The 57,671-nt window shown below is 55.4% G+C and carries 49 protein-coding genes (1 of these 49 running past the window's edge); 28 read left to right on the forward strand and 21 right to left on the reverse strand.

Annotated features, from left to right (window positions below; translation table 11 throughout):
- The 7 genes from JWG43_RS11040 to tsaD form a co-directional block, all read right to left on the reverse strand.
- Positions 1-3,748: coiled-coil domain-containing protein (locus JWG43_RS11040; protein WP_205242985.1), on the reverse strand; the 3,748-nt coding region annotated here is incomplete at its 3' end.
- 101 nt (positions 3,749-3,849) lie between these two features.
- Entirely contained in the window at positions 3,850-5,781 is a 1,932-nt protein-coding gene (glgB, locus tag JWG43_RS11045; protein WP_205242986.1) for a 1,4-alpha-glucan branching protein GlgB, read from the reverse strand.
- 306 nt (positions 5,782-6,087) lie between these two features.
- A complete protein-coding gene (locus JWG43_RS11050; protein ID WP_205242987.1) occupies positions 6,088-6,591 on the reverse strand; it encodes a DUF2062 domain-containing protein in 504 nt (167 codons plus the stop codon).
- A gap of 301 nt (positions 6,592-6,892) precedes the next feature.
- Positions 6,893-7,579 (reverse strand): CPBP family glutamic-type intramembrane protease, encoded by a 687-nt coding sequence (locus JWG43_RS11055; protein ID WP_205242988.1) that lies wholly within the window; start codon positions 7,577-7,579, stop codon positions 6,893-6,895.
- Between the two features lie 27 nt (positions 7,580-7,606).
- Positions 7,607-7,861, reverse strand: a complete 255-nt coding sequence (locus JWG43_RS11060; protein WP_205242989.1) for a hypothetical protein — start codon at positions 7,859-7,861, stop codon at positions 7,607-7,609.
- The gene (rsmA, locus tag JWG43_RS11065; protein WP_205242990.1) at positions 7,858-8,748 is read right to left on the reverse strand and encodes a 16S rRNA (adenine(1518)-N(6)/adenine(1519)-N(6))-dimethyltransferase RsmA; all 891 of its coding nucleotides are present in this window, start codon (positions 8,746-8,748) and stop codon (positions 7,858-7,860) included. The genes JWG43_RS11060 and rsmA overlap by 4 nt, the downstream gene beginning before the upstream one ends.
- Positions 8,749-8,753: 5 nt before the next feature.
- Positions 8,754-9,758 carry a tRNA (adenosine(37)-N6)-threonylcarbamoyltransferase complex transferase subunit TsaD gene (gene tsaD, locus JWG43_RS11070; protein ID WP_205242991.1) on the reverse strand — a complete coding sequence of 335 codons (1,005 nt, stop codon included), beginning with the start codon at positions 9,756-9,758 and terminating at the stop codon, positions 8,754-8,756.
- A 108-nt stretch (positions 9,759-9,866) separates the two neighbouring features.
- Here tsaD and moaA point away from each other — a divergent pair, with 108 nt between their 5' ends.
- A complete protein-coding gene (gene moaA / locus JWG43_RS11075; RefSeq protein WP_205242992.1) occupies positions 9,867-10,913 on the forward strand; it encodes a GTP 3',8-cyclase MoaA in 1,047 nt (348 codons plus the stop codon).
- Here moaA and JWG43_RS11080 read toward each other — a convergent pair.
- Both JWG43_RS11080 and pheA read right to left on the reverse strand, forming a co-directional pair.
- Positions 10,910-12,745: an ABC-F family ATP-binding cassette domain-containing protein gene (locus JWG43_RS11080; protein ID WP_205242993.1), complete on the reverse strand. Its 1,836-nt coding sequence runs from the start codon at positions 12,743-12,745 to the stop codon at positions 10,910-10,912. The two genes, moaA and JWG43_RS11080, sit on opposite strands and share 4 nt — an antisense overlap.
- Positions 12,746-12,765: 20 nt before the next feature.
- Positions 12,766-13,869 carry a prephenate dehydratase gene (pheA, locus tag JWG43_RS11085; protein WP_205242994.1) on the reverse strand — a complete coding sequence of 368 codons (1,104 nt, stop codon included), beginning with the start codon at positions 13,867-13,869 and terminating at the stop codon, positions 12,766-12,768.
- Positions 13,870-14,493: 624 nt separating this feature from the next.
- On the opposite strand from pheA, the gene JWG43_RS11090 reads away from it, so the two are divergent.
- The 4 genes from JWG43_RS11090 (at position 14,494) to JWG43_RS11105 (ending at position 17,198) form a co-directional block, all read left to right on the forward strand.
- Positions 14,494-14,760, forward strand: coding sequence for an RNA recognition motif domain-containing protein (locus tag JWG43_RS11090; RefSeq protein ID WP_205242995.1), 267 nt, complete (start codon positions 14,494-14,496; stop codon positions 14,758-14,760).
- Positions 14,761-15,204: 444 nt separating this feature from the next.
- Positions 15,205-16,503, forward strand: a complete 1,299-nt coding sequence (locus JWG43_RS11095) for a DEAD/DEAH box helicase (RefSeq protein WP_205242996.1) — start codon at positions 15,205-15,207, stop codon at positions 16,501-16,503.
- 249 nt (positions 16,504-16,752) lie between these two features.
- A complete protein-coding gene (locus JWG43_RS11100; RefSeq protein WP_205242997.1) occupies positions 16,753-16,953 on the forward strand; it encodes a cold-shock protein in 201 nt (66 codons plus the stop codon).
- 89 nt (positions 16,954-17,042) lie between these two features.
- A complete protein-coding gene (locus tag JWG43_RS11105; protein ID WP_205242998.1) occupies positions 17,043-17,198 on the forward strand; it encodes a hypothetical protein in 156 nt (51 codons plus the stop codon).
- Between the two features lie 270 nt (positions 17,199-17,468).
- Here the strand turns inward: JWG43_RS11105 and hisF are convergent, their stop codons facing one another.
- Entirely contained in the window at positions 17,469-19,043 is a 1,575-nt protein-coding gene (gene hisF / locus JWG43_RS11110; RefSeq protein WP_205242999.1) for an imidazole glycerol phosphate synthase subunit HisF, read from the reverse strand.
- Between the two features lie 388 nt (positions 19,044-19,431).
- Here hisF and JWG43_RS11115 point away from each other — a divergent pair, with 388 nt between their 5' ends.
- Genes JWG43_RS11115 through der form a run of 3 tightly spaced genes read left to right on the forward strand, consistent with a single transcriptional unit; the run spans position 19,432 to position 22,699 of the window.
- Entirely contained in the window at positions 19,432-20,325 is an 894-nt protein-coding gene (locus tag JWG43_RS11115; RefSeq protein ID WP_205243000.1) for a nucleotidyltransferase family protein, read from the forward strand.
- Positions 20,325-21,365 (forward strand): aminoglycoside phosphotransferase family protein, encoded by a 1,041-nt coding sequence (locus JWG43_RS11120; protein ID WP_205243001.1) that lies wholly within the window; start codon positions 20,325-20,327, stop codon positions 21,363-21,365. Before JWG43_RS11115 ends, JWG43_RS11120 begins: the two co-directional genes overlap by 1 nt.
- Positions 21,362-22,699, forward strand: coding sequence for a ribosome biogenesis GTPase Der (gene der, locus JWG43_RS11125; protein WP_205243002.1), 1,338 nt, complete (start codon positions 21,362-21,364; stop codon positions 22,697-22,699). The genes JWG43_RS11120 and der overlap by 4 nt, the downstream gene beginning before the upstream one ends.
- Before the next feature lie 365 nt (positions 22,700-23,064).
- Here der and JWG43_RS11130 read toward each other — a convergent pair whose 3' ends face one another.
- Positions 23,065-23,544, reverse strand: a complete 480-nt coding sequence (locus JWG43_RS11130) for a CYTH domain-containing protein (RefSeq protein WP_205243003.1) — start codon at positions 23,542-23,544, stop codon at positions 23,065-23,067.
- 211 nt (positions 23,545-23,755) lie between these two features.
- Positions 23,756-26,440 carry a DEAD/DEAH box helicase gene (locus tag JWG43_RS11135; protein WP_205243004.1) on the reverse strand — a complete coding sequence of 895 codons (2,685 nt, stop codon included), beginning with the start codon at positions 26,438-26,440 and terminating at the stop codon, positions 23,756-23,758.
- Between the two features lie 737 nt (positions 26,441-27,177).
- On the opposite strand from JWG43_RS11135, the gene JWG43_RS11140 reads away from it, so the two are divergent.
- From JWG43_RS11140 to mpl, 5 genes are all read left to right on the forward strand, one after another.
- On the forward strand, positions 27,178-28,593 hold the full coding sequence (locus tag JWG43_RS11140; RefSeq protein ID WP_205243005.1) for an NfeD family protein: 1,416 nt from the start codon (positions 27,178-27,180) through the stop codon (positions 28,591-28,593).
- Between the two features lie 20 nt (positions 28,594-28,613).
- Positions 28,614-29,414: a slipin family protein gene (locus JWG43_RS11145; protein WP_205243006.1), complete on the forward strand. Its 801-nt coding sequence runs from the start codon at positions 28,614-28,616 to the stop codon at positions 29,412-29,414.
- Positions 29,415-30,228: 814 nt separating this feature from the next.
- Positions 30,229-30,825 carry a hypothetical protein gene (locus JWG43_RS11150; protein WP_205243007.1) on the forward strand — a complete coding sequence of 199 codons (597 nt, stop codon included), beginning with the start codon at positions 30,229-30,231 and terminating at the stop codon, positions 30,823-30,825.
- Between the two features lie 179 nt (positions 30,826-31,004).
- On the forward strand, positions 31,005-31,193 hold the full coding sequence (locus tag JWG43_RS11155) for a hypothetical protein (protein WP_205243008.1): 189 nt from the start codon (positions 31,005-31,007) through the stop codon (positions 31,191-31,193).
- Positions 31,190-32,641, forward strand: coding sequence for a UDP-N-acetylmuramate:L-alanyl-gamma-D-glutamyl-meso-diaminopimelate ligase (gene mpl / locus JWG43_RS11160; protein ID WP_205243009.1), 1,452 nt, complete (start codon positions 31,190-31,192; stop codon positions 32,639-32,641). The genes JWG43_RS11155 and mpl overlap by 4 nt, the downstream gene beginning before the upstream one ends.
- A 228-nt stretch (positions 32,642-32,869) precedes the next feature.
- Here mpl and JWG43_RS11165 read toward each other — a convergent pair whose 3' ends face one another.
- Positions 32,870-33,208, reverse strand: coding sequence for an Hpt domain-containing protein (locus tag JWG43_RS11165; protein WP_205243010.1), 339 nt, complete (start codon positions 33,206-33,208; stop codon positions 32,870-32,872).
- Positions 33,209-33,566: 358 nt separating this feature from the next.
- Between JWG43_RS11165 and tilS the strand changes: the two genes are divergently transcribed.
- The 3 genes from tilS (at position 33,567) to JWG43_RS11180 (ending at position 36,378) form a co-directional block, all read left to right on the forward strand.
- A complete protein-coding gene (gene tilS, locus JWG43_RS11170; RefSeq protein ID WP_205243011.1) occupies positions 33,567-34,601 on the forward strand; it encodes a tRNA lysidine(34) synthetase TilS in 1,035 nt (344 codons plus the stop codon).
- Between the two features lie 303 nt (positions 34,602-34,904).
- Positions 34,905-35,564, forward strand: coding sequence for a TusE/DsrC/DsvC family sulfur relay protein (locus JWG43_RS11175; RefSeq protein ID WP_205243012.1), 660 nt, complete (start codon positions 34,905-34,907; stop codon positions 35,562-35,564).
- A gap of 151 nt (positions 35,565-35,715) precedes the next feature.
- Positions 35,716-36,378 (forward strand): alpha/beta fold hydrolase, encoded by a 663-nt coding sequence (locus JWG43_RS11180; RefSeq protein WP_205243013.1) that lies wholly within the window; start codon positions 35,716-35,718, stop codon positions 36,376-36,378.
- Positions 36,379-36,521: 143 nt separating this feature from the next.
- Here JWG43_RS11180 and selB read toward each other — a convergent pair whose 3' ends face one another.
- The 3 genes from selB to JWG43_RS11195 all read right to left on the reverse strand — a co-directional run bounded on the left by selB (position 36,522) and on the right by JWG43_RS11195 (position 40,145).
- Positions 36,522-38,447, reverse strand: coding sequence for a selenocysteine-specific translation elongation factor (gene selB / locus JWG43_RS11185; protein ID WP_205243014.1), 1,926 nt, complete (start codon positions 38,445-38,447; stop codon positions 36,522-36,524).
- A gap of 47 nt (positions 38,448-38,494) precedes the next feature.
- Positions 38,495-39,127, reverse strand: coding sequence for an MBL fold metallo-hydrolase (locus tag JWG43_RS11190; protein ID WP_205243015.1), 633 nt, complete (start codon positions 39,125-39,127; stop codon positions 38,495-38,497).
- Between the two features lie 67 nt (positions 39,128-39,194).
- On the reverse strand, positions 39,195-40,145 hold the full coding sequence (locus tag JWG43_RS11195; protein ID WP_205243016.1) for an Mrp/NBP35 family ATP-binding protein: 951 nt from the start codon (positions 40,143-40,145) through the stop codon (positions 39,195-39,197).
- Positions 40,146-40,632: 487 nt separating this feature from the next.
- Between JWG43_RS11195 and JWG43_RS11200 the strand changes: the two genes are divergently transcribed.
- From JWG43_RS11200 to JWG43_RS11225, 6 genes are all read left to right on the forward strand, one after another.
- Positions 40,633-41,079: an Hsp20/alpha crystallin family protein gene (locus JWG43_RS11200; RefSeq protein ID WP_205243017.1), complete on the forward strand. Its 447-nt coding sequence runs from the start codon at positions 40,633-40,635 to the stop codon at positions 41,077-41,079.
- A gap of 3 nt (positions 41,080-41,082) precedes the next feature.
- Positions 41,083-43,461 (forward strand): endopeptidase La, encoded by a 2,379-nt coding sequence (gene lon / locus JWG43_RS11205; RefSeq protein WP_205243018.1) that lies wholly within the window; start codon positions 41,083-41,085, stop codon positions 43,459-43,461.
- Positions 43,461-44,957 (forward strand): signal recognition particle-docking protein FtsY, encoded by a 1,497-nt coding sequence (gene ftsY, locus JWG43_RS11210; protein ID WP_205243019.1) that lies wholly within the window; start codon positions 43,461-43,463, stop codon positions 44,955-44,957. Before lon ends, ftsY begins: the two co-directional genes overlap by 1 nt.
- A 179-nt stretch (positions 44,958-45,136) precedes the next feature.
- On the forward strand, positions 45,137-45,982 hold the full coding sequence (locus JWG43_RS11215) for a DnaJ domain-containing protein (protein ID WP_205243020.1): 846 nt from the start codon (positions 45,137-45,139) through the stop codon (positions 45,980-45,982).
- 172 nt (positions 45,983-46,154) lie between these two features.
- Complete coding sequence (locus tag JWG43_RS11220) at positions 46,155-47,339, forward strand: pyridoxal phosphate-dependent aminotransferase (protein ID WP_205243021.1); 1,185 nt, start codon at positions 46,155-46,157, stop codon at positions 47,337-47,339.
- A gap of 155 nt (positions 47,340-47,494) precedes the next feature.
- Positions 47,495-47,779, forward strand: a complete 285-nt coding sequence (locus JWG43_RS11225; RefSeq protein WP_205243022.1) for an amphi-Trp domain-containing protein — start codon at positions 47,495-47,497, stop codon at positions 47,777-47,779.
- 108 nt (positions 47,780-47,887) lie between these two features.
- Here the strand turns inward: JWG43_RS11225 and glmM are convergent, their stop codons facing one another.
- The 3 genes from glmM to cdaA form a co-directional block, all read right to left on the reverse strand.
- Positions 47,888-49,240, reverse strand: a complete 1,353-nt coding sequence (gene glmM / locus JWG43_RS11230; RefSeq protein ID WP_205243023.1) for a phosphoglucosamine mutase — start codon at positions 49,238-49,240, stop codon at positions 47,888-47,890.
- 72 nt (positions 49,241-49,312) lie between these two features.
- The gene (locus JWG43_RS11235; RefSeq protein WP_205243024.1) at positions 49,313-50,248 is read right to left on the reverse strand and encodes a CdaR family protein; all 936 of its coding nucleotides are present in this window, start codon (positions 50,246-50,248) and stop codon (positions 49,313-49,315) included.
- On the reverse strand, positions 50,232-51,044 hold the full coding sequence (gene cdaA / locus JWG43_RS11240) for a diadenylate cyclase CdaA (RefSeq protein ID WP_205243025.1): 813 nt from the start codon (positions 51,042-51,044) through the stop codon (positions 50,232-50,234). The genes JWG43_RS11235 and cdaA overlap by 17 nt, the downstream gene beginning before the upstream one ends.
- 285 nt (positions 51,045-51,329) lie before the next feature.
- Here cdaA and JWG43_RS11245 point away from each other — a divergent pair, with 285 nt between their 5' ends.
- From JWG43_RS11245 to JWG43_RS20055, 6 genes are all read left to right on the forward strand, one after another.
- Positions 51,330-51,974 (forward strand): nitroreductase family protein, encoded by a 645-nt coding sequence (locus tag JWG43_RS11245; protein WP_240193536.1) that lies wholly within the window; start codon positions 51,330-51,332, stop codon positions 51,972-51,974.
- Positions 51,975-52,227: 253 nt separating this feature from the next.
- Positions 52,228-52,614: a PGPGW domain-containing protein gene (locus JWG43_RS11250; protein ID WP_240193537.1), complete on the forward strand. Its 387-nt coding sequence runs from the start codon at positions 52,228-52,230 to the stop codon at positions 52,612-52,614.
- Between the two features lie 1,002 nt (positions 52,615-53,616).
- The gene (locus JWG43_RS11255; RefSeq protein WP_205243026.1) at positions 53,617-53,919 is read left to right on the forward strand and encodes a sulfurtransferase TusA family protein; all 303 of its coding nucleotides are present in this window, start codon (positions 53,617-53,619) and stop codon (positions 53,917-53,919) included.
- 24 nt (positions 53,920-53,943) lie between these two features.
- Positions 53,944-54,309: a DsrE family protein gene (locus tag JWG43_RS11260; RefSeq protein WP_205243027.1), complete on the forward strand. Its 366-nt coding sequence runs from the start codon at positions 53,944-53,946 to the stop codon at positions 54,307-54,309.
- Between the two features lie 26 nt (positions 54,310-54,335).
- Positions 54,336-55,073, forward strand: a complete 738-nt coding sequence (locus tag JWG43_RS11265) for a sulfurtransferase TusA family protein (protein WP_205243028.1) — start codon at positions 54,336-54,338, stop codon at positions 55,071-55,073.
- Positions 55,074-55,077: 4 nt separating this feature from the next.
- Positions 55,078-56,244 carry a cobalamin-independent methionine synthase II family protein gene (locus tag JWG43_RS20055; RefSeq protein ID WP_338033261.1) on the forward strand — a complete coding sequence of 389 codons (1,167 nt, stop codon included), beginning with the start codon at positions 55,078-55,080 and terminating at the stop codon, positions 56,242-56,244.
- Between the two features lie 106 nt (positions 56,245-56,350).
- Here JWG43_RS20055 and JWG43_RS11280 read toward each other — a convergent pair whose 3' ends face one another.
- Both JWG43_RS11280 and JWG43_RS11285 read right to left on the reverse strand, forming a co-directional pair.
- Positions 56,351-57,367, reverse strand: coding sequence for a ParA family protein (locus tag JWG43_RS11280; protein WP_205243031.1), 1,017 nt, complete (start codon positions 57,365-57,367; stop codon positions 56,351-56,353).
- Positions 57,364-57,671, reverse strand: the 3' portion of a protein-coding gene (locus JWG43_RS11285) for an ATP-binding protein (protein WP_205243032.1). It continues 901 nt past the right edge of the window; the window shows 308 of its 1,209 coding nt (coding positions 902-1,209); the start codon falls outside the window, past its right edge; the stop codon is at positions 57,364-57,366. The genes JWG43_RS11280 and JWG43_RS11285 overlap by 4 nt, the downstream gene beginning before the upstream one ends.

Here is a 57,671-nt window from a genome sequence, read left to right on the forward strand (position 1 = left end):
GGGCGGTGGTGTCGCGTTCGGCCCGGGTTGCCTGGAGTTCGGCGTTGAGGTTGTCTAGCTGGTTTTTGGTGGTTTCGAGATCAGCAAGGGTGGTGTCGAGCCGGCTCTGCAGTTGCTGGGCTGTTTCGGTGCCTTCACTGACCTGCTGCTCGAGTTCATTGATGAGAGTCTGCTGCTCAGCCACGGTCTGGGCGGTGGTATCGCGTTCCGCCTGGGTTGCGTGGAGTTCGGCGTTGACCTTATCGAGTTGGTTTTTGGTGGTTTCGAGATCAGTAAAGGTGGTGTCGAGCTGGCTCTGGAGCTGTTGAGCTGTTTCCGTACCTTCACTGACCTGCTGCTCGAGTTCATTGATGAGAGTCAGCTGCTCAGCCACGGTCTGGGCGGTGGTGTCGCGTTCGGCCCGGGTTGCCTGGAGTTCGGCGTTGAGGTTGTCTAGCTGGTTTCTGGTGGTTTCGAGATCAGCAAGGGTGGTGTCGAGCTGGCTCTGGAGATGTTGAGCTGTTTCGGTGCCTTCACTGACCTGCTGCTCGAGTTCATTGATGAGGGTCTGCTGCTCAGCCACGGTCAGGGCGGTGGTGTCGCGTTCCGCCTGGGTTGCGTGGAGTTCGGCGTTGACCTTATCGAGTTGGTTTCTGGTGGTTTCGAGATCAGTAAGGGTGGTGTCGAGCTGGCTCTGCAGTTGCTGGGCTGTTTCCGTGCCTTCACTGACCTGCTGTTCGAGTTCATTGATGAGAGTCTGCTGCTCAGCCACGGTCTGGGCGGTGGTATCGCGTTCCGCCTGGGTTGCGTGGAGTTCGGCGTTGACCTTATCGAGTTGGTTTCTGGTGGTTTCGAGATCAGCAAGGGTTGTGTCGAGCTGGCTCTGCAGTTGCTGGGCTGTTTCCGTACCTTCACTGACCTGCTGCTCGAGTTCATTGATGAGGGTCTGCTGCTCAGTCACGGTCTGGGCGGTGGTGTCGCGTTCCGCCAAGGTTGCCTGGAGTTCGGCATTGACCTTATCGAGTTGGTTTCTGGTGGTTTCGAGATCAGCAAGGGTTGTGTCGAGCTGGCTCTGCAGTTGCTGGGCTGTTTCCGTACCTTCGCTGACCTGCTGTTTGAGTTCACTGATGAGGGTCTGCTGCTCAGCCACGGTCTGGGCAGTGGTGTCGAGCTCTGTCTGGGTGGATTGAAAAAGTGTTTTGGTGGTGCCGAGTTCAGTGCGAGCATTTTCGAGACGCGCTTCAACTGAAGCCAGCTGCTTCTGCAGGACTTCCGATTTGGCCTTTTCAGCTGCGAGCTGAAGGAGAAGGCTGCTGATTTCCGATTCTTTTTCCGCCAGGGTCTGTCCGGCGACATCAACTTCGCTTCGGGAGGCTTCGATCTCTTGTTTCGCCGCTTCAAGGTCGGTCAATGCGTTTTCGGTTATTTGTTTCTGGAGAAGCTCTGATTTGGCGGTTTCCTCGACCAGTTTCTGCTGCAGGCTGTCGATTTCTGCCTGTGCGGTTTGCAGTTCATCCCTGGCAGCTTCAAGCTTGGCTGCAGCTTCCTCTGCATGTGTTCTGACTTGCTGTTTCGTGTCGGCCGCAGCGGCCAGTTGTTCTTTGAGAGCCTCTATTTCGGCTTTTTTGTCGGTGGTGACCTGGGTTGCGGTGTCGAACCGCTGTTGGAGATCCTCGACTTGAGCCTGGGCGCTTTGCAGTTCAGCGGTGGCGGTTTCGAGCTGGGCAGCGTTTTCCTCGGCCTGTGCCCTGAGCTGTTGTTCCGTGTCGGTTGCGGCGGTCAGTTGTTCCTTGAGGGCCTCTATTTCGGCATCCTTGTCGGCGGTGACCTGGGTTGCGGCGTCGAGTTGCTGTTGGAGATCCTCGACTTGAGCCTGGGCGCTTTGCAGTTCAGCGGTGGCGGTTTCGAGCTGGGCAGCGTTTTCCTCGGCCTGTGCCCTGAGCTGTTGTTCCGTGTCGGTGGCAACGGTCAGTTGTTCCTTGAGGGCCTCTATTTCGGCGTCCTTGTCGGCGGTGACCTGGGTTGCGGCGTCGAGCTGCTGCTGGAGATCCTCGACTTGAGTCTGGGCGTTCTGCAGTTCAGCAGTAGCGGTTTCGAGCTGGGTAGCAGTTTCCTCTGCCTGTGCTCTGAGCTGTTGTTCCGCGTCGGTGGCAACGGTCAGTTGTTCCTTGAGGGCCTTTATTTCGGCATCCTTGTCGGTGGTGACCTGGGTTGCGGCGTCGAGCTGCTGCTGGAGATCCTCGACTTGAGTCTGGGTGCTCTGCAGTTCAGCAGTGGCGGTTTCGAGCTGGGCAGCGTTTTCCTCGGCCTGTGCCCTGAGCTGTTGTTCCGTGTCGGTTGCGGCGGTCAGTTGTTCCTTGAGGACCTCTATTTCGGCATCCTTATCGGCGGTGACCTGGGTTGCGGCGTCGAGCTGCTGCTGGAGATCCTCGATTTGAGTCTGGGCGCTCTGCAGTTCAGCGGTGGCAGTTTCGAGCTGGGCAGCAGTTTCCGCGACCTGGACCTCAATCTGCGCAAGATCTTTACCGCGGGCTTCAAGTTCCTGCAGGCTCTGGATCCGGGCCTCCAGTTCTTCCTCGGACAGGGTCGTTATGATCTTTTGGGTGGTTATTTCCTCCAGCTGTGCGGTAAGGTCGGAGATCGTTGTTTCCAGCTTGACGCTGTCTTCAGTGATGCTGTTGATGGTTTCCTGCAGTTGGAGAATTTTCTGGTCTTTTTCAGCGGCAGTCTGTTCGGCGTGGGCCAGTTGAACGGTGGTTTTCTCGAGTAGTTCGCTGGTCTGGCTCAGCTCTTGCTGGAGTTGCTCGATCTCAAGCAGGCCAGTTTCAGCTTCTTCCAGGCGCAGGTTGATGGCATCGATGCGGGCCTGCAGTTGTTCGGTTGCCTCGCTGGCTTCAATGGCTTCCTGCTGCAGGAGCTGGATCTCGGTTTCCCGCTCCCAGGCGAGCTGTTCCGCCTTGTCTCGCTCGGCTTCAGTCGCTTCCAGCTGGGCAGTAAGTTCAGTTGTTTGCGCGGTCAGCGTTTCGACTGTCGCTGTGGCGGTATCGAGGTCTCTGGACAGACTCACGTTGTGGTCTGTCAATTCGGCCACCGCCTGGGCTGCCTGGCCCTGCTCCTCCAGGCTTTCTTCCAGGCGGGTCTTGAGTTCGGCCATCTCTGTGTTCAGCTCTTCGTTCAGGCCTGTATACTCCTGGATTTCGTTCTGCAGTTCCTGGAGGCGATTTTCCTGCTCCAATTCACGCTGTTTGGCGGAGGAGCGCAGGTCTTCCAGTTCGGCAGCTAAGGCGTCTTTTTCCTCAGCCAGTGACTCGAATTGTTCAGCAGCCTCCTGCAATTGAATATCCCTGGCTTCAATTTCAGCAGCCTGATTATTGGTTGTGGTCAGCAGGTTTCGGTACTTTTCGGCCATAGCCTCCTGGGTCTCCAGGAGTTGCCTGATATGCTCATCTCTCTGAGCGAGATCTTCTGTGGAAGGGAGAAGGGCATCAACCTGGTCGTCATGTATCTGAACCGTAAGCCGCTCCTCATCCTCGTCTGGGGTCGGAACAGGTACCGGCACCTCCTGCGGCATATCCACTTCCGGTTCAAGCGGTGGGAGGGGAGCCTCGGCGATTTCTTCCTTCAGCGGCTCAGGGGGCGGCAACGGTTCCGACACTTCAGCTACAGGCTCAGGAGTCTCAGTGTCCTTGATCAGCGTACCATGGTACAAAGCGAGCAGGACATATATCACAAGACCAACAATCGAGAGAACAATCAGGCGTTTTTTCATAGCGTTTGTCGTTTGGTTGAGGTCATGGATGAATAAGCCGCATGGCTTCCTTTGCTTGGTTGAGGTGAACGATGAAAGGTGCGGGAAGAAAGAGTCATCATTTACGGTGACGGTTTGAGAAATAAGGTGCCAAGGGGTGGGAGAACAAGGTTCAGGCTATGGTCCCATGCATGACTTTTTTCAGGGAGAGTGGTTAGGGTCGGCCCATTGCTGATGCCACTGCCTCCGTAAATTTCCAGGTCTGAATTGATTAACTCCCGGTAGGAACCGGCCCTGGGAACGCCGATACGGTACTCCTGGCGCACTATTGGGGTGAAATTGCACACGATAATAAGCAGATCATCCGGAGTTTTTCCGCGACGAATGAAGGAAAGAACGGAGTTGTCCGTGTCATTGGCATCAATCCAGGAAAAACCACTCCAGTCGAAATCCGCCTCATACAAGGAAGGCTCGCTTCGGTACACCAGGTTGAGATCGCGAACAAAGCGTTGCAATCCTTGATGGCGGGGTGCGGTCAAGGCCTCCCAGTCGATCCCGGTGTCATGATTCCATTCTTTCCATTGGCCGAATTCACACCCCATAAACAATAATTTCTTGCCGGAATATCCCCACATGAAACCAAAGTAGAGGCGCAGGTTGGCAAATTTCTGCCATTCGTCACCGGCCATCTTGTTGAGCAGTGAACCTTTCCCGTGCACGACCTCATCGTGACTGAGCGGGAGGATAAAATTTTCATGAAAGGCATAGAGCATGCCAAAGGTCATCAAGTGGTGGTGAAAACGACGGAAGAGTGAATCTTTGCTCATGTAGGACAGGGTGTCGTGCATCCAACCCATATTCCATTTGAGGCTGAATCCCAGTCCGCCAAGATAGGTGGGACTCGACACCATGGGCCAGGAGGTCGATTCCTCGGCAATGGTAAGGACTCCCGGAAAAATTCCATGAACGACTTCGTTGACTTTGCGAAGAAATGTGATCGCGGCCAGGTTTTCCCTGCCACCGTATTCGTTGGGGATCCATTCACCCTCCTGCCGCGAATAGTCAAGGTAGAGCATGGAAGCGACCGCATCGACCCTGAGTCCGTCGATATGGTACTTGTCGAGCCAGAAGAGAGCGTTGGAAATGAGAAAAGCTCGGACTTCGTTCCGGTTATAGTTGAAGATCAGCGTGCCCCAGTCCTGGTGTTCACCCTGTAAAGGATTGGCATGGGCATAGAGGTGCGTCCCATCGAAATAGTTGAGGCCGGCACCGTCTTTGGGAAAGTGGGCCGGGACCCAGTCGAGAATAACTCCCAGGCCGGCGGCGTGACACTGGTCGACAAAGAACATGAAGTCCTCGGGCGTACCGAACCGGGATGTCGGGGCGAAGAATCCGAGCACCTGGTAGCCCCAGGATCCATCAAAGGGATGCTCGGTTATAGGGAGTAATTCGATATGGGTGTATCCCATTTCGAGAACATAGGGAATGAGAGTGGCGGCCAGTTCCCGATAGGAGAGGTACCGTTGTCCCCACCGGGTGTCGGGTTCCCGCCGCCAGGAACCGAGATGAACTTCATAGATGGAGATCGGCGATTCCAGGCTCTGTCGATGCTGTCGTTCAGCCATCCATGCGGAGTCTGTCCATTGATAGCGATTGAGATCAGCCACCACCGAACCGGTGCGAGGTCGTTCCTCCATGGCAAAGCCGAAGGGATCGGCTTTATCAAGAATTTGTTCGTCGCGGGTTGTAATGCGGTATTTGTAGACAGCGTATTCTGAGACGCCGGGAATGAACAAAGACCAGATCCCCGATTCCGAGGGATGCATGGGGTGACGGTTGGGGTCCCAGTCGTTGAAATCTCCGATGATGGCAACCTGTTCAGCGTTGGGAGCCCAGACGGCGAAAGCTACTCCATCGACACCGTCAAAGCGTTGCAGATGGGCACCCATTTTTTCGTAGGCCCGTTCATGAGTGCCTTCGCTGAACAGGTATCGGTCGTACGTGCTGAACCAGTCGGTGGGAATTGCTGTTCCTGCGGGTATGTCGCGTTGCATTGTGATAATCGTGCCTCCTTCGGGGTCGGGGGGGCGGTATTTTTTCAATCTACAGTATTCCTGCAATAATGTCATGGACAAAGAATTTTTTTCTCCAGAGGAAAGGGTTGGTCACAGGGGTCGGATGCAAAATCCTGAATCCGTGACGGCTGGACCCTTGTTTTGGATATAGGCTCACGAATCCGGGATAATAGAACCGCACCAGGACAACGAAGATGACGTGCCGACGAACACTTACGACTCCGGGACAAAAAAAAATGATTCCTGCCTGCACGGATTCAGGGCGAAATGTACAGGTTGTAACCGTTAGTGATCCCGGCGGTTGAGCAGATGTTTTTTCTGCCGGGCCAGGTGAAGGCTATAAAAAAATTTGTAGGTAAAACAGTAGGCAAGAACGCCTGCGGGGATAGCGACAATAAGGCCACCGGTCATCATCACCACAACAGTGTCCAGCCCAAGTTCCCGGACCAGGTCGATCTTGTCGAGGAAGCGTTTTTCCGTCAATTGATGCAGAAAGGTTTCGATTCGCGTCCAGGAGAGGCGGTTGGGCAGAAAAAAATCACCGATCCGCCACAAGCAGTAATAATGAGGAATGAAGGTCAGGGGGTTGCTGACCAACGTGGCGGCGAGAATACCGGCAATCGGATTGGCACGCACAAGCAGGGTCAGCACCAGGGTGAGGAGAGTGTTAAAGGGCAGGGTCGGCGCAATACTGATGGCCGTCCCAATGGCCGTTCCGAGCGCCAGGGAATGCGGGGTGCCTCGCAGGCGGATAAAGCGCAGATAAAGGTAACGGGTTACCCTTGGCATAGCCATGGCCTGGTTGGATTGAAAAGGTCAAAGATCCCTCTGCAAGTATAACTTCCTGAATTCGTGACGGCTGGACGCTTGTTTTGGTTATATCTTACTGTACTCAGGTCATAATCGCAGTTGAATCCTTGATGCTAACCTTCACCCGCCGCCCTTCGAGGCCTCCGTCCGCACACCATCTTCAATACCTGTAAGCATCGGTCGGATAAAGTGTACTTTAATCGAACGGTTACGGACAAAAAAGCTGACGTACGGACGAACGCTCACGGATCCTGGCTGGAATTTGCAGTCATGTTTCAGGTTACCAGTACTGCCAGGTGCCTGTAAAGTAAACAAAACAGGCCAGGCCGATATTGGTGGTTGCGTGGGCTACTATGCAGACGATGAGATCCCTGCGGTATATCCATAGAGCAGCCATGAGCAGACCATAGGCAACAGCAGCCGGCCATTCATACACCTGGTGGCCCGCCGTGAAGGCCAGGGTGGAAAGGGCGACGGCCATCCAGGACCATTGACCGGGGGCGACGTCGTTGACGGAACGACGATCCAGTGCGGTGTGCAATGGATTTTTGTCTTTGTTTTGTCGTTCAATATCCCACTGCAGTGCCAGGCGGAACAGAAAGCCGCGCATCAAAAGTTCCTCGAACACCGGAACAAGGAGTCCGGCACTCAACAGACGCAGAACAAAGGCGGTCGAGGACCAGGCTGCGGCATCGTCTGGATCGACAAAAGGAGTAAGCAGGATAAGCCACAGGACAAGTCCGGCCAGGCCGGCGGCAATACCGGTTATCACGGAGGTCAGCGGTGAATGGGGTCCTTTCAGGGGACAGTACCATCGCCAGGCCCAGATGAGCAGCACGGATACAGCGATTATTCTGAGGAGATAGTTGACCGTATCCGAGACATGGGGGCCCAGTAGGGAGGCGATCCCTACATAGGCAAGATACGGGGCTGCGTACGGCAGGAGGAGCTGGCGGTTGCTGACCATAATGGCTCTCCGGGTCTGCTTGTCCCGTTATTCTTCAGAATGTTCAGGCTGTTTTTCCGCCATTCGTTCCGCTTGCTCACGTTTGCGGGTGCGGAAGAAATCAAACACCGCCCAGGGCAGGAGCACTGCGGCGGCGATTCTGTTGAAGAGGAGATGCTCCTGCATGGCGGGGTCGGTGGAGAAGAAGCCGTCATACAGACACCACAGGCCGAATCCGGCCAGAAGAGCAGGAAAGACGTACGGGCTGATTTGCGGTGGGGATGATCGTTTTTTTTCACTCATGTCAAGGATTCCTGCGGCAAGGTTTCTGATGAAGACCCATGCGGACAAAGAACACGGCTGAGGTGTACAAAATCTTCCAAGGTCAGTTTTTCCGCGCGAATGGCGGGGTCAATGCCGGCGGTGTGCAGGCAATGGAGCAGTTCCTCTTTACTCTTGAGCAGCGCGGCACTGTGCAGGGCGTTGACCAGGGTTTTTCTCCGCTGGCCAAAGGCTGCATGGACGACCCTGCTGAACAAAGAACGATCAAATTCGCCCAATACCCGGATTCGTTCCGGCTGCGGATGAAAGGAAAGACGGACCACCACGGAATCGACCTTGGGTCGAGGATGGAATTCAGCTGGATCAACAGCAAGAAGAAATCTGACTGTGGCACAGGCAGCAAGAAGAACCGTGGGAGTACCATAATCCTTGGTTCCCGGTTGGGCTGTCAGGCGCAGGGCCACTTCTTTCTGCAGCATGAGAACGGCGCTGTCCATGATCGAGGCATGATCGATCAGGCGGAAGAGAAAAGGGGTGGAAATCGAATAGGGCAGATTGGCGACAATTTTCAGCCGTTCTCCTGGGTGAAGCAGGCTGGTGAAATCAATGCGCAGTGCATCGGCGTGGAGCAGACGGACATTGGCGGGTAAGTCCTGCTGTTCTTCGTGCATACGGATGATTCCCGAGTCCATTTCGATGCCGACAACCTCGGCCACGGTGGTAGCCAACGGCCGAGTGAGAGCGCCCAGGCCGACTCCCACTTCGATCACCCGGTCATGAGCTGCCAGGTTGGCAAGGTCGACGATGCGTCGAGCGGTGTGAGCATGGACGAGAAAGTTCTGGCCCAATTTTTTATGGGGGGCCAGGCCACGGCGTTTGAGGATCTGACTGGTGGTTTCGCGGGGCATCGGGATCAGTTGAGTGGGGAACGGGAATAGGCATCATCGTCGACGGCAACGAGGTCACCTTGGAGAAATCGGTAATATCCGGCCAAGCCGATCATGGCGGCATTGTCGGTGCATAGGGCCGGTGCTGGCATGAACAGCTGTCGACCCTCGGCCGTACACCGCTCGCCCATGAGGGTCCGCAGCCTGGGATTAGCTGCTACACCGCCGCCGAGAACAATGCGACCGTGGCCGGTCCGTTCAGCGGCGGCAAGAGTCTTGTCCACCAGGATTTCAACTACAGCCTCCTGGAAAGAAGCACAGATATCAGGCAGGGTGAGTGGCTGTCCGGTCGCCTTTGTCTTGTTGACATGGGTGGCCACCGAGGTTTTGAGGCCGCTGAAACTGAAATCCAGACTGTCTGCTGCCAGCCGGGCCCTGGGGAAGGCAATGGCAGCCGGATTGCCGTTTTCGGCAAGCCTGCTGATCACTGGACCACCGGGGTAACCAAGATCCAACAATTTGGCCACTTTGTCAAACGCTTCGCCGGCGGCATCGTCACGGGTGCGGCCAAGCCTGGAGCAGGAGACTGGATTATCCACCTTGTACAGGGCCGTGTTGCCACCGGAGACAATGAGAGCAGTGTAGGGAAACTCGGGTTTGTTTTCCTCCAGCAGGCAGGAGAGTAGATGGCCGCTCATATGGTCGACCCCGACACAGGGGATGCGCCGAACCAGGGCCAGGGCCTTGGCAAAAGTAAAGCCGACCAGCAGTGAGCCCACCAGCCCAGGTCCCTGGGTGGCAGCGATGAGATTGATGTCGGCGAGATCGACTCCGGCAACAGCCAATGCCTCATCGATCACCGGCTGGATCATTTCAATGTGTCGACGTGAAGCCAACTCCGGTACAATACCGCCGAATCGCGCATGGATTTCGTTTTGACTGCTGACAACCGAGGCGAGCAGACGGCGATCGTCCTCAAGAACAGCAGCGGCGGTGTCGTCGCAGGAGCTTTCAATGGCAAGTATGAGCATGAGACCGCTGGTTGCAATCCTTCCTGTTCGGTGGTATCAGTACATTGTATGCCAGAAAATCAGCCACAATGTGGCTACAGGCTTGTTTTATTGCAAACAGCATACCCCATGAAGCAAGAAAAAACCAGTTCCATCCCCCGGGAAAACAGTCTTATTGATATGTTTTCCCGTTCCATTTCTTATCTGCGTCTCAGTCTGACCGACCGGTGTAATCTGCGTTGCCTCTACTGCGTCACCGAGGACGAGTCCAATGGTAGCCTGACCAGGCTCCGGCACGACGATTTGTTGACCTATGAGGAGTTGCTCCGGGTTGTCAGGGTGGCGGTAGCCATGGGGATCACCAAGGTTCGGCTTACTGGCGGCGAGCCTCTGGTTCGTCGGGGGGTTCTTGATTTTATTCGTCGTCTCGGTGCAATTCAGGGGCTTACTGATATCCGTATCACCACCAACGGTGTGCTGCTTGAACAATACGGGCCGGAGTTGTATGCCGCCGGGGTGAACAAGGTGAACATCAGTCTGGACTCCCTCCAGCCTGAGCGGGTGGCGGCCATTACCGGGACGGACTGTTTCGATCAGGTCTGGCGGGGCGTTGAAACCATGCTTGCCCTGGGCTGTGCACCGGTGAAACTCAACATGGTTGCCATGCGGCACATCAATGACGACGAGATCACCGCGTTTGCCGGGTTGTCGCAGCGACTGCCTCTGCAGGTGCGGTTCATTGAGTTCATGCCCATCGGTGCTTCCAGTCGCTGGAACACCGACACCTATATCGATACCGATGAGATCATGGCCCGAATCAGCACGCTGGGTGAATTGATTCCCCTGCAGGAGGGGCGCGGCGACGGTCCGGCCCAGGTTTTCCGGCTGGGCTCGGATGCTCCCGGCACGCTGGGGTTCATCAGCCCGATCAGTCATCATTTCTGCAACCGCTGCAATCGATTGCGTTTGACCTCATCCGGCGCCTTGCGCTCCTGTCTGCTTCATGATCACGAGGTCGACCTCCGGGCGGTCCTCAGGGAGCAATTCACCGATACAGCCATTGCCGCCGCTCTGCTCACCGCCATCCGTAACAAACCCAAAGGGCATGACCTTGAAGAGCGGATACGACAGACCGGTGGTGACTGCCACGGCCGCATGTCGCGTATCGGTGGTTAGCCCTGCAGCCGTCGTTGTTCAAGTTCATCCCAGCGGTCGTAGAGCCGCTCTGTTTCTGACTGCAGGCGCTGCTGTTCCTGCCAATACTGTGCCAGCCGGGATGCATCGGCGATGACCTCGGGGTCATTCATCAGGTGCTGGAGTTCCTCCAGCCGGGCTTCGGCGGCCAGGATGCTTTCCTCCATCCGGTCGTATTCACGCTGATCGAGATAGGACAGCTTGCCGGGTTTCGTTTGCGCTGTCGGTTTGGCCGCAGGGGCTGAAGTTTTAACAGGGGTTTTGCGCTCCAGGGCCTGCATCATCGTCAGCCACTGGTTATAATCGGCGAAAAACTCGGCACTTCCATGGCCATCGAAACCAAGGATCTGATTGCAGACATTGTCGAGGAGAAAGCGGTCGTGGGTGACCAGCACCAAAGCTCCCGGGAATTCACCCAGGCTCTCCTCGAGAACATCCAGGGAGGGAATGTCAAGGTCGTTGGTGGGTTCATCGAGCAGGAGAATATCGGCCGGCTGCAGCATCAGTCGGGCTATGAGAATACGGGCCTGTTCACCGCCGGAAAGGCGGTTGACCGGTGTTTCCAACTGATCGGTGCGAAAAAGGAAGCGTTTGGCCCAGGTGACCACATGCAGACTGTTCCCCTGGTAAAGCACGCTGTCGCCCTCCGGAGCCAGGGCGCGGCGTAGGGTCACCGTGGTGTCGAGTTGAGCGCGGCGCTGGTCGAAGCTGACGATGCGGACATTGTCGGCAAGGGTGATTGTCCCCTGGTCGGGTTTTGGGCCCTGTGCCTGTCCAGCGGCATCAAGGATTTCCATCAGGGTCGATTTGCCGCTCCCATTGCGCCCGAGCAGTCCCAGGCGGAGGCCCGGAGTCAGGATGAGGTCCAGGTCGGCAAAAAGCGGCGGCCCCTGGAAGCCTTTGGCGAGACCCGATGCCACCAGGAGTTTTTTCGTTTTACGCTGGGTGCCGGCAAAGGCGATGCCCACCTGGCCCGCGGACCGGTTTTTTCCGCGGACCTCTCCCAGTTCCTCCTGCAGCCGGACTGCTTCCTCGATCCGGTAACGGGCTTTGGTTGATCGAGCCTTGGGACCCCGCCGCAGCCATTCGGTCTCCCGGCGAACCTTGTTGGCCAGTCGTTCTTCGAGATTCTGCCGCTGGAGAAGGTATGCGGCTTTTTTGTCAAGGAAATCGGCGTAGGTGCCCCGGACCTGGAAGGAACCTTCCGGGTAGACCGGGGCCAGTTCGATCACCCGGTTGACCGTGCTTTCCAGAAAACGACGATCGTGGCTGACCATGAGAAAAGCCGAAGGACCACCGGGCAGGGGTGCATTGAGCAGGTTTTCCAGCCAAAGGATGCCTTCGATATCCAGGTGATTGGTCGGCTCGTCCATCACCAGAACTTCCGGGCTGGTTACCAGGGCCCGGCAGATGGCCAGTCGCCGCCGCCAACCGCCGGAAAGCAGGTGGACCGGTTGATGCGGGTCAATAAAGTTGGCGCGGCTGAGCATGGCATGCACCCGGCTGTGCTGTTCGGCCTCGTCTATCTTCAGGTCGCGTACCGCAGTGAACAGGTTTTCGATGCAGTTGGCGTCCTCGATAAAGGTGTCTTCCTGGGCAACATAGCTCAGACGCAGCAGTTTACGGGTGAAGACCGTGCCCCGATCAGCGGTTTCAAGGCCGCAGAAAATTCTCAGCAGGGTGGACTTGCCTGAGCCGTTGGGGCCGATCAGACCGGCACGATCGCCGGGATTGAGCACCAGAGTGATATCGGAAAACAGGGTCTGGGCGCCGAAGGCCTTGGTCAGTCCCTGGCAGCTGAGAAGGGCGCACATGGATTTGAGGTGGTAAGGGCTTAAGGAGTACTGCCGTTAAGTTCGATGTCATCGGCCCGCGGGTAGGAGCCAAGCAGTTCGTAATAGGCACAGATCTGTTTGAGGATGTGGCAGGCTTCATGGATAGCCGGGTCTTCGATATGGCCGATCATGTCGAGGAAAAACAAGTATTTCCACTGTTTGCCCTTGGTGGGCCGGGACTCGATTTTGGCCAAATCGATGTTTTTTGCCGAGAGAATGGTGAGAATCTCGTTAAGAGCCCCGGGCCGATTGATGAGACCGATGAGAATAGAGGTTTTGTCCCGGCCGCTTTTTTTCGGTGATTTAAGGCCGATAACCAGAAAACGGGTGCTGTTGCCCTGGTAATCCTCGATGCCTCGAACCACAACCTGGAGATTGTAGGTACTGATAGCCAGTGAACTGGTGATCGCGCCGATATTGGGATTGTTGGCTGCCATCTGGGCCGCGGCTCCGGTGGAAAAAACTTCCAGGGTCGGAATATTGGGCATGTTCTTGCGCAACCAGTACCGGCACTGGGCCAAGGGCTGGGAGTGGGAAGCCACGGTTTGAATGTCTTCGATGTTCCCCGAACGGCAGACCAGATTGTGGGTGATGGCCAGCTGGATTTCACCGCAGATCTGTACTTTGTAGCGGAGAAAGGCGTCGAGGGAATAGGTGACCGCCCCTTCAATGGAGTTTTCCACTGGAATGATGCCGTACTCGACCCGCTCCTTCTCCACTTCCTCAAAAACCTCGGCAATGGATTCCAGGGGTCGGTATTCGGCGGTCTGACCGAAATATTTGACCCCGGCCAGGTGGGTGAAGGTGGCCTCCGGGCCGAGATAGGCCACGGTGGCTTTACGCTGTGACAACCGGCAGGTGGTGATGATTTCGTGAAAAATCGAGTGCAGAGCTTTATAGGGGAAGACCTCGTTGTTGTTTTTGCGCAGTCGTTCGTAAATCTCCAGTTCTCGTTGCGGATCCCATTTAGCCCTGTTGGTCTCGTTTTTGAGAAGACCAATGGTTTTGGCACACTCGAGCCGTTCTTTCAGCAGCTCGAGTATAGTATCGTCGATCTCGTCAATACGTTTCCGCACCTGCGGAATGTCAGGTTTTTCGTCCATGGTCGAGCATCGGGAAAGAGGTTGTTCGGGGAATCTCTACGTGCAGGTACCGGCAAGCGGTCCGGTAAACTGACAGATTTCTCAAGTTTGATATCGATAAATAGCTTAGTATAGCATTGCCTTGAACTGAAGGGAACAGAGAAAAGAGCCGGATCTCTCTTCCTGTTAGCGGGCGGAAAAAGATCCTGCCATTTTGCACTCTCGTTTCTGGGCCGGTGTGACTCCACAGGCAATCTTGGAGATGTGGTTGCGCAGCCAAGCACAGATATCCATCTATCATGGATCTTTTTATTGAAAACTGGCTGCAACGCCTGTTGTAGTTCGAAGTGCCATCCAGGGTGTTCATCCTTGCATAAACGTTGTATGCCGAGCAGGTGGCAACTGTGTATTGTTTTTTCCCACCGGAACGAAGAAACCGAGGCCTGGATTCGTCCTGAACCCTTTCAGGTGCAAATCGATTGACACAGCCGGCAATTTCCCTGCAGGAAAATAATTTCTTGCAAAAAATAAGATAAGAAGTATCTTTGCAGAATAAGCATTTCCTTTTATTGATATCCATTGTTGTTCAGGTACACCTCTCGATACCTTAAAAGTTTTTGCTGACATCCTTTTGAGGTAAAAAGCATGAAACTTTTTATAGGTAGCCTGCCTTATAACATCACCGAATCCGAACTGAACGAATTATGCGGAGAATACGGCACTGTCGTCAGTGCCAAGCTGATTGTTGACCAGTTTTCGGGACAATCCAAAGGGTTCGGCTTCGTCGAAATGTCCACCAGGTCGGAAGGGCATAAGGCCATGGACGCTCTCAACGGCCGGGAATACAATCATCGCAAACTGGTCTGCAATGAAGCAAAGCCGCAGGCAAAAAAAGGCCAGCGCCGCAGGTAATCACTTCTCTTTGTCTCCTCTTGATCCCCATCTTGTGCATGGATTGAGCCGGCACAATCACCCTGTAACCGCACTTGGTGTCGTTCGCGGTCCTCAATACCTCGATTGTGAAAAAAGGACTTTGCCAATGCAGGATTGAGGGCGTACCATGCCGCCAACGCAGGACGATACCATGGCCGGTGGGGCATACCTGTCTTGTCGCGGGAATACTATTGGGACCAGATGGTTATCAAATGGAGACAAGACAACAGTTTATAGGCTGCCGCATCCATTCATACTGACTGTGATTTTGGATGGAAAAGCCTACGTATTATTTACTGTCGGATTCCGACAGATTTTTTCATAACTAGTTAAGCAATCAGCAAAAAATCGCCATCGAAGCCTTGACCTTGTCACCAGGCGCAATTGAATCCTCCGGCGATTTTTCTGCTTGCAGGAGCATGAATGAGTTTCAACGATTTTTCTTTCAATCCCCACGTTTTTCAGGCAATTCAACTCTGCGGCTTCACCGCGCCAACCCCTATTCAGCAGCAGGCCATCGGCCCCATCCTTGAACGTCGCGATCTGCTTGGACTGGCCCAGACCGGAACTGGAAAAACAGCCGCTTTCATTCTGCCGACCGTACAGCATCTCATGGCTGCTTCGGGTCGACAGGTGAGGGCGTTGGTCATCGCTCCGACCAGGGAACTTGCAGAGCAGATCCATGCCTTTACCCGGACAATCATTGATGGCACCGGTCTGCGAGCAATCACCGTGTATGGCGGTGTCAGCAAGCAGGCGCAGATCAACAAAATCCGTGGAGGTGTCGATATAGTTGTCGCCTGTCCCGGGCGCCTTCTCGATATCCTCAATGACAAGGCCATTGACCTGAGCCAGGTCGATACCCTGATTCTGGATGAAGCCGACCATATGTTTGATAAAGGGTTTCTCCCCGATATCCGCCGAATAGTACGTCGCTTGCCAAGAGAGCGGCAAAACCTGGTTTTTTCGGCGACCATGCCTGCCGAAATCAGGCATTTGGCCGAAGAGATTCTCACTGATCCGGTAACAGTACAGATCAATCTCACCCGCTCAGTGCAAAGCATCTCTCATCAATTGTACTCTGTCAAGCAGGGACAGAAAACAGCCTTGCTCATCAATGTACTTCAGGCTGAGCAAGTGGCCACCACGCTGGTGTTCACCCGCACCAAATTCAAAGCGAAAAATCTGGCTCGACAATTAGCGCAGCACGGTTTCAAGGTCACCTCACTCCAGGGCAATCTATCACAGAGCAAACGGCAACAGGCCCTGGACGGCTTTAAAGATGGCACCTTCAATATTCTCGTAGCAACGGATATTGCCGCCAGGGGTATAGATGTGGCCGGGATTTCCCATGTCATCAATTATGACATGCCGGACACGACCGAGGCCTACATCCATCGCACAGGTCGCACCGGCAGGGCTTCCTGCAGCGGAGAGGCCATGACCTTTGCAACAAACGAGGATGGGCGCATGGTTCAAAGTATCGAGCGTTTCCTGGGCGGGAGAATGTACCGTCAACCGGTCGATACCCTTGCTTTGGCCAACCTTGGCGGGCAGCGTGCCGCCAGGAAAGGCGCAATGGCTCAACGGAAACAAGTGTCACGGGACGAAAAGGTGCCGGGGGCATCCAGCCGGCAACCGAAACCCGTTGAGCACCAACCGCTTCGATCCAAAGGTCCGCGTACCCCGGGCGTTTTCGGGCTATCCGGGCGGACCAGGTGATGCCTGCACAGGCACTGAAATGCAGCACAGCATGATCCTTTGCCTGAATCCGGCCCGAAGGGCGGCTGGTGAAAGTTATTGTCAAGGATTCCACTGCAATTATAAAATGATTACAGAAGGATATATCCAAAACAAGATCCAGCCGTTACGGATTCAGGCTTGGTTATGCTGGGTAGTACCAATGGCCCCGATGCGGGGCCAACCACCAACAGTGCGAAAAGTTCGCACAATGAAAAAGGAGTCGTAACAATGGCTAATGGAACTGTAAAATGGTTTAATGATTCAAAAGGATTTGGTTTTATCGAGCAGGATGGCGGTAAGGATGTGTTCGTGCATCATTCCGCCATTCAAGCCGACGGGTTCAGGTCACTTCAGGAGGGTGAGCGCGTCAGCTTCAGCGTGGTCGATGGTGCTAAAGGCCCTTCAGCGGCCGATGTCACCAGGCTTTGAGATCTGAACCATTTTTATATAGAACCCCGCTTCGGCGGGGTTTTTTTTGGCCAGTTGTATCCGGTACAGTCATGAATGAGGAGATTGTTGTGGCCAGGCAGACAAATTACAAGCAGGAAAAGCGTATCAAGGAAATGGAGAAGCAAAAAAAGAAAGATGCGAAAAAAGAGCGTAAGCTGCAGCGAAAAAAAGAGGGATCAGAAGAGAACACTCTCGGTGATGAAGAGATGGACCTGGATCCGTGAGCCCGAAGGGCGGCTGGTGGAAGTTATTTTTCAAGGATTTCGCAGCAATTATAACAGAATTGCAACAATATATATTGAAAAAAGCATTTAGCCGTCACGGATTCAGGATGGAGTAAGAATCTGCCGTTCATTCCACCGGTCCAGGGGTGATGCTTGTTCTCAACAGAGACATGCGGACGAGAAAAAACCGCAGTTATCTTCTTAATATTATCCGATTAAACATAAAAATGCGCCGGAAGCCAGAGGTGCGGAGCCGCTTCTGAAAAGGCATTAATTTGTGCGAATGGCAACCGTGCCCTGCAGGTATTCTTTGACCGAGCCGATGAGGACCTCCCGGCGGTGGAAGATTCCCGCTGCCAAGGCCGCCTCCGCTTGAGTCCGGGTGAAAACATCCAGAAAATGTTCACGACAGCCGGCGCCGCTGGACGCGATCACCGGAATGGTGACAGCGTTGCGGACGGCATTGATCAACTCCAGGTCAAATCCCAGGTTGGTGCCGTCATGATCGATGCAGTTGAGCAGGATTTCACCGGCACCCAGTTGTTCGCAGACCCGGGCCAGGGTGACCGCATCCAGGTCGCGTCCTTCCCTGCCACCCTTGATGGTGCATTGATACCAGCAGTAGCGTTCACCCTTTGGGCCAGGAGTGGTCGTCTCGATCACCTGGTGCGGCACCGCATCGGGCCCGGAGACATACACCCGGCGGGGGTCGATGGAAATAACCACGGCCTGATTTCCGTAGACCCGCGCAATCTGCTCAATGGAACTGAGTCCCGTAGCCAACCCGCTCTGTACCACCTTTTCGGCAATCAGGACCGCATCCGAGCCGATGGAGACTTTGTCGGCTCCGGAGCGGAAATAGCGTGAGGCCACTTCCAGGGCGCTGTAATAGCGGCCTTCCCGGTCGGTAAAGTCGCGAATACCGCCACCAATGGTCAAAGGAACGAACACATGCTTTGAGGTCTGTTCAAGGACGGCAAGCATGGGCATGTCCTGCAGGGGGAAATCGCGGAAACCGGTGATGTTGAGAAAGGTGATCTCATCAGCTCCCTGCTCGTAATAGTCCCGGGCCAGTTCCACAGGGTCCCCCAGGTTGCGGACGGTTCCCCCTTCACGGACATCATATTGATCACCCTTGGTGACCACCAGCTCGCCTTGATCATTGGCGCGGACATCAAGGCAGGCAATGATTCGTTTAGCCAGCACTGTGGTTTCCGGGCAGGCAGCGGGGCGGACAGCCTCGCGGGTACCGGCAAGGAAATTCTCCAGTAGCTTGAGACCAGCCTGGCCGCTTTTTTCCGGGTGAAACTGCGTGGCAACGAGATTGCCCCTCTGCACCGCACTGACAAACTCCTCACCGTAGTCGGTGGTGGTGAGGATGACCTCACTTGCTGTGGGGACGACATGGTAAGAGTGGACAAAATAAAACTTTTCGTTGCCCTGCAGGCCATGAAAAAGAGGTGAGGGCTGGCGGATTTTCAAGCCGTTCCAACCAATATGCGGTACGGCAAGTTCACCGACAAAGCGCTGGACCCGACCGGGAATGATTCCTAGCCCAGGTTCCTCAGGGGCTTCCTCACTGGAATCGAACAGGGCCTGCAGTGCGATACAGATCCCAAAAAAGGGTTTTCCTGAGTGCAGGTACCGGATCAGGGGATCTCGAAGCTGCTTGTCCCGCAGGGTTGCCATCAGGGCGCCGAAGTTGCCGACGCCAGGAAAGACCAGGCGTTCGGCCCGGTCGATATCCGCACCATTGTTCACCAGCAGCACGGTCTCGCCGAGACGCTCGATGGCGTTGATAACCGAGCGGACGTTGCCGGCGCCGTAATCAAGGAGAGTAATCATGGATTTTTATAGGTTGAGATGCTTGCAAGGTGGGGAGAGAAAAAGTACAAAGTCAGGCGTGACCAATTACTGGGTGGAACCTGTGTGGTTTGCCGCGCTCCTCTTTGTACGTGGGCACAGGTGTCCCGGATTTGCACAGAGGTGGCTTGCTGCTTCAGAACCTCCATGCGGGCAGTCGCGACCGTGTAAAGATGGGGAGCCTGTATTTGTGAACGGTCAGGCTGCCGGCTTGAAGGGCGCCAGTTTTCGGTTCTTTCCCCTTATACCGAAGCCGTGGCGCTCTTTCCAGAACCCTCACGGATCCAAGTTTTTGTATCCAGTGCTCGAATACTGTATTATCTAGAGCAGTTTCCGCAACAAGTCAATATCAAACCCTCCGGATACGGATATGCAGGCCATCGTTCTTGCCGCCGGGTATGGCACCCGCCTGCGGCCTTACAGCACCCTTCGCCCCAAACCATTGTTCCCGGTCCGCAATCGGCCCCTGCTGCATCTGCTCCTTGAGCAACTGGGCAACTGCGCTTGTTTTCCCGTACTGGTCAACTGTCACCACCTGGCGGCACAGATAGAGACGGCCCTTGCCGCCTGGCCCGAGGTGCTGGTGCAGCATGAACATGAGATTCTCGGCACCGGCGGCAGTCTGCGTCGGGCTCTTGACCGTCTCGACAATGATCCAGTGTTGGTGATGAACGGTGATATTTATCACCATATCGACCTGGAGCAGGTGTACCACCGGCATCTTCTTTCTAGAAACGAGGTCACCCTGGCTCTGCACGACTATCCACGTTTCAATCAGGTCGTTGTCGTCGGAGACCGGGTGAAGGGCTTTCGCGCTCAGCCAGGAGCAGGACTGGCCTTTACCGGTATCCATGTCATCGACCCGGAGGCCATCGAAAGGATTCCGGCCAAGGGGTATTTTGACATCATTGATCTGTACCGGCAGTTGGCTCTGGAGGGCAGGGTGGGATGCTATCGGGTGGATGGGTCTCTGTGGCGGGATATCGGCACACCCGAGGATTACATCCAGTTGCATGCCGAATTACTTGCCGATCACCCGGGATGGGAGATTGATGCCAACGCCAGGGTCGGCAGAGATGTGGTCCTGGAGGGGTGGGGATGTATCGGGCCGGGGGCTGTGATCGGCGATGGTGCCCGCCTGGCCAATGCCGTGGTCTGGGAAGGGGCCTGTATTGCTTCGGGGAGAAAATGCAGGGAGGCCATCATTACCGGCAATGCAACCGTAGATGGCTGGACCGGAAACGGAGTAGACGGGAAGCACTGATGGAGCAGGCTGCCCTCGTTGCAAACATCGCCCGCCTGCTGGGCAAATCGGCATCAGCCTGGACCGGGGTCCAGGTGCAGGTCACCGACCTGGTGCCGGATGGTTCTTCACGGCGCTTTTTCCGGGTGCATGGACCAGGCGCTGAAGCGCTCATTGCTGTGCTGCCGCCGGAACAAAGTGGACCGGGGATGGATGAGGCCGCCGCCTTTGCCCATATCGGCCGTCACCTGCGCCGATCAGGTGTGCCGGTGCCGGTAATCCATGCCCATGATCCCGACACTGGGCTGGTGCTTTGCGAGGATCTCGGCACCCGGCGCTTGTTTGAACAGGTGGCGGAATACGGGCCGGAACAGTCCCAGGCCCTGTATGAGCAGACGGTTCGCTGTCTGGTCGGGATGCAGATACGGGCCGCCGATGGTTTCGATCCCTCCTGGTGCTGGGACACCCCACGCTATGATCGCCGGTTGATGGAAGAGCGTGAGTCCGGATACTTCCTTCAGGCCTGCTGTACCGATCTCCTCGGCCTGACCTTTGACCGGGCAGCTGTGATCGCGGAGTGTTCTCTGCTGGCCGCGGAGGCGGCCCGGGCTCCGGCCCGGTTTTTTCTCCACCGTGATTTTCAATGCCGCAATATCATGCTGCAGGGGGACAGCGTCGGGTTTATCGATTTTCAGGGCGGCCGTCTGGGGCCCCTGGCCTATGACCTGGCCTCGCTGCTGCTCGACCCCTATGCGGCCCTGCCCCGGACCATGCAGCAGCATCTCATAGGGGTGTATCTTGAGGCCCTGCAGAAGGAAATACCTTATGATGCCGACCAGTTTTACCGCGAATATCTCCTGCTCGCTCTGCAACGGAACCTGCAGATTCTGGGGGCCTTCGCTTTTCTCAGCCATAGGCGGGCAAAGCCTTTTTTCGCCCGATTCCTCCAGCCTGGTCTGGCTTCGCTTGCCGCTCTCCTCGCGCAGTGCGCGACCGGCAGATTTACTGCCCTTGCCGAACTGACCGAACAATGTTGTCGGGAGATTGAAAGACGATCATGACATCTGAAAACGCAACCCTGGTCGCCCTTATCGGCCGTCCCAATGTGGGTAAATCAACCCTGTTCAACCGGATGATCAAACGTCGTGACGCCTTGGTCGACCCCACCCCCGGGGTCACCCGTGACCGGCATTATGCCCGGGTCAGCTGGCAAAACCATCCGTTCATATTGGTGGACACCGGCGGGATCGATGACCAGGCCGATACCATCACCGCCCACATTCGTGATCAGGCGCTCCAGGCGGTCGAGGAGGCCGATGTCCTTTTGTTTCTTATGGACGGGCGCCAGGGCCTGACCCCCAGTGACATAGATATCGTCAACCTGTTGCGGCGAACCAGAAAAAAGGTCTTTTTCATTGTCAACAAAATCGATGGTCCGGACCTGGAAACCGATCTCCTTGCTCCGTTCTGGGAGTTGGGGGTCGAACAGTTGTGGCCGCTGTCAGCCGACCACGGTTATGGTTTCACAACGTTGATGGAGGGGCTGCTCCCCTGTCTGGAGCAGAGTGATCTCCAGGTCGAACTTCCTGAAAAGACAATGAAAATAGCTTTCCTAGGTCGGCCGAACGTGGGGAAATCCTCCATGGTTAATGCCATCATCGGTCAGGAGCGGATGGTGGTCACCGACATCGCCGGAACCACCCGTGATTCCGTGGATACCCTGGTCAGTCGCGATCAGTATAGCTACCTTTTCATTGATACCGCCGGTATCCGCCGCAAAGGCAAGACTAGGGACAGGCTGGAAAAATTTTCCATTCTCAAGGCTCTTAAAGCCCTGGGGCGCTGCGATATCGCCATGGTCCTCATTGACGCCGAAGAAGGCATCACCGAGCAGGATACCAAAGTGATCGGCTATACCCAGGATCAGGGGCGGGCTTTGATGATTCTCATCAATAAGTGGGATCTGATCAAGGATGATGCACAACGTCAGGAGCGTCTGCTGGAGGACGTGACCATGGCTGTGAGGTTCGTCCCTTTCGCGCCGGTACTCAAAGTCTCGGCCTTGACCGGCACCGGGATCAAACGGCTGTTTCCCGAAATCGGCAAGGTCTATCGTCAGTTTCACCAACGATTTCCCACCGCAGCCCTCAATCGCCTGCTAGCCGATGCCGTAGCCAGGCATGAACCGCCCTACCACCATGGCAGGCGGCTTAAATTTTACTACACCGCTCAATTGGGTACGGCACCACCTTTGTTCGCGGTGGTGGCCAATGCCCCCAAGGGTATTCATTTTTCCTATCAACGCTACCTCACCAATGCTTTTCGTGAGGGCTTGGGACTTGATCGGGTACCGATCCGCCTGCTGTTCCGCGAACGAAGCGGCAGAAAGAAGTAGTTGAGATGAAAAACAAACCCCCAAAAAAACGCTGTACCACTAGCCGCATGGAGAAAGCCCCGTAGGATGGGCAAAACGGCTGTATCGTTTGCCCATGCGGAGAGAATAGAGCCCCCGTAGCATGGACCCTTGTCAAGGGCTTGCGCCCCATGCATCTCAAAGGCCTGAATCCGTGGGCGAATGCCCCGAAGGGCGGCTGGTGAAGGCCTCGTAGGATGGGCAAACGGCTGTATCGTTTGCCCATGCGGAAAGGATAGGGCCTCCGCAGCATGAATCCTTGTAAAGGGTCCCGCTACAATTATAATCTGATTACAACAAGATATGTCCGAAACAAGCGTCCAGCCGTCACGGATTCAGGAAAGGGTTTACTTCTGACCTTTCTTCCATGTGCTGTAGGGGGCTGCACACAGGGCTGCATTGTAATAGCGTGGGTCACCGGTGACTTCCTTCCCGATCCAGTCGGGCCGCTCAAAGACTTGATCTTCCCGCTGCAGTTCGATTTCCGCCACCACAAGGCCCTCATTGAGGCCAAAGAATTCGTCCACCTCCCAGATGCAACCCTGGAATGTAATCGTATAACGTTTTTTCTCGATCTGCGGTTGCGGGCAGAGAGTGTCGAGCATCGCCAGGGCATCCCCAAGCGGTATCTCATATTCATACTCGCTGCGGGTCAGGCCCACCGTCGCCCCCTTGACAGTGAGGTATCCTTTCTGTCCGGCTGTACGCACCCGCACGGTGCGTTTCCGGTCGGTGCAGAGATACCCCTGCCGGTAGGCGATGCCTTCCGCCAGTTCTCGCCAGCCCTCACCCGCAAGGAGAAATTTTCGTTCGATTTCCAGTGGCATGTCCTATCCGTTCAATGGAGATTGAGTGTGCGCAAGGATCAGCAGGGGTGCTCATCCCGCAAGTATCAAGTTCCTAAGTCCGTGAGGGGTACACAAAAAAGAGTCCAGCCGTCACGTATTCAGGATGTTGGCAGGTTGGGTGTGTCTCCCTCGCTGATGAGAATGGCGCACAAGCAACCACGGCCATACCCTCCGATGCGTGACCAATGGATCAGAGTCCCGGCAATTTGAATTTGAGGGTCACCTCCCCGGTTTCCTGATCAATGGTCACCATCTTGCCGGTGGCGGCGGTGGATTCCAGTTTTTTACCGGTGGCCATTTCCAGCAGGCTGCCGATAAAGGTCATGCCCTGATTGAGGACCTCCTCCATCTGCTCAGGCGACTGCCGCTCTCGGGGCAGGGAGTGGTCTTGCGGTTGGTCGGCTGCCATGACTGCAGTTTCGACCTCTCGCTCCTCGCCGAGAAAATCGGCTGCGTCATCCTCTGCGTCCTCTACGGCGAGAATCTCGGGATTGAGGAAATGAGGTGTCTCTGCGGGGATTTCTCTGGACGGAATCGATTCTGGGATGACCGGTGCCGGTTCCTCGCCCAGCATTTCGCGGAGCTGATTGACCAGTTCCTGCCGTTTGGCCCGATCGAACATCACGATATCCTGACCTCCTGCAAAAACAGAGTCAAAGAGTTCTCCTTTCAGTTTAATCCCGGCAAGGATTTTTTCTTCAATGGACTGCTTGCAGATCAGGTTGACCACGTTGATGCAGCGCGCCTTCTGGCCAATACGGTGGATGCGGCCAATGCGCTGGTTGAGTCTGGCTGGATTCCAGGGCAGTTCGAAGTTGATTACCGAATCGGCGGCTTGGAGGTTGAGACCGGTACCACCGGCATCGGTGGAGAGAAAAACCTTGCAGGCAGGATTGTTGGTGAATTCATCAATCAGGGCTTGGCGCTTATGGACCGGAATTTTGCCGGTGAGTTCGACAAAGGGGATCCCGGCCCGGGACAGCTGCATGCCGATGAGCGCGGTCATGGTGGTCCATTCACTGAAGATCACCACCTTGCGGTTGTTGCGGAGCACCAGTTCATCCAGAATACCGTTCAACTCGATCAATTTAGGAGAAATGTGGGTTTCCCGATCAAGGAGATGGGTCGAGTCGCAGACCTGGCGCATTTTGAGCAGCAGCACCTGAATGCGGCGCAGGTCCATGGGAGTGAGAAACTTCTTGTTGAGCAATGGCAACAGGGACTGGGTCAGGCCAAGATGGATCTCGGCCTGTTTGTGGTGCAGGTCAATGAAGTAATCGTTACGGACTACATCCGGCAGCTGGTCGAGCACCTCTTCCTTGCGCCGACGAATCACCAGGGATTGCAATTTCTGATGGAGTTTATCGAGATTGCGGTAGCCGAGAATCTTGCCTTTTTTGTTGCGGCTGAGCAGAAAATGATCGGCGGCAAATTGCCACAGGGGACTGAGCAGGTCCGGATCCAGGAACTGAATGATGGAATAGACATCTTCCAGTTTGTTTTCCAGGGGGGTGCCGGTGAGCACCAGGGCGTGTTGTCTGGGCAGGGATTTGATGGCCTCGGCGGTCTTGGTTGCAAAGTTTTTGATCCGCTGGGCTTCATCAAGGATGATCAGGTCCGGTTTGTACCGGGAAATGATCATCACATCGCGGAGCACCGCTTCGTAATTGCTGATCTTGAACAGGCTGGACTCATCCTGGTATCCGTTCCGACGCTCACGGGCCGATCCGGCAATGATACAACCCTGTTCATGAGTGAAATTTTCGATTTCCCGCAGCCACTGCTGCTTGAGGGAGGCCAGGGTAATAATCAGGATTTTGTTAAAGCCGAAAAGCTCTTTTTTCAGCAGGCCAAGAACAATCGCCTGCATGGTTTTGCCCAGGCCCATCTCGTCACCGATCAGGGCACTCTTTTTATAAAGACAGAAGCGGATCCCCGCTTCCTGATACGCATAGGGCTGGACCTTGAGCAAGGGGGTGAGATCGGGCAGGTTGCTGGCTGCGGCCTCGGCCTCGAGCAGTTCATGGTCAAGGGCCGCCTCATCCAGTTTATGGAGGAGCGGTTCCTGGAGACGGATCAGTTTGTGTTTTTCCAGACGTTCCAGGTGGGGCAGGAAAGCGAGAAGATTATCATCGCGGAAAAGCCCTTGTTGGTCGAAGAGTTGTGCCAGCAGCTCCCTGAGATCGTCCTCCAGTTTTGCTGTCTGCTCGTGGAAGAGTCGGGGTCTGCCAGCGGCTCCGTCCCAGAAAATATCAATGTAGGGAAAATGCTCCCTGGCCAGTTGCTTGCGAAATCCTTTGTTTTTGAGTACATGGGTGCCGAGATGGAGCAGATGTTTACAGGTTCCGAGCCGGTTGCCAAGGAAATCCGGACAGCTGCAGTGCCCGATATCGGCTTCAGGGTCATGGAGCGTCACCTGATACTGCTGACCTTTGGTGGTTTCCAGGAGATGGTCGCCTTTAAGCATGTCGCCGACGGTGACGATGAAGGTTTCCTTGTCGGCTCGCCGCCGGCGGTCTTCCAAAGCCTGCTGCCGGATTTCCTCCGGGCTGAGAAAATCGGTGTCCGCGGTGATGTCCACGGAGGGCTGCTGCTGCCGCTCCTTGCGGTCGAGCAGATCCAGCAGTACGGCTACCACATGTTTGCAGCCCGCATTGGGATAGGGACAGTTGCAGGCGGTGCGGAGTGTCTTGTCCCATTCTACCTCAACTTGATAATCGCCGAAATTGCCATCCACCTCGTACATAAAGTTATTCGCGGGTTGCTGATGCTCAAGGCAGCGCAGGGCACCGGTTTGAAACAGCGTTTCGCCACGCTTGTAAATGGCTCTGGAGTCGGCGACCCTGTGGATATGTTCTGGAGTCAGCAAAAACATGGTGTACTCCTGCGGCCAGGATACGAACCTGGGATCGCTTGCGGGAAAGGGGGGATGTGTCTTTCAGGCCAAAAGTCCGATGACCATGGCCGGTGCGATCCAGTGACCGGACCTGATCATGGGGTTTGTACCTGCCTCCTGGATCCGGTGACGGCTAAATTTTTTTTGGATCTGTTGTATAGTAATGTATTGTAAAAAGGATATTAATACTGCGTCATGTTTGATAATTCTCTTTCAACAGCCGCCTTCGGGGCGTCCGTCAGCACGCCATTTTATTGCCCGTACCCGTCCGATAAATGTGTATTTTGATCGAACGGCAACGGACAAGGAAGCTGACGCACCGACGAACACTCACGAATCCAGGTTGCAATATGTACCCTAATGAAAGGTGGGGTGCAAGGAGGAAGAGGGAAGAGGCCCTATGCGGCTGGTCGGTGGAAAGGGGCGCTGTTGTCCAAGGTGCAAGAAAAGCTATTGACTTTTAATTTCCCGATTTTATATTAGTTTTTAAAAGCTGATTGTCGTCATGCCGTAGCAGGTTTTTTTCAGGTCAGAGCACAGTTGTGCGCATGAGCAATAGAGTACGGGAACATACCCGTTCTTCCGGCATACAGGTGCGTGGAAACGATTGTCACGCCGGCTCCACCGACTGCAGCACAAGAGAGGACAGCTACTGAATCCGGCTGAAATACGGGGGTCTGTATTAATCGTTGTGGTCGCCCCATGGAGGACATTACATGCACGATTGGAAAAGAAAACGGCTGCGCTGTTTCGTCAGCCTGGTCCTGGTCCTGATTGGTCTGAGTCTTGCCGGCGTTGGTATTGCCACCGCGCCGGGCGGTCCTGTTCTTGTCCTCAAGGTTGACGGTGTTATTGGTCCGGCCACTGTTGATTATATTCGCAGCGGTCTTTCCCGTGCCGCTGAGCGGAATGCCAATCTCCTGGTCATCGAAATGGACACACCTGGGGGCCTGGATACCTCCATGCGGGCTATTATCAAGGACATCCTCGCCTCCAGAGTGCCGGTGGCCACTTTTGTCGCCCCTGAAGGGGCTCGGGCAGCCAGTGCCGGTACCTATATCCTCTATGCAAGTCATGTGGCGGCGATGGCACCGGCCACCAACCTGGGCGCTGCGACTCCGGTGGCCATCGGTATAGGCGGGGCCCAGCCGGGTACGCCCACTCCCGAAGCTACCGAGGGCGACAAGGATCAGCAGGAGGACAAAACCGAAGCCACCCCTTCCGGGACACCTGCCGGTAGAGATGCCATGACCTCCAAGGCCATGGAGGACGCCACCGCCTACATCCGTGGTCTTGCTCAGCTCCGTGACCGTAATGTCGATTTCGCTGTCCGAGCGGTGACCGAGGCCGCCAGTCTTTCCTCGGAGGAGGCCTTGGAGGAGAACGTGATCGATCTTATTGCCACCGATCTCAACGACCTGCTCACCCAGCTTGATGGTCGGGAAATCAAGGTGCAGGGCATGACCGTTGTGCTCGCCACCGCCACGGCACAGATCGAACGGATTGATCCTGACTGGCGCAACCGCATCCTGGCCGTTCTTGCCAATCCTCAGGTGGCGTTGATCCTGATGATGCTCGGGGTCTACGGTCTCTTTTTTGAGTTCACTTCCCCAGGGTTCGGTGTTCCCGGTGTTGCCGGCACCATTTCGTTGCTCATTGCCTTGTATGCCTTTCAGCTGCTACCGGTGAACTGGGCCGGTGTACTGCTCCTGGCCATTGGTTCGGCCATGATGCTGGCTGAAGCCTTTGTGCCCAGTTTTGGAGTGCTCGGCGTTGGCGGAGTCATCGCCTTTATCGTCGGTGGTCTGTTCCTCATGGACACGGAGGTGCCAGGGTTTGGAATCCCCTTGTCCCTTATCATCGGTCTGGCCGTGACCAGTGCGGTGGTGATCCTGGCCATCGGGACCTTTGCCGCCCGCAGTCATCGCCGACCGGTAGTCAGCGGACGTGAGGAAATGGTCGGCGCCCTTGGCACTGTTATCGGTCCTTCCGAGGACGGCCACTACTGGATCATGGCACATGGTGAACGATGGCGCGCCCGATGTCAGCAATCCCTTGAACCTGGCAACCGTGTCAAGATTGAGCGCCTCGACGGTCTCACCGTGGACGTTTCACCTGTAACTGATTCTTAAAAATTCTGGAGGATTATTCTATGTTCGACCTGCACCTGAGCTACACCCCTCTTCTGCTTCTGCTTGTTTTACTCATTATTGCTTCAATTAAAATTCTGCGTGAATATGAACGGGGCGTTATTTTTCTTCTTGGCCGTTTCTGGCGGGTTAAAGGACCAGGTCTGGTGATCGTCATTCCTGGCATCCAGCAAATAGTCAAGGTCGATTTACGGGTTGTGACCATGGATGTCCCCCCCCAGGACGTCATTTCGCGCGACAACGTGTCCGTGGAGGTGAATGCCATTGTTTTTTTCCGGGTTGTTGATCCGCAAAAAGCCATCATTCAGGTCGAAAACTTTTTTGTAGCCACCAGTCAGCTGGCGCAGACCACCTTGCGGGCGGTTCTCGGTAAGCATGAGTTGGACGAAATGCTGGTGGAGCGCGAACGGCTCAACCTTGATGTCCAGCAGATCCTCGACACACAGACCGATGCCTGGGGAATCAAGGTGACCAATGTTGAAATCAAGCATATCGATCTCAACGAGACCATGGTTCGGGCCATTGCCCGTCAGGCGGAGGCGGAGCGTGAACGGCGCGCCAAGGTTATTCATGCTGAAGGTGAAAAGCAGGCGGCTCAGACCTTGCTGGATGCGGCCCAGCTGCTGGCCCGTGAACCTTCGGCCATGCAATTGCGATATCTGCAGACCCTGACCCAGGTGGCTGGTGATAAATCGTCCACCCTGGTTTTCCCGGTGCCGGTTGACCTGGTCGGCAACCTCCTCAAGAGTGTTGGCAAAGAAACCATGGCTGTTAAGGAGCCGTCACCCAAGGATGTCGGCTGAGTTTCCCTTGAATGGATTCTACCCGCCGAAACAGGCTGTCACCGCCTGTTTCGGCGGGTCTTAACTGGCCCTGAATCCGTGACCGCTGGACGCTTTTTTTCGATGTATTTCGCTGTAATCATGATTTAAGTGCATATATATTCTATATAAATTGTCTTCACCAATCGCTGTTGTCGTCCGATATAGAGGGCTTCAATCAAACGGTTACGAACAACGAAGCTGATGAACGGGCAAACATTCACGAATCTAGGGCATTGCAATATCTTGATTTCTTTCCTTTTCTCTCCTGTTTCCCTTACTGTCTCCCCTGTTCTTTCCTTGACACAAAGAGCTCCTGTTGGTATCACCATACCGAACCGAAGCTAGAGAGTAGCCATCCGGAAAAGATTTGTTCTGTTGAGTTTTGTTGAGTATGCAGGTGCTCGAACGAGGAGCACCTGTGACAGCGCAACAATCGTCAGAGGAAAAGAACCGTTTCCGGATGGACACCATTAAACCCTGAATCCGTGATGGCTGGGCTCTTTGTTGATATATCTTACTGTCATCAAATTACAGTTTACAGTCGCAGCAGAATCCTTAAAATACCCTTCACCATCCGCCCTTCGGGGCGCGCGGACGCACGCTCACGTATCCAGGAAGGGTGCACACAATTCTCCCTGCGTAGTTCAGGCTGCCGTGCGGAAGATCACTTGAGTCCGCCGGCCTGGTTATTCATGGATGCAGCACTGATAAACGTTATCATCTTCCAAGTCATGCAGGTTTTTTTTGCTGCTGCATTCCGTGAGCATATTTTAATATGATGATGTGGAGCCTTATGAGACCAAAGAGGATCGCGCAAAGTATATTCGTATTAGCCGTCATGTGCTTTGCCTCGCCTTTGCCGGCTGAGGACAATGTACTTGGGGCCATTGAAGAGGCGGTGCGACAGTATCAGGCCGGTGATTATACCGGAGCATCTTCCAATCTTGATTATGCTTCTCAACTGGTTCGCCAACGAAAGAGTGAACGGATGAAGGATCTGTTGCCGGATGCACCCACGGGTTGGTTGGCCGGTGAAGCCAGTTCACAAGCCATCGGGACAGCGGTGCTCGGAGGGGGTTTGACGGTCAGCCGTGATTATACCAGAGAGAATTCCGTGCTGACCGTCGAGATTGTTTCTGATTCACCGGTCCTCCAATCGGTCCTGATGATGACCAATAATCCTCTTTTTGCGGGAGCAGGTGGTGGTAAGTTGGAAACCTTGAAAGGGCAGCGGGCAGTGGTGAATTATGACACCAGCAGAAAGAGAGGCGAAGTGTATGTGGTGGTTGCCTCCCGTTTCATTGTCACCATCAAGGGACGCCATGTCACCAGGGACGATCTGCTTACCTTTGCTCAGATAGTTGATTATGAAAGTCTGGAACAAAATTGATTGCCATGGTGCGGAGAAGAGGATTGCTTTCCCTCTCTGGATGTGAACCGGAACCTCCCGGGGAATGCTGACGAGGTTTTTTCCGTGTGAGACTGGGTGCCCCTGTTACGACTGGTTAAGAATTGGCCTTCTTCCTGTGACAGGGGTTTTTTCTTGGCTGAATAAAGCAGGGGGTACTGATGGGGGGGGTCGAAAAAAAAACAGGGGGCCAGTCAGCAGGGCAAGGGGTAACCGACGAGGCGATCTTCAAGGTAACCAAGGAGATTATCGTCAAGTTCATCGAGGTTGGCCGACTGTCACCCTCCGAATTCGATGAAACCTTTGCCCGTGTATACAGGAGTGTTGAACGGACGGTTCGTTCGCAATGAATAAAGGGGCTTTATTGGATCCGGCATGGAATGTCGCTCCGGATGCTCCCCGCCATATCCATCTTATCGGCATCTGTGGCACCGGCATGGCTGCCCTGGCCGGAATGCTCCAACAGCGGGGGTTTGAGGTGACCGGATCGGACGCTAATGTCTATCCGCCCATGTCCGATTTTCTTGCCAATGCGGGTATTGAGGTTATGGAAGGCTACAGGGCCGCCAACCTGTCCCGCCATCCCGATCTGGTGATCGTCGGCAATGTGGTGCGGGCCGTCAATCCCGAAGCCATGGAATTGGCCCGACGGGCTCTGCCCTATCTGTCCATGCCTCAGGCTCTGGCCCATTTTTTCCTTGCGGACAGGACACCACTGATCATCACCGGTACCCACGGGAAAACAACCACCTCTTCGCTGCTGGCCACAACTCTGCACCGCACGGGCAGTTCTCCGAGTTTCATGATCGGGGGCCTGGTCGAGGCTTTTGGGCGTAATTATCATCTTGGCGACGGCCCGTATTTTGTGGTCGAGGGTGATGAGTATGATAGTGCTTTTTTTAATAAAGTTTCAAAATTTCAGCATTATCGCCCCCACGGGGTCATCCTGACCTCAGTGGAGTTCGATCATGCTGATATTTTTGCCGACCTCGACAGTATCAAAGCATCCTTTGCCGAGTTCATTACCCGAATACCCAAACAGGGGGTACTGGTGGCCCATAGTGATGATCCTGTGGCTGGGGAATTGGCTGCTGCTGCCCGTTGCCCCGTGATCCTGTATGGAACCGGCAGCCACTGCCACTGGCGGCTTACCGATCTGCATGCCCAGGGCCTGATCAGCGAGTTTTCCGTCTACCACCATAATCACCTGCAGGGTCGCTGCCGGCTGCCCATGCCTGGACTGCATAACAGTCTCAACGGACTGGCGGTTATCGCCCTTATGACCCACCTCGGCTTCTCTTTTGCCACTGTCACTGCCGGGCTGGCCGCTTTTGAAGGAGTCAAGCGACGGCAGCAGATTCGCGGTCAGGTTCGGGGGGTGACTGTGGTCGATGATTTTGCCCATCATCCCACCGCAGTCCGTGAAACCCTCAAAGCCCTGCGGCTTGCCTGGCCTGCAAACCGCCTGATCGCTGTATTTGAACCCCGGACAAATTCCAGTCGACGCGCGGTTTTTCAGCAGGCGTATGCCAACTCCTTTCATCAGGCGGATCTGGTCTGCATCCGCGAGATCGTTCCACTGGATACCGTGCCGCTCGCCGAGCAGTTTTCCTCCCGCCGGTTAGCTGTTGATCTTTGCGCTCAGGGAATAGAAGCCCGCGCTTTTGCCGACACTGACACCATCCTTTCTTTTCTCGATGAGAACTGCCAGGAGGGTGATGTGGTTGTAATTTTATCCAATGGCGGTTTTGACGGGATTCATGAACGTCTGCTTACCCTTTTAAGTCAGGGGATCTGATTCTTCACCAGGCTCACGCGAAACGGCTGTTTTCTCTGACGCTTTGCAGCGCTGTCGCAGGCACTCCCGGGAAGATTTTCTCCATGCCGGCGGTGCGCTTCGCCAGCCCAACGCGATTCAGAACAAAAGGGCTCATTTCCCGATGGACACCTGCCACTTCTTTATCGGGAAATGTGCGTCTGATTCACCCTCAATCCGTGACGGCTGGACAACGCCCTCGGATCCAGGTCACCGTTTGCCGCTCAACAGAGACACCGCGTCCCGTAGTTGGATAATCAGTTCCTGGCAGGCAGGGGAACAGGTTTGGTTTGCGCTGTTTTTTTCAAGCGCATGGGCTGTTGCCGCCAGGTCAGGCAATCCCATGTTCAGCAAGGCACCTTTGAGGGCATGGCCAGCGCGGCTGAGCTGGAGCATGTCTCCGCTTTCGGCCAGGGTTGTCAAGCGATCAACGTGGGATTCCAGGGTGGCGATGAAGACCGGAAGCATGGCCGCGGCCTTGGCATCGTTGAGCAGGTAAGCGCCTTTGAGATGCTCCTTGATCCGTTTCAGATAGGCCTGCCGCTCCATCTTTGTTTACCTCGCTTCTATGCAGCTTTTCTGAAGTCAGCGATCCATGAAACCCATCTCGGCACGGACGCCGATACCGGCCTGGAGGGGCAATTCCAGCAGGCAGCCATGGCTGCGCAAACCTGGGGGGCGGTGATCAGCAAAACTTGAGAAGCGTGACAAGCCGCACAGCTACAGCCCCTGTGATCGGGTTTGTTCCGATACCTGGTTCACCTGCTGGGTGAAACGTAAAAACAGGCAGGGCGTTGTTGTCGAAAAGTATGTGCATAATTGAGTCGTTGCAGCGAACTTCTCCTTTTGCGCGACAGCATAGAGCATTTTTGGATTCGATTCAACCATCATGCCGGAGTTGGCTTGGATGCATTCCCTGGAAAAGATCATTTATCGCCTCCTCCACCGGGAAATAGCAGAGACCTTGATCTCCAGGGTCCTGGTTGGGGTCTCAGGTGGACCTGATTCCATGGCACTGCTGCATATCCTGGCGGCGATGCGGCCCCATTGCAGCCTGACCCTGGTGGCCGCATACATCGATCATGGACTTCGACCCGGGGAAACCCCGGCGGAATGGGCTTGTGTGCGGGCTGCGGCAGCCGACTTGCAGCTTGACTGCACCATGGTGACGGTGGATGCCGCCGCCGTTGCGATTGCCGGTAAGTTCTCCCCGGAACAGGCAGCCAGGGAGGTGCGCTATCGTGCCTTTGCGGATCTGGTTCATGCACGGCAGCTTGATCTGGTGGCCGTGGCGCATACCGCCGATGATCAGAGCGAAGAGGTTCTCCTCCGACTGCTGCGGGGTGGTGGCCGTCGGGCACTATCCGGCATGCGGTATCGCTCTGGCACTCTCATCCGCCCCCTGCTGGGGATTCGCAAAGCGGAATTGATGGCCTATCTTGCCGAAAAGGACATTCATTTCTGTCACGATTCCAGTAACGATGATATGCGTTTCCTCCGCAATCGCATCCGCCACGAATTGCTGCCTCTGCTGGAGGAACGCTACGATAGCGGCATTCGCCGGGCGCTGTTGAAAACAGCGGCTAATCTGGGCGAAGATGAGGACCTGCTCGAGCGCCTGCTTGCGGGCAGCTGGGAGGAGACGGTGGTTATCGAGACACCGGATATGGAAGGAGAACCGGTCTGTCGGCTGGACCGAAGCCGATTTCGAGCCCTGCATCCAGCCCTGCAGCGGCGATTGATCGAGAAATTGCTCTGGACCATGGGCACAACGACGCGTTACGAGCATGTCATGGCCGTGCTCGCTGCCGGCCGAGAGGGACGGCCCGGAAGCGAGCTGCATCTGAGCCAGGGTTTGCGGATTGAAGTCAGCCGAGAGCAGGTACTGTTCTCCTATCCCCTGGGCAAGGGACCCTGGCGAGGAAGTCTTAAAGAATATTGATTTTTTTTAATACTCATGTTGCGGTTTTGGAGCAATAGCCAGTGAACCGCACCGGCTGAATCGTATCCTGTTTCTTGCGGGATGATGGGCCTGGTGGTATTGTTCGATGAAATAAATCCTGGATCCGTGAGCGTTCGTCCTGTCGTCACGGATTCAGGTAAATGACTCTATAGCGTATCCATACACCAGGACCCCGAAGGGCTGCGGTTAAGGGTATCGATAAAGATTTCTCTTCAAATACCAGCTGAGTACAGCAAAATAAAACCCAAACAAGGGAACAGAGATAATAATGGAGAGATAATAATGGAATTCAAGTACATGGGTAATGCCTATATTGTGGACGAGCAGGGTTGTTTACTCGATCCTGCCAGTTGGGACGAAAAATTTGCGCAAGGTATGGCCAGAGAGTGTGAAATCCCCGTGCTTTCCAGTGAACACTGGGCGGTCATTCACTATCTTCGTGAGACCTATGAACGGACCGGGATCTGCCCCACAGTCTTTGCCACCTGCAAGGCCATCGGCCTGCGACCCCCGGAGATGAAAAAACTGTTTCCAACCGGTTATCACCGGGGAGCCTGCCGGGTGGCTGGTGTTCATTACCGGGTGACCAACATGAGCTACAGCACCCATATCAAGGAAAGCGTTGCTGACCTGCGCTCCCTCAACAGTGATAAGACCTATTGCACTGATGTGCGCGGATTCCTTGTCAATCCGGACAATTGGGATGAGAATTACGCTGTCCACCGCGCCATGGAAATGCGTATACCGGAACAGCGATTGACCGACGAACACTGGCGGATCATTTATTACCTTCGGGATGTACATCAACTGGAACAACGGATTCCAACGGTGTATGAAGCCTGCGAAAGCTGTGATCTGGAGCTTGAGGCCTTCGAGCTGCTCTTTCCCGACGGCTACCACCGTGGAGCAGTAAAGATTGCCGGACTGCGATTCGTCAGGTAATGTCCCTTGCCGACTTGTTGAACCGCGGGCGTATGCATCCCAGGCCGAGAAGAGAAGATTGGGCGGCGCAACAAAGCGTCAGGGAAATTGAACCGGCTTTGCATGGGTACTGGTCAAAGTCTGGTCTGGTCTGTTCCTCGGGAGGGATGACATGACCTCGGCCAGGGGGGATCAGCTTGGGGTCATCCTGCTCCACGGCCTGATCCGCACGTACCGGTCAATGCATCGCCCAGCCAGACGGTTGAGCCGGGCAGGGTACACCGTGGTCAATGTCGGCTATCCTTCCCGCTCATACCCCATTGAAGTGCTCGCCCGCGCCGTCCTGCCGCCGGCAATCAACGAACTGGAGCAAAAGGGTGTCCAGAGTATCCACTTTGTCACCCATTCCATGGGCGGCCTGTTGCTGCGTGCCTATATGACTGAACAACCCCTGTCCAGTCTGGGCCGGGTAGTGATGCTCAGTCCCCCCAATCAGGGCAGTGAACTGATCGACTATTTCAGTCGATTTCGCTGGTTTCGCTTCCTGTTCGGTCCAGCGGCCTGCCAGTTGACCACTGCCGCTACCAGTCTGCCAAGGCAGCTCGGACCGCTCTCCTGCCCAGTGGGCATCATCACCGGTGTTCGTCCTGTTACCCCCCTGTTTTCCCGTTTTTTTACCGATGCCAACGATGGCCGGGTTTCAGTGACAAGCGCGCAGCTTCCAGGAATGACCGATTTTCTCACCATGCCCTTGGGACACTCCCAGCTCATGAACAGCGATGAAGTCCTTGCGCAGACTCTCTATTTCCTGGCAAACGGCCGATTCAAACGATAGTGGGACGGGCTGTTTCCGGGAGCACTTTCAAGAGACCTGAATCCGTGAAGACTGGGTTCTTGTTTTGGGTATATCTTTCTGTAATCAGGGTATCCTTCTCCAGGTTCAAGCAAACGGTTGCATGATCCGGGACAAAGTTTCCCTTATTTGCGGCGGAGAACGCGTTTATCGTCAATGCGGATGGTGAGCTTGATCTTATCGAAGTATTCGAGCAGGGGGATGGAAAACTTTCTGGTCAGGCCGGTGAGTTCTTTAAAGCGGGGGGCATCGATTTCCCCTTCCCGGCGGATATAGGTGATCAACTCCTGCTGGAGTTGTTCGATGGCTGGGGCGTGGAAGCAGAGGGATTCGTTGACTTTGATGACCATGCCCTTGGCAATGAGCAGGTCAATCACCTGGCGGATCTGCTTTTCCGTAAATTCGGTGAAAGTGGCCAGCACCTCCTTGAGGTTGGGCGGGGTCAGACCAGCCTGCTGATACAGCGCGCCAATTTTCTGCTCCATTTCCTGTTCATTGACCTGCAGGGTAACGGTGTGGCCTGCCAGCTTGATCTCAGCACCAATCTGTTCAATCACTCCCTTTTTCACCAGAGCTGTCAGCAGGGCCTGCAGCAGTTTGTGGTCGAGAACCGGCCGCAACCGGGAGCGCAACTCCTCCTTGGCGAGTGTAGCTTTCAGTGGGTTGTCCTGGTGGAACCTGGTGAGAAAATCGGTGATTTTTCGGGTAATGCTGTCGGCTGTTGAGCCGGCGATCATTCGCTGGCTCTCCGAGTCAATGACCAGCACCGATCCGGTTGAGATCGGGAGTTGGAGGATTTTTTTCAGTCGTTTGCCGAAAATACCGGTGCGGACAGCCAGTTGCTCGGCGGTCAGCCCGGGCGCGCCGCTTTCCTTGATGAGCAGGATGGCCTTTTCTTCGATGTTGTCGGAGGCATAGGTCGCCATGAGGGTACGGTTGCGGAGGCGATCCTTTTCCAGGGTTCGACGACGTTTCTTAGGGGCATTGCCCAGAATTGTCCCTCCACCGATGGTGGTGATGGGTGAGTAACTGCGGATCACATACCGGTCGCCGGGCCAGACTGCAGCAGGTTCCTGGAGTATAAGCTGAACCGGACCGCTTGCCCCCGGTGGCAGGGCGTCGGTTTCGAGGAGGATAACCCGGCCGACAATTTCCCTGGTCCCCAGATGTACCCTTACCAGGGTCCGATTTTTCAGATCTTTGCGGGTTGATGGCAGGTGGCGGCACTCCGTATCCAGTAACGTGGATGCGATCAGGCTGCCTGGGGTGGCCGCCATGTCACCCCGGCTGATTTCATCTTTTTCAATGCCCTGGAGGTTGATGGCGGTCCGGTGGCCGGCCTCGACCAACTGCACATCCTGGCCATGGACCTGGATGCCCCGGATTCTGGCGGTTAAACCACTGGGGTAGAACATCAGTTCTTCCCCGACAGTTACCCGGCCACTGAGCGAAGTGCCGGTGATCACGGTGCCAAAGCCCTTCATGCTGAACACCCGGTCCACTGCAAGGCGGAAGGGACCGAACTCTTCATGAAAGGGCATGGCCGCCACCTTGTCATCGAGGAACTGAATGATGGTGTCGAGACCTTCGCCGCTGAGGGAATCAACGGCAACGATGGGCGCGGCCGCAAGAAAGCTGTCACGGAAGAATTCCCGCACCTCCTCCTCGACCATGTCCAACCATTCCTGATCGACCAGGTCTTTTTTGGTGAGAATGACCAAGCCGTCCCGGACCCCGAGCAGCCTGCAGATATCAAAGTGCTCGATGGTCTGCGGCATAATGCCTTCATCAGCGGCGATGATGAAGGCCACCAGGTCCATCCCGGCGGCACCAGCCACCATGTTGCGGATGAATTTTTCATGGCCCGGAACATCGACAATGCCCAGGCGATGCCCGCAGGGCAGGTCGAGGTGGGCGAAACCCAGCTCAATGGTGATGCCGCGCTCCTTCTCCTCTTTGAGACGGTCGGTGTCGATACCGGTAAGGGCCCGGATCAGGCTGGTCTTCCCGTGATCAACATGGCCGGCGGTGCCGAGAATGATTTCGCGCATGGGCAGGGCCGTTGAAGCCGGTTTGTGGTTTGAGCGAACCGGCCGGTCTAGAGATCGAGATAGGGGTTGGTTCTCGCTTCCCGGCCGATGGTGGACTGCAGCCCTCCGTACCCGTGGCCAGGCCAGACAATGGTGTCCGTCGGCAGAGTTATGAGCTTGGATTTGATCCCGTCGATCATCTGCCGCATGGAGCCCCCGGGAAAATCGGAGCGGCCAACGGCCCCGACAAAAAGGGTGTCGCCGGTGAAACAGTGAGGCGGACTGTAGAGGCACATGCCTCCAGGTGTGTGGCCCGGGGTATGCAGCACCGTGAACTGCTCCTTGCCGAATGTGACAACATCACCCTCAACGACAGCGAGATCCACGGGCGGTGATTCGGGCATGCCTAGGGAGGAGAAATAATCCTTGATGCGCTGATCCCCGAAGTAGGCGACATCCTCGCTGTGCATGACGATTTTCGCTCCTGTGGCTTGCTGAAGACGGGCATTGCCGCAGACATGATCCGGATGGCCGTGGGTATTGATGATGTAGACCACCTTCAAGTCATTGGTTTTGCAATATTCGAGAATGATGTCCTCATCACCGCCCGGATCAATGATGACGGCCTCTTTGGTTTGTTCGCAGGAGACGATGTAGCAACAGACACCCATCATGCCGACGGTGAGTTGTTTGACAAGCATAGATCACATTCCTAGTGTTGGTTCCGGCGGCCCGCAGTGGGCCGCTGGATGATGAGTGGGAAAGACTTTATTTCAAGGGGGTGCCGCAACCGCTGGAGGAACAGCCGCAACCTCCGGCAAAGGGGTTGACGGTTACCGGTCCGGGGGGCAGGCGCTGTTCAATGGCTGTGACCACCGTGTCAAAGGCCTTGATGGCCGGTGTTTCCTCATCGCCGGACAGGTAAGCGGTGCCGGAATCACCGGCTGTGACCACCCGGTGATCCATGGGGATACGCCCCAGGAAGGGCAGATCGAAATCGCGGGCGGTCTGCTCGCCACCCCCTGTACTGAAAATATCGACAGTCTCGCTGCAATGTGGACAGACGAAACCAGCCATGTTTTCGATGACGCCGACAATGGGCATCTCTACTGCTTTGCAGAAGTTGATGGACTTGCGGACATCGGCGAGTGCCACAGCCTGCGGGGTGGTCACCACCACGGCCTGAACACCGGGAATGGTCTGGGCCACGGACAGAGGTTCATCCCCGGTGCCGGGAGGAGCGTCGACAATGAGGTAATCCAGTTCGCCCCAGGCCATGTCAGCGACGAATTGCCGAATGGCCTGGATCTTGAGCGGTCCTCGCCAGATGATGGCGTCGTCGCGATTTTTCATCATGTACTCAAGGGAGACCACCTTGAGATTGTCGTTGTACCGCAGAGGGGGAATGAGGTCATCAGGGTTGTCCGGTGCCTCAAGAGAACCGGTCAGGTTGAGCATCCGGCAGACGTCCGGACCATGGAGGTCGACGTCCATGAGGCCGACCCTGTGGCCTTTTTTGGCCAGGCAAAGAGCCAGGTTGACCGCGACGGTGGATTTGCCGACCCCGCCTTTGCCACTCATAACCAGAATTTTGTTTTTGATTTGACCAAGCGATTTGGTAATGGCTATATCCTGTTGTGCCAGACGAGCATCGCCGGTGCCGCAACTGCCCTGCGAACTGGTTCCACAGGATGAAGATCCTCCACAAGAACTGCTCATTTTTGCCTCCGGTGGAAATAAATTGAAGAGGTGAACCCGTGGATATATCGCATCCGCTGTTTCCTGGCGGGCCTGGTGACAGCGGGGATGGTTCCTTGATCGTACTGATCAAAACAAATCCCGCGCATGAGCCGGTATCAACCGGTATTGCCGCGGGCACAAGCGAGTTCATTATAATTCGGCTGCATACTTTAATGTTCATACCTTGAAAAGCAATGAAAAAAATATTCCGCAGCCAAAGACCCTGGCCGGTGTTTGCCCAGTGTTTTCTTGATTTATACTTATCGGAATAGTTATAGTGATATTTTTAAGCTTGGCAATCATCCCTTGTCATTGATACGAAAGCCGAACGGTTGTCGTTGTCGCATCGTAGTCGAGAAAATGAGACAAAACTGGGGGTTGAAGGCGGCGATAACGACGACGAGAAAGATGGGGAGAACCCGTCAATAACCTACCTGCCGCAACAGGTATCAGTTGGGAGGATTGGATGGATCCGTTCAGAAAAAGACTGTTGGAAGAGCTGGAACACATGCAACAACAGCATACCGGGCGTATTCTGCGCGGCATGTCTTTATTACGAATGATGCCGCTGGTGTCTGAAGGCTGGCAGCCGGCCGCGGATATGTACGAGGCAGGTGATTACATCCATGTCTATTTTGACCTGGCCGGTGTGGCTGGAGATACGCTTGGGGTCACCGTGGACGGTCGGCATCTCCATATCAGCGGTCATCGGGAATTGCCCACCCATCATGCCATCGCCTGCATTCATCAGCTTGAAATCGAGCTCGGTGCTTTCCAGCGGACCGTGCTGCTGCCGGCCGCCGTTGACGTCGAAGGGGTTGAATCGACCTACAGTAACGGAATTCTCATGGTCACCCTGCCTAAAAAAAGTCGCAAAGGCAAGGTTTCCATCAGGATCATGTCCGGAGAATAATTCATGGAACAGGAACAGCAAGTATCGCCGAAAAAAGTGGATCCTTCTCTGCTGGATCTCCCGGAGTCACTCCCCATTTTGCCGCTACACGGGTTCGTTTTCTATCCCGGCATGGGATTTCCGCTGCAGGTATCGAGTGAATCCTCCAAAAAATTAATTGATGATGTCCTTCTGGGCGACCGTATGCTTGGTCTGGTAACCAGTCGACGGGAACAGGTCAGCGACGATGATATTCTCAAGCAAGAAGACCTGTACAGTATTGGTGTGGTTGGGTACCTGCACAAGCTCAACAAGTCTCCGGAAGGTTTCTATCAGGTCCTGGTCAGTGGCACCAAAAAAATTGCGATCACCGAATTTCTTCCCTCGGAGCCATACATGAAGGCCAGGGTGAGCGAAGTCCCGATGGAGATCGTTGAAGATAAGAAGATAGAGGCCCTGCTTTTCAATATTCGAGCTCAATTCCAGAAAATGGTGAGCGGTACCGAACTGCCCCAGGAATTGGTGGCGACTATCAATAGTCTGGCCAATCCATTTTATGTAGCCTATCTGGTTTCTTCCCAATTGAACCTTAAAATCGACATGGAGCAGGAGGTTCTGGAAATCGTTCCCCTGCACGACCTGCTGCACAAGGTCGCCCTGGAGTTGAATAAACGGCTGGAAACAGTGGAGATGAGCAATCAGCTGCAGGCGTCCATGAAAAAAGATATGGACGAACGGCAGCGGGAATTCTTTCTTCGCCAGCAATTGCAGGCCATTCGTAAGGAACTGGGTGAAGGGGATGATGACAAGGTTGAAATCAAGGAACTCAAGGAGCGGGTTGCTGAAAAAGGCTTGACCGACCAGGCCCGGGCCGTGGTCGAAAAAGAGTTGGTCCGTATGGAGCGTATCCCACCATCCTCCCCTGAATACTCGGTATCCCGCAATTATATCGACTGGATCCTCGACCTGCCGTGGCGCGAGTCCACCACCGACACCCTGGATCTCAATCAGGCGGAACAAGATCTGGAGCAGGACCATTATGGCTTGAAAAAGATCAAGAAGCGGATCCTTGAGTTTCTCGCGGTGCGCAAACTCAAGGAGGATGTCCATGGGCCGATTCTCTGTTTTGTCGGCCCGCCCGGGGTCGGTAAGACCTCGCTGGGGCAATCCATTGCCCGGACCATGAATCGTACATTTGTCCGCATTGCCCTGGGCGGAGTCCGTGACGAGGCCGAGATTCGCGGCCACCGCCGGACCTATATCGGCGCTCTGCCCGGTCGGATTATCGTCAGTCTGAAACGGGCCGGGGCCAACAATCCGGTCTTTCTGCTCGATGAAGTCGACAAACTGGGCAGCGATTTCCGTGGTGATCCCTCCTCGGCCCTGCTCGAGGTCCTGGATCCAGAACAGAATGCGACCTTTACCGATCACTATCTGGATATCGAGTTCGATCTCTCCAAGGTGATGTTCATCGCCACGGCCAACATTCTCGACACCATCCCCGGTCCGTTGCGTGATCGCATGGAGGTGGTGGAGCTTTCCGGCTATACGCAACAGGAAAAAGTGGCCATTGCCGTTCGCCATCTCCTGGGTAAACAGTTGGAGGCCCACGCCTTGACTCATGATGATCTCGAAATTCCCGAGGCCACCATCGAGGCGCTGATCTCCGCCTATACCCGGGAAGCCGGAGTCCGTAATCTCGAGCGGGAGATCGCCGCCATCTGTCGGGGCACAGCCGCTGAAATCGCCCGGGGACGGACGGAAAAAACCGTGGTTACCCCGGAAAAACTGTATGATTTTCTTGGCCCGCAACGTTTTTATCCGGAAATGAAGACCCGGAGCTGGGGGCCGGGGCTGGCCACCGGGCTGGCCTGGACACCGGTGGGGGGGCAGATCCTTTTTATTGAGACATCGAGCATGAAGGGTAGAGGGCAGCTGACCCTCACCGGCAAACTCGGTGACGTCATGAAGGAATCAGCCACCGCCGCCCTGACCTATATCAGATCCCATGCCAGGGAGTTGGGGATCGATGAAGAGGCCTTTGCCGGGGTTGACCTGCATGTGCATGTACCTGAGGGTGCCATTCCCAAAGACGGTCCCTCGGCCGGGGTGGCCATGGTATCATCACTGGTGTCGGTAATCCTCGGGAAACCGGTCCGCCAGGATGTGGCCATGACCGGTGAAATCACCCTGCGCGGCGATGTCCTGCCGGTGGGCGGTATCGGTGAAAAGGTGTTGGCTGCTCTCCGGGCTGGTATTCGCGAGCTGATTGTGCCGGTGCTCAACGAAAAAGACGTGTTGGAGATTCCGGAGGATATCCGTGAGGGCGTCATCTTTCACTATCCTCATACCATCCATGAGGTCCTCAAGATCGCCATGGAACAAGACGAGGTACAGGGCTGATGCTGGGCTGGTTCAAGAAAAAATTCGGCAAGCAGGCCGATGAGGCACCTCCGCGGGAACCGGCGGAGGAGGCTGTTGCCGCGGCTCGTCTGCCAGAAGAGGGTGTGGAACCTGCTCCAGATTCGCCCCCACCATCGTCGGATTCCGCCTCTGCTCAGGTGGCGGAACCGGCGGATCACTTCGCATCGAAGGTGCCGACCGCCCCCACTGCGGGTAGCGTTGCCCTCGACGAAGATGAGCGGCAGTCACAGGCAGCAGATCAGGGGTCGTCGGCTGAGGTGGTCCGGGGAAGAGCTGGGCGCGAAGCAATCGAAATCACCACCACGGTGGTGGTGGAAGAGGATAAACCATTGGTTGGCGATGGGTCGGATCCTCTTCCTGGTCCCCGGGGTGAAGCAGGTGCTGAAGAAGTAGCCATGGAGTCGGCTGCCCTGGCTGAAGAGGCACGGGATCCTGTGCTGCGCGAGCAAAGCGGCAGTGAAGATATCTCTGCGGCAACAACGGCCACGGGTCGTGAGCCTGGGCCGGCGGACGCGACTCCAGCCGCCTCCGGGGAGCCGCCAGTGCCCAGGTCGATGTTCCAGCGCCTGCAGGAACGGCTCGGAAAAACCAGGGATGCGCTGGTTGTCCGCCTTGATCGGCTTTTTCTGGGCAAAAAAGAGATCGATCAGGATCTGTTTGATCAGTTGGAGGAAATTCTCATCACTGCTGATCTCGGCGTGGCAACGACCATGGAACTCCTGGATCAGGCCCGCGCCAAAGTGAAGCGTGATCAATTGAGTGATCCCCAGGCTCTGAAAACCATCCTCCGTGATCAGTTGCTGGGCTTTATCGAGGCGGCCGATCAGCCTGCTGAACTGGTTATGCCTGACCAGGGTCCCTTTGTGATTATGGTGGTCGGGGTCAATGGCGTCGGCAAGACCACCACCATCGGCAAAATGGCGGCCAAGTTCACCCGTGCCGGTCAATCAGTTCTCCTGGTGGCCGGTGACACTTTTCGGGCCGCGGCCATCAATCAGCTGAAGATCTGGGGGGACCGGGTCGGGGTCGAGGTGTTTGCCCGACAACCCGGTGACGATCCCTCTTCCGTGGCTTTTGACAGTCTTGAATACGGCCTGGTCCATAATTTTGACGTCATCATCATGGATACCGCCGGCCGCCTCCATACCAGCGTCAATCTCATGGAGGAGTTGAAAAAGATCAAGCGGGTTATCGGTAAGAAATTGGCCGGCGCACCCCACGAAGTCATGCTGGTGCTTGATGCCACCACCGGACAGAATGGTGTTTCCCAGGCCAGGCTCTTTCACGAAGCTGTGGGTGTCAGCGGCTTGGCACTGACTAAACTCGACGGCACCGCCAAGGGTGGCATTATCGCCAATGTCTGTCGCGAGGCCAGGATCCCGGTACGTTTCATAGGCATCGGTGAGCAAATCGACGACCTTCGTGATTTTGACGCCCGAGAATTCGTTGACGCTCTTTTTGATCATAAGGTATAAATCCTGGATCCGTGAGCGGCTGGTGAAGGGTTTTTTCAAGGATTCTGCTACAATAATAATATGATCACAGTACGATATATCAAGAAAAGAGTCCAGCCGTCACGGATTCAGGATCAATGAGATGGCCGTCCCAAACAGTGGCGCCGGTAGCCTGACTTCTTTCTCCCCATCCCGTTTTCATGCGCTATCAACAATATAATCAACCCGGTTGCGGCGGCTGCCTGCTGGTAGTCGCCATGGTGGTTCTGGTCATCGGCGGTTTTCCCGCCCTGTCGAGCTTTCTCGGTTTTCTTCTCTTTGCCGCCCTGGGCGGGGTTTTGCTGTTTTTCATTGCTTTCTGGGCTTTTTCCTACTATGTGCGGCAACGGGTTAAGATATACCAGGCCACCCAGACTGAAATGCATAAGCGTTTTGTTGAACTGCTGGTTAACATCCTGGTGAAGATCGCCCAGGCCGACGGACGGTTTACCCGGGCTGAACTCAACACCATTCTCAATTTTTTCCAATACAATCTGCGCTACAACCAGGATCAGATGTACTGGGTCAAGCAGTTGGTCAAGGAAGCCCGGGATGCCGACACCGATCTGCGGCGATTGCTCGAGGATTTTCGGGCTGCTTTTGCCTACGAACCACGGCTGATTCTACTGGAACTGGTCTACCAGATCATCCACACCAAGCAGTCGCCCCCGGAGAATGAACTGCGTCTGGCCCGCGAGATTGCCCAGATTCTGCAGATTTCGGTTTATGATCAGCGGACCATCGAGGCGAAATACATGTATCGGCAGCGGCAGGAAAGCGCCACCGCCGCCCAGACCGAGGAGCAGTACTACGCGGTTCTCGGCCTGGAGAAGGGAGCTGATTTCAGTGCAATAAAAAAGGCCTATCGCAAGTTGTCCATGCAGTACCATCCAGATAAAGTCGGTCACCTGGGTGAAGAGTTCCAGAAGATTGCCGAGGAAAAAATGAAGGAAATCAATGTGGCCTACAATTTTTTCGAAAAGAAATTCTCCGGGCGTACCGGGTGAACAGGGAGGTACCAGTGCATCATCTGGGCGGCTTGGGTGGCGGCATAGGAAACAACTGTCGGCTTGTATTCCACCCGGTCGGCAAAAGATGCATGGTACAGAGGAGCGTCGGGGCTGTAGGGAGCAGCTTGAGAGATGTCTCGTCCACTATCAATGAACAAAGGGGTGTGCAATGAGCGGTGTAGCTAAAAAAATGCAGGTCTTTGCCGAAAAATCCTCCTGGATTCGTAAAATGTTTGAAGAAGGGGCCAGAATGAAAGCGGAATTTGGCGCCGATAAGGTTTTTGATTTCAGCATCGGTAACCCTGATGTGCCGCCACCGGCGAAATTTTATGCAGTGCTGCGCGAATTGGCGCAAAATGAGCAACCCGGTATCCATGGCTACATGCCCAACGCCGGTTACCCTTTTGTCCGCGAGGCCCTGGCGCAACGACTCAGTCGGGAGCAGCAGACTGCCATCGGTCCGCAGGAGGTACTCATGACCTGTGGTGCCGCCGGCGGTCTCAACGTCATCTTCAAAGCCCTGCTCGATCCGGGTGATGAAGTGATCATTCTGGCGCCCTTTTTTGTCGAGTATCATTTCTATATCGACAATCACGGCGGTGTGGCCAAGGTGGTGCCCACGGATAGAGAATTCAATCTCGACCTGGCTGCCATCGAGCAGGCCTTGACCGACAGGACCAAGGTGGTACTGGTCAACAGTCCCAACAATCCCACCGGCCAGATTTATCCGGCCGATACGCTTCAGGCGCTGGGTCAGCTTCTCGATGAGGCCGGGCGGCGGTTTAAGAGCACGATCTATCTGGTCTCCGACGAACCGTATCGCCATATCATCTTTGATAATCATCAGGTGCCGCCTCTGATGACCGCCACCACCAATTCCATCGTTGCTTCCTCCTACTCGAAGGAGCTGTCTCTGCCCGGTGAGCGGATCGGTTACCTCGCTGTGCACCCCGCCATGGCGGACAAGAACGAGGTCCTGGATGCCTTAACCCTGGCCAATCGAATTCTCGGTTTTGTCAACGCGCCTGCCCTGATGCAGCGGGCCGTGGTGGAGCTGCAGGACGTGTCTGTGGATAATTCGGTCTATGCGCGACGACTGGACACATTCTGCAAAGTGCTGGACGGGGCCGGTATTTCCTATGTTCGTCCCAAGGGGGCCTTTTACCTTTTTCCTCAAGTACCCGGTGATGATGTCGAGTTCTGCCGGATTCTCCAGGAGGAGAAAATTCTGGCGGTACCAGGTCGCGGCTTCGGCATGCCCGGTTATATTCGTCTGGCCTTTTGTGTCGATGAGCAGGTGATCGCTCGTTCCGCGGAGAGTTTTAAAAGGGCCATGGCCCGGGCCAGACAGTAGCTGATCGATCCCCGTCCCCGGTTTTCGACCGAAAAGCAACGATATCACTTGTCATGCCTGGCACATGTATTATTTTGGTTGCATGTTGTATAGCGTGAAGGGGGGTGACCGTTCCCCTCAGCCGAAATGAATCCTGAACCGAAGGAGACGGAACCATGGGAAAGGAAGTGAAGCTGTTTAAGAGCGAGGAAAAGCGGAGCCTTGGTGAGGTCGCCGATTTCCTTAGAAAGCTTGCCGACCGTCTTGACAAGGGCAGAGTGGTCTTGTCGCAGGGCGATAAAAAACTCAAGCTCAAACTCCCTGAAGTGGTGGAGATGGAAATTGAAGTGGAAAAGGAGATCGGCAAGCGCACAACTGAAATAGAGATGGAAATTGAGTTGAAATGGCAAGTGGATAAATCAGGAAACCCGAAAGATAAGAAATCGCTGAGCATTGAATAACAGGCCACCGGTCCCTTGTTTTCTTTGGTGCCGTTGCCCCTCTTTCCATCCCGACTGTGACACAGGAAAACAGGGCCGTCTTATTGAAGACGGCCCTGTTTTGTTTTTTCAAGCCCGGTCAGCGCGGCGTACCAGGTCGCAAAGATCCAGGGCGATGTTCCTGATCTCTTCCAGATCCTCGCCTTCGGTCATTACCCGGATGACCGGCTCGGTCCCCGAGGCCCGCACCAGGATACGTCCCCGGTTCCCCAGCTGTTTTTCCGCCTGTTGCAGTGCCTCGGGGAAGCCCGGTATGTGCTCCGGAGGAATGCGCGCCGCCATGCGGACGTTTTCCAGGACCTGGGGGTAGGTGGACATGATTGTTGCCAGCTCCGATAGTGGTTTGTTCTTTTTGATCATAATGGCCAGCAGCTGCAGACCTGCCAGGGTGCCGTCGCCGGTGGTATTGTGATCCAGGAAGACCAGGTGCCCTGACTGCTCGCCGCCAAAATTGTACCCCTTGGCTCGCATGGCCTCGACCACATACCGGTCGCCGACCTGGGTGCGGATCATCTGACCGCCCATACCGGTCATGGCCTGCTCCAGTCCCATATTGCTCATCACCGTGGCTACCAGGGTTTTTTTCTTCAGTTTGCGCTGCTGCATCAGTTCCTTGGCACAGATAGCCATGATATGGTCACCATCGACGATCTCCCCCCGTTCGTCGCAAACAATCAGTCGGTCGCCATCCCCATCCAAAGCCAGGCCGATGTCGGCACCCAGTTGCTTGACTTTGGCGGCCATCATCTCCGGATGCAGGGCGCCGCTTTCGTGGTTGATGTTCTTGCCATCGGGGTCGACGCCAAGGGCGGTTACTTTTGCCCCCAGTTCCGTGAAAACATGCGGAGCGACCTTGTAGGTGGCGCCGTGGGCACAGTCCAGCACTATATGGAAATCATCAAGCACGTACTTGCGGGGGAAGGTGTTTTTCAGGTAGACAATGTAGCGGCCGGCGGCATCCTCGATGCGTGAGGCCTTGCCTACTTCGTCGGCCACCGGGCGCAGGGCCGCCATTTTTTGCGAAAAAATAAGATCCTCGATGTCAGCTTCCTGTTCATCGGGCAGTTTGTACCCGTCGGCGGAGAAGATCTTGATGCCGTTATCCTGAAAAGGATTGTGCGAGGCCGAGATGACCACGCCGGCGTCGGCACGCATCGAGGTGGTGATAAAGGCAATGCCCGGAGTGGGCAGGGGGCCGACCAGCTGCACATTGACCCCCATGGAACAGATACCGGCGGCCAGCGCGTTTTCTATCATGTATCCAGACAGGCGGGTATCCTTGCCAATGACAATGGTATTGCCCTTGACCTGATTTTTGACAATGAAGGCTATGGCCCGGCCGATCTGCATGGCGATCTCCGAGGTCATGGGGTAGATGTTGGCCACCCCGCGGATGCCATCGGTTCCGAAAAGTTTTTTCATGGTGAGTTACCGTTTTGGTTTGATTTGCAGGAATGGTCCCTCAGAAGCGACTCCAGCCGGAGGGCAACGGTTTTATTGGACAATGCGAACCTTTTCCGGTGTGACCCCGAGGATAATGATGGAAGCGTGTCCCGGCAGATTGATACCGCTCACCGTCACCGGCAGATCGACGCTGTCGGTCTCGACCGGGTCATTGACGGCGGCCCGGAACAGCATGGCCGGTTCCGGGGTGACCTGAAGAATCGGCTCGGGAATTTCCGCATCCACGCTCACCATGGCCGGTTCGGCACGCGCCGGTCGACGGCTGTCCCGGATGTTGACCGGGATGTTATCCACTGTTCTTCGCACCATGATTTCACCGAGAAGAACATCGACCTCGATCACTGTCTCGCCCAATAGTTGCACCAGGGCCTCACTCAGGTCAAGATGCACCTGCAGGGTCGCGGAATGCGTCAGTTCGTCCAGATTGATGACCGAGGTGGTGAGCCCGGTTTCCCGATCAAGGACGGTTCGTGGTCCGGTCACGGTGATCGTGGCCGGGTTGAGCACCAGCTCCTTGAGAAAATACCCGGCAGCCGGTTCCCCTTCAACCGCCGGGGTAATGGTGAATTCCCGTTGGCCCAGCCGGTCGACCATGAGGGTAATGGACGAGGGCTGCACCCGCTGGACGCTGACCCCACGGGGTATGGCGATGGTTTCCGGAGTGTTGCTGACAAGCATGGCTCCCGGCTGCGCTCGGCTCAGGTCGACCGGGCGGGAGATATTCTGTTGGCGTATCTCCTGGATCAGACGCCGGGTGCCACGGACAGCTACTTCGATGTCCTTGCGGTATTGATTGGCGATTACCAGATCCGCGGGCATATTACGCAGCTCCAGAGGGATGGTGAGGATCACTTCCACCTGATCCTCCCCGACCACAAAATGCCAGAGACTGATGCCGATGACCAGGGAAAGCAGTTTGAGCTGCCACCGTCTGGTGAGGAGGGAAAAATCAACTTTTGCTTTCATTGCCTCGCAGACTATCGAGCCAGCCATACCAGCGGGTGGCGACTTTTTTTCGGGGGGCAAGGACGGCTTTCAGGGCGGTTTTGAGGGTGTTTTCGTCGTGGCAGGTGGTGATTCTCCCTTGCTGCACCAGAGAAATTTCCTGGGTTTCTTCGGACACGACAATAATGACGGCATCGCTTTCTTCGGAGAGGCCGAGGGCGGCGCGGTGCCGGGTACCGTAGCGCTTATCGATGGCCGGGTTCTGGGAGAGGGGGAGCAGGCAGCCGGAAGAGTGTATCCTGCCTTTATGGATGATGACGCCACCGTCGTGCATGGGTGATGCCGGCAGGAAGATGGCCACCAGCAGTTCATGGCGCAGGCGGGCGTCAAGACGGTGACCGGTGTCGACGTAATCACGCAAACCGGTGCCTCGTTCGATGACCATGAGCGCACCGATGCGCCGGCGGGCCATGTAGGAGGCGGCGCGGACGATTTCTACCAGGTCACGTTCGCCGACGTCTTCGGCACGAAGAAAGGGTGTTTTACCCATTTGGGTCAGGGCCCGACGGATGTCGGACTGAAAGAGGATGACAATCACCAGCAGTATGGAGCCGAGAAAAGTTTTAAAAAGCCAGTGCAGGGTCTGCAGATCAAACTTGCCGGATACATAATAGATGATAATAATAAAGGCAATTCCGGCCAGCATCTGTGCCGCCCGGGTACCGCGGATGATGAGGATGATTCGATAAATAATGTAGGAAACCAACAGGATGTCGATGAGGTCAAGCAGGCGCAGGGAATGGATCGTCTCAAGCATGCCGGGTCAGGAAGAAGTTGGTTGATTATGGTTGCTGTCTTGATATGTAGCATGCCGGCTGTGGATTGAACAGGAAAAATGCATAGTGGACTTACGATGCCCTATGCGGCTGCCCGATGCATTCGTGCACCTTCACCGGGGGGCAAGCAGCAGGTGCATATGGCCTGGAAACTGAGGCCGTATCAATCACCTGGACCTGTGAGCGTCCGTCCGCATGCCTCAAAGGGGGGCGGGTGAAGGTTATTATCTAGGATTGAACGGCAATTATACGGTGATGACAATGAGATGTATCCAAAAAAGAGTCCAGCCCTCGCGGGATCAGGAATCAATAAGCAGATGATCAGGGAGTTGGTGCGCATTACCCGAACAGTCCGTCGATTTCAGGAACAGCGGACTCTTGACCCCGCTTTGTTGCGGCAATGGATTGATTGCGCCCGTCTGGGAGGTTCGGCCCGCAACGCACAGGTGTTGAAATATATGCTCCTCACCGAAGCCCGGCAGCGGCAGGCCCTTTTTCCTTTGCTCGGCTGGGCCGGATATCTTGCCGAGTGGCCAGGGCCAGCGCCCGGAGAGCGACCCTCAGCGTATATGGTTTGTCTGCAGGACAAAGGCCTGGCGTGCGGCGCGGACAAGGAAGTGTATTGCGATCTGGGCATCGCCACCCAGAATTTCCTCCTCGCCGCCGCTGAACAGGGGGTTTTTGGCTGCCGCATTGGTGCTTTTTCCTCTCAGGCGGTTCATCGGCTGCTGCAGCTCGACGATGACTACGAAGTCCTGCTGATCATTGCCCTGGGCTACCCGGCCGAGATGGTTTCTCTGCGGGAGGTCGGCCCGGATGGAGATATTCGCTACTGGCGTGATCAGCAGGGAGGGCATCATGTACCGAAAAGACCCCTGGCTGCACTGCTGCTGGACCCGCCTGCTTTTTAATGCCCGTTTCCCTAACCTGAATCCGTGACGGCCGGTCTCTTGTTTTGGTTATAGCTAGCTGTAACCAGATTGTAATTGCCGTTGAATCCTTGATAATAATTTTCATCAGCCGCTCTGCCGGGCGTCCGTCCGCACGCCATCTTCATTGCCCGTAACCGTCCGATAAAGTTAACTTTAATCGAACGGTCACAGGCAATAAAGCTGACGCACGGACGAACGCTCACGGATTCAGGCCTTATAGATTTGTATCGCCATGTTGACAATTTTAGGACTGTTTTCACTCTGCACTTTTATCGGCAGTCTCATTGTTGTCCCTGTGCTGATCAGCCAGCTTCGGCCGAATTATTTCCTCGACCACTGGCAGCGGGTGGAGGCACGTCGCCAACGCCATCCCGCGCTGAGTGTGATGATTCTCCTGGTGCGCAATGGGATCGGTCTGGTCCTGGTTGCGGCCGGGGTTGCCATGCTGGTCCTCCCCGGACAAGGCTTGTTGACCATCCTGATAGGGGTCTGTGTCATGGATTTTCCCGGGAAAAGGCGGTTGATCGATCGTCTGGTCTGTGAGCCCCACATCCAGCGAGCCTTGAACTGGATACGCCGAAAAGCAGGAAAGCCGGATTTTGTCTTTCCACCCAAGTGATTGCCAGACCCTGAATCCGTGACGGCTGGACTCTTGTTTTATATATATCTTGCTGTAATCATGTTTTAATTGGAGCGGAATCCTTGGTACTATATTTCACCAGCCGCCCTTCGGGGCATCCGTCCGCACGCCATCTTCATTGCCCGTAACCGTCCGATAAAGTGTACTTTAATCGAACGGCCACGAACAACGAAGCTGACGCACGGACGAACGCTCACGGATTCAGGCAGGCGTATTGCCACGGGCCAAAGCTGCCGCGCAGATTCTCGATAGGCACCCATGAACCCGTTCAGCAGGGAGTGATATTACCCCGGTGGTGAGCCGGCTGATCCTCACCGCAGCCATGGGTTGATCCTGTCCCGTCACGACGTATCCTCTGCTCTTTCTATCCACAAGCGAAGAGAGAACGTCGTGATTACCCGCTTGTCTCGGGTCATCTGTGCTGCACAGGCTCCCAACTCGACCTGCATCTTCCGGCACACAGCGGTGGCCTGTCCTGGTTTATACTCACGATGCTGTCTTCCTTCCTTCCTTCCTTCCTTCCTTCCTTCCTTCCTTCATGCTTTCCGCTCAAACCGGGCAATTGCCTGTGGGGGTACATGACCCGTCCCCGTCCGGAACGATCCGTGGGCGCTGATCCATAGGGTTCCGTTTGGACTTTTCTTATCCTTGTTATAGAAATTAACGATTTCGTTCAGCTTGTATATCGGTTTTATCTGTCAGTTTGTGTGTTTTTTCCGTAAAAATAGTCTGGAAAAACTCGAGGATGAATTTAGGTTGAGTATTGGCAAAGCAAATGATATTTATATGCCAAAGCTATACGAAGATTTGTGGTGCTTATCGTCCTGGTACGGGCAATGAAGATGGCGTGCGAACTAAACGCTCACAGATCCAGGAGCAATATAAAGCCCAAACAAGCGCCTCCAGCCGTCACGAACCCGGGAGCCCTTTCCCGGCAGGAATCAGGGCTTTCTGGATGGAACTCGACAAGGGGTTGCTACCATGCCAACCGAACGGCCCGACTGGGCCTTTGACGATGAATTCGACGGCGGTGATGAAACCTGCGGCCGGGTGATTGTCAACCTGTATCTCTATATCCGTCATCAGGAGCCGGGATACCGAATACTGGTCATTTCCAGGGACCCCGGGGCCCCGGTTGAACTGCCGGCCTGGTGCCGGATGACCAGCAACGAACTGACAGCGATGCAGCACCCGTATTACCTGATCACTCTGAAGCCGGCGCATAGTGCCCGGGGAAAGACTGTGGAAGAGGCCAGGGGTATACCCTGGAACGAAGAACAATAAAGAAGAGTCAGAGAGGAAAAAAACATGGCCAATACATTCTGCGTGACCATCACCCATTGCAACACCGATCCGGACAAGGCGACTCTTGGTTTTGTGGTGGCCAATGCCGCCCAGGGCAGCGAGAAACAGACCATGGTTTTTTTGAGTTCAGATGGGGTGTATTGCGCTGTGCCCGCAGAAATCGCCAAGATCGATGAGGGAGCCCCGTTTGCGCCCCTGCAGGATCTGGTGGAAAAATTTATCAAGGCCGGCGGCACGATCTATGTCTGCACACCCTGCATGAAAAAACGAGGCATTGCCGAGGCTGACCTCATTCAGGGGGCCACCCCTGCCGGTGGAGCCGCCCTGGTGGAATGGCTGGCAAACGGCTCGCCCGCCGTGGCATATTGAGTCGAGCGGCAGGAGATCATAGTTCCATGGATTTTGATGTCAATTCGGTCGTTGCGGATGTGGTGTTTGATGGCGGTGACCTCGATTGCGGTTCCGGCCTGATCCTGCTCATCAGGGAAAACATGCTCAAGGTGCCTGTGGACGGTACCCTGGAAATGCGCAGTCGGGAGCCCACCGTTGCCGACGATCTGCCCCCCTGGTGCAGGATGGCTGGTCATGCCTATATCGGCAAGGCCGAAGGGCACGGGTACATGCGCTATTTTATCAGGCGGGGGCAGGGCGTTCAGGAAGATGCCGAGGCCCTGGACCGGGATAAACAGGAGGCGAAACAGTACCAGTGGCGGCTCAGGGCCAGATCAACAGGTCATCTGCGATCGACCATCTATGCCAGGAATTTCTCATTCCATATCGGTCAACCGACCAGTTTTGAGGAAAGGGACGAGTATCCCTGTGCGATCGAATATCTTTTTGGCGCCCTGGCCGGATCCCTGACCACCGCTTTTGCCACTGAATGTGCCCGGGAAAATCTCGAGGTCGATGATATTGAAATTTCGTTGAGTGGTACCCTGCACAATGTCCTCGCTCACTTAGGTCTAGAGGAAGGGGATCCGTCGGTGCAGCGAATAGAACTCAAATGCTTTGCCGCCACCTTTGCCGACGAGGAGGAAGTCAAGGCCGCCTGGCAACGAACAGTGCAGCGTTCCCCGCTGGTGGCGACCCTGGCAAAGGCAGTAGACCTGCAGATCAATCTGGCTCTGGTGTGACAACATGACCAAAAATGACTCGTTCCGCACGACCCAGGTGGGCTCCTGGCCCCGTTCGAAAACCCTGCTCAAAGCCCTGCGCGGCTACCAGAAAAAAGCGCTCTCCCGGGAAGACTTCACCAGGGTCGCCGAAGAGGAGATCCGCCGAACCGTCTCGCTTCAGGAGCAGGCCGGGCTTGATATCCTGGTTGACGGTGAACATCGACGGGAAAGTTTTTACGCCTTCATCACCGATAAGGTGGCCGGCAGTCAGTTGATGTCCCTGGCCGAGATGCTCGATTTTGTCGAGGACAAGGCCGAGTTCGAGGAAATGCTCAGGACCATGGACATGCCGGCCTCGGCGGTGAAAAATCCTACCTGCACTGGCAAGTTGTCACGGCGGGAACCGCTTGCCCTGGAAGACCTGCATTTCCTGCGCACGCTGACCGACAAGCCCGTCAAGATCACCTTGCCGGGCCCCTACCTGCTGACCCGGTCCATGTGGGTCGGCGCGCTCACCCGTCAGGCCTACACCAGTCCCGAGGAAATGGCGGATGATATTGTCCGTATCCTGCGCGAGGAACTCATCGACCTGCGTGATGCCGGCTGCGATTTCGTCCAGTTCGACGAACCGGTGCTCACGGAGGTGGTCATGTCGGAGGAATGCGAACGTCGCACCTTCATGTGAGCGACCCTTGCTACCCGCCGTGATGCGGGTAAGGAACTGCAATTCGCTGCTGAACTCATCAATCGCATTGTCAAGGATATTGAGGGCGTCCGCACCGGGGTCCACGTCTGTCGCGGCAACTGGAGCCGACAGGAGGAGGTGCTGCTGACCGGCGATTACGCCCGCTTACTGCCGGCCCTGCAACCGATGCGGGTCGACCAGTTCGTGCTGGAATACGCCACCCCGAGAGCGGGTGATATTGAGGTGGTCGGTCGGGTGTTGTCGGATCGGGAATTGGGGCTGGGAGTGGTCAACCCCCGCACCGACGAGGTCGAATCAGTGGCCACCATCGTGGCCAAAGCTGAACAGGCTCTGGAATTCTATCGGCCGGAGCAACTCTTTCTCAATACCGACTGTGGCTTTGGCTGCTTTGCCGGGCGTTCGGTGAATGTCGAGGAGGTCGCCTTCCGTAAACTCTGCGCCATTGTCGAAGCGGCGCGCATTCTTCGCGGCAGGTATGGCTGAGTAGGGAAGTATGTCCCTATAGGTAGTGTCTATCCAGAAATGAGGTGTATTGATCTTGATCTGAGTCGAGACGCGCTGGCGAGTCAGCGACATCAAGTAAAGACCTTTATAGCTGAACACCTGTTTTTTCCGCTATTTTTTCAGCCAGTTGCCTGAAATTCTTTTTGGCGTCCTGCACGGCGTTCGCATGACTGCCGATGGCACCGTCGGCGGAGGTGAGGTTGAAAATCGGCTTACGATGCTCCTGTGCCATGGGAACCAGGCTGCGGTAGTGCTTAATGGTTGCCAAACAATACGGGTCATCCTCCTGACGAATCTTTGTTGATGGCGTTTCGTTCAACACGAAATCCCGGTATACGTCAGGGATACGCTGCACCCATTTGTCGTAGGCTTTGACCGGGCGGTCCAGACGAACGCCATGCTGCTGGCACAGGTAGCCGATAGGTTGCATTTTCCCCCGGGGGAGATGGAAATCCGGGTAGCTGCTTTTTTCGGTACTTGTCTTCCAGTTATCCAGTCTCTTCTGCCAGAGGTTTTTCCAGCTCCTCAAGGTGGGTCCCAAGTTTTTCAAGCCCTGCAAGGAAAAGAGGTCAGCTCCCAGCGGAATTGTTACATAATCCGTGGCCACCAGTACCGATCGGTTGATTGCGCCCAGATTCGGGCCAATATCGACCAGAATGAGATCTGCCTGAACTTTTTTCGCTGCCATCCGCATTACCTGCCAGAAGGAGCTGAGAATTCGCATTGGGCGATAAAGGTTGTTGTCGCCCATGCTGTTGGGCCATTCAGCCGATAAGGCATCCTCGTACCCTGAGAGGTTTACGTCTCCCGGCAGGAGATATAAATCGGTCGCCATATTCTGAAGAATCGGTTCAGTAAGATCGCCCACGGCAGTCAGCGGCTTAACACACTGGTACATTGTTGTTCCCTGCTCCCGCTGATTCCAAATCATTTCTATTGTTTCTTCGTCCAGAAAGGCCGCTGTCAGGTTGGCCTGTGGGTCCAGGTCGATGACCACGACTCGCTTGCGCAGACTGGCGAACATCCATGCCAGATGGTAGACGAGAGACGTTTTCCCAACGCCCCCTTTGTTGTTAAAAAAGGTCAGCACGGGTGAAGTCATTGTTTCCCCCTTAGTGTGCAGACGACAGCACTTTGATTCGTCTCAAATTCCAGTGGAGGATTGCCATTTTTTTCCATCTCTCTTTGCGCGATGGCGATACCTCTCCCGAAAGCTTGGATAAAGCCGAAGGTTTTCAACACATCCCCAATGTTCGGGTTACGGTAATCCTTGATTCCCGGCTTACCGAAATTTTCAGGGGTGACATTTCCATAAGGGCCACCCGGGCTGTTGATCTCGATCCGGTCATTAAACCAATACACCCGCACAGGCGCATGGGTGCTTTCGTATGTGCGATGGAGCACCG

It is taken from the genome of Desulfobulbus alkaliphilus (genome assembly GCF_016918545.1).
GTDB classification, from domain to species: domain Bacteria; phylum Desulfobacterota; class Desulfobulbia; order Desulfobulbales; family Desulfobulbaceae; genus Desulfobulbus; species Desulfobulbus alkaliphilus.

Coding starts and splice junctions, on each gene's coding strand:
- glgB (WP_205242986.1), bottom strand. CDS start 5,781: ATGCAACGCGACATACCCGCAGGAACAGCAATTCCCACCGACTGGTTC.
- JWG43_RS11050 (WP_205242987.1), bottom strand. CDS start 6,591: ATGCCAAGGGTAACCCGTTACCTTTATCTGCGCTTTATCCGCCTGCGA.
- JWG43_RS11055 (WP_205242988.1), bottom strand. CDS start 7,579: ATGGTCAGCAACCGCCAGCTCCTCCTGCCGTACGCAGCCCCGTATCTT.
- JWG43_RS11060 (WP_205242989.1), bottom strand. CDS start 7,861: ATGAGTGAAAAAAAACGATCATCCCCACCGCAAATCAGCCCGTACGTC.
- rsmA (WP_205242990.1), bottom strand. CDS start 8,748: ATGCCCCGCGAAACCACCAGTCAGATCCTCAAACGCCGTGGCCTGGCC.
- tsaD (WP_205242991.1), bottom strand. CDS start 9,758: ATGCTCATACTTGCCATTGAAAGCTCCTGCGACGACACCGCCGCTGCT.
- moaA (WP_205242992.1), top strand. CDS start 9,867: ATGAAGCAAGAAAAAACCAGTTCCATCCCCCGGGAAAACAGTCTTATT.
- JWG43_RS11080 (WP_205242993.1), bottom strand. CDS start 12,745: ATGTGCGCCCTTCTCAGCTGCCAGGGACTGACCAAGGCCTTCGGCGCC.
- pheA (WP_205242994.1), bottom strand. CDS start 13,869: ATGGACGAAAAACCTGACATTCCGCAGGTGCGGAAACGTATTGACGAG.
- JWG43_RS11090 (WP_205242995.1), top strand. CDS start 14,494: ATGAAACTTTTTATAGGTAGCCTGCCTTATAACATCACCGAATCCGAA.
- JWG43_RS11095 (WP_205242996.1), top strand. CDS start 15,205: ATGAGTTTCAACGATTTTTCTTTCAATCCCCACGTTTTTCAGGCAATT.
- JWG43_RS11100 (WP_205242997.1), top strand. CDS start 16,753: ATGGCTAATGGAACTGTAAAATGGTTTAATGATTCAAAAGGATTTGGT.
- hisF (WP_205242999.1), bottom strand. CDS start 19,043: ATGATTACTCTCCTTGATTACGGCGCCGGCAACGTCCGCTCGGTTATC.
- JWG43_RS11115 (WP_205243000.1), top strand. CDS start 19,432: ATGCAGGCCATCGTTCTTGCCGCCGGGTATGGCACCCGCCTGCGGCCT.
- JWG43_RS11120 (WP_205243001.1), top strand. CDS start 20,325: ATGGAGCAGGCTGCCCTCGTTGCAAACATCGCCCGCCTGCTGGGCAAA.
- der (WP_205243002.1), top strand. CDS start 21,362: ATGACATCTGAAAACGCAACCCTGGTCGCCCTTATCGGCCGTCCCAAT.
- JWG43_RS11130 (WP_205243003.1), bottom strand. CDS start 23,544: ATGCCACTGGAAATCGAACGAAAATTTCTCCTTGCGGGTGAGGGCTGG.
- JWG43_RS11135 (WP_205243004.1), bottom strand. CDS start 26,440: ATGTTTTTGCTGACTCCAGAACATATCCACAGGGTCGCCGACTCCAGA.
- JWG43_RS11140 (WP_205243005.1), top strand. CDS start 27,178: ATGCACGATTGGAAAAGAAAACGGCTGCGCTGTTTCGTCAGCCTGGTC.
- JWG43_RS11145 (WP_205243006.1), top strand. CDS start 28,614: ATGTTCGACCTGCACCTGAGCTACACCCCTCTTCTGCTTCTGCTTGTT.
- JWG43_RS11150 (WP_205243007.1), top strand. CDS start 30,229: ATGAGACCAAAGAGGATCGCGCAAAGTATATTCGTATTAGCCGTCATG.
- JWG43_RS11155 (WP_205243008.1), top strand. CDS start 31,005: ATGGGGGGGGTCGAAAAAAAAACAGGGGGCCAGTCAGCAGGGCAAGGG.
- mpl (WP_205243009.1), top strand. CDS start 31,190: ATGAATAAAGGGGCTTTATTGGATCCGGCATGGAATGTCGCTCCGGAT.
- JWG43_RS11165 (WP_205243010.1), bottom strand. CDS start 33,208: ATGGAGCGGCAGGCCTATCTGAAACGGATCAAGGAGCATCTCAAAGGC.
- tilS (WP_205243011.1), top strand. CDS start 33,567: ATGCATTCCCTGGAAAAGATCATTTATCGCCTCCTCCACCGGGAAATA.
- JWG43_RS11175 (WP_205243012.1), top strand. CDS start 34,905: ATGGAATTCAAGTACATGGGTAATGCCTATATTGTGGACGAGCAGGGT.
- JWG43_RS11180 (WP_205243013.1), top strand. CDS start 35,716: ATGACCTCGGCCAGGGGGGATCAGCTTGGGGTCATCCTGCTCCACGGC.
- selB (WP_205243014.1), bottom strand. CDS start 38,447: ATGCGCGAAATCATTCTCGGCACCGCCGGCCATGTTGATCACGGGAAG.
- JWG43_RS11190 (WP_205243015.1), bottom strand. CDS start 39,127: ATGCTTGTCAAACAACTCACCGTCGGCATGATGGGTGTCTGTTGCTAC.
- JWG43_RS11195 (WP_205243016.1), bottom strand. CDS start 40,145: ATGAGCAGTTCTTGTGGAGGATCTTCATCCTGTGGAACCAGTTCGCAG.
- JWG43_RS11200 (WP_205243017.1), top strand. CDS start 40,633: ATGGATCCGTTCAGAAAAAGACTGTTGGAAGAGCTGGAACACATGCAA.
- lon (WP_205243018.1), top strand. CDS start 41,083: ATGGAACAGGAACAGCAAGTATCGCCGAAAAAAGTGGATCCTTCTCTG.
- ftsY (WP_205243019.1), top strand. CDS start 43,461: ATGCTGGGCTGGTTCAAGAAAAAATTCGGCAAGCAGGCCGATGAGGCA.
- JWG43_RS11215 (WP_205243020.1), top strand. CDS start 45,137: ATGCGCTATCAACAATATAATCAACCCGGTTGCGGCGGCTGCCTGCTG.
- JWG43_RS11220 (WP_205243021.1), top strand. CDS start 46,155: ATGAGCGGTGTAGCTAAAAAAATGCAGGTCTTTGCCGAAAAATCCTCC.
- JWG43_RS11225 (WP_205243022.1), top strand. CDS start 47,495: ATGGGAAAGGAAGTGAAGCTGTTTAAGAGCGAGGAAAAGCGGAGCCTT.
- glmM (WP_205243023.1), bottom strand. CDS start 49,240: ATGAAAAAACTTTTCGGAACCGATGGCATCCGCGGGGTGGCCAACATC.
- JWG43_RS11235 (WP_205243024.1), bottom strand. CDS start 50,248: ATGAAAGCAAAAGTTGATTTTTCCCTCCTCACCAGACGGTGGCAGCTC.
- cdaA (WP_205243025.1), bottom strand. CDS start 51,044: ATGCTTGAGACGATCCATTCCCTGCGCCTGCTTGACCTCATCGACATC.
- JWG43_RS11245 (WP_240193536.1), top strand. CDS start 51,330: ATGTATCCAAAAAAGAGTCCAGCCCTCGCGGGATCAGGAATCAATAAG.
- JWG43_RS11250 (WP_240193537.1), top strand. CDS start 52,228: ATGTTGACAATTTTAGGACTGTTTTCACTCTGCACTTTTATCGGCAGT.
- JWG43_RS11255 (WP_205243026.1), top strand. CDS start 53,617: ATGCCAACCGAACGGCCCGACTGGGCCTTTGACGATGAATTCGACGGC.
- JWG43_RS11260 (WP_205243027.1), top strand. CDS start 53,944: ATGGCCAATACATTCTGCGTGACCATCACCCATTGCAACACCGATCCG.
- JWG43_RS11265 (WP_205243028.1), top strand. CDS start 54,336: ATGGATTTTGATGTCAATTCGGTCGTTGCGGATGTGGTGTTTGATGGC.
- JWG43_RS11280 (WP_205243031.1), bottom strand. CDS start 57,367: ATGACTTCACCCGTGCTGACCTTTTTTAACAACAAAGGGGGCGTTGGG.